This window comes from Brachybacterium halotolerans subsp. kimchii (assembly GCF_020792675.1).
GTDB lineage: Bacteria > Actinomycetota > Actinomycetes > Actinomycetales > Dermabacteraceae > Brachybacterium > Brachybacterium halotolerans.
The window spans coordinates 1024830-1082059 of the sequence record NZ_CP086254.1; the positions used below are offsets into that span (position 1 = coordinate 1024830).

The following is a 57230-nucleotide window of genomic DNA, read 5'->3' on the forward strand; positions in this document are numbered from 1 at the left end:
GCCCGCGATCGCGCGTCCCTCCTCCTCGGGGTCCGAGGCGGTGAGCACGGAGAGCCCGGCGGGGACGACGCGCTCCGACGGGCCCGCGGGCGGCTCCCCAGCGGGCCGCCGCACCTCCGCGGGTGCGCCGGCCAGCGGGAGCCGTCCGCGCAGGGCGTCGAGGGCGGCGCGGGGAGCCGCCGAGCGGTGGGCGGAGGTGAGCAGGACGGTGCGGGCGGAGCGCGGGAGGCCCGCCTCGATGCGCGCCGCGGCGTCGGCCACCGCTCCGCGGAAGGAGTCGACCATCACGTCGGGGCAGGTGGTCACGAGCACACGGGAGCCGGCCCGGGCCAGCGCGAGGACGAGGGAGACGCCGGCGACGGTGAGGTCCTGGGCGTCGTCGACGATCACGGCGGCTGGCAGCAGGCGCGGATCGAGCCGCTCGACGAGTCCGGCGGCGCGGCGCACGAGCGCGCCGGAGTCCAGGCGGGGCCCGGCGTCGAGCGCGGCCTGGGACTGCAGGTCGAGCACGTCGAGGTACTCGCGGAGGATGTCGGCGGCGTCGAGCCAGGCGGCGCGGCCCCGATGGTGGCCCAGCCGGCGCAGCGCCGCGGGGCCGATGCCGAGCTCCTGGGCGCGGGTGATGAGGTCGCGCAGCTCCGTGCGGAAGCCCGCGAGGGTGCGGGTGGCGGCGTCCACGTCGAGCGACCAGTCGGCGCGGTCGAGGACGAGGTCGCCCAGCAGCGCGTCCTGCTCCGCGCCGGTGACCAGCGTCGGCTCCCCCCGGCCGTCCTCGAGGGCGGCGGCGCGCACCAGGGCGAACCCGAAGGCGGGAGGGGTCGCGACACGCACCGCGGGGCCGCGCGCATCCGAGGCGCCGCCCGCCAGGGCGACCGCGTCGCGCAGCGGATCGGCCGCCGCACGACGAGGTGAGAGCAGGAGGATCTCCCGGTGCTGGTCCCGGTCGCGACCGCCGGCCGCGCCGCGGGCGTCGTCGTCGCCCCGCGCGTCGCGTTCTTCCTCATCCTCCTCACGCGCTCCCCCGTGCGCCTCGACGCCCGTGCGCGCGAGTGCGGCGGCGAGCGCGAGGGCCGTGCGTCCCGTGCCCGGTGCGCCGTGGACGAGCACGTCGCTCCCGCCGAGGAAGGCGTCCAGCGCCTCGCGCTGCGTCGGGTCCAGGTCCTGGGGGCGCAGCAGGGCGGGCAGGCGCCGAGGGTCCGGCGGCAGCACCCGCAGCTCGCCGATACCTGGTCCCGCCTCCGTCTTCTGCACGTCGTCCAGTGGACCACAGCGGACGGACATCCGAGACCACGAGCGAGGCCTGCGGGCGCGGGACGACGCGCGATCCCGGCAAGCCCGGCTTACCGGACAAATGCCCTAGAATGTCCCGTGCAGGTCGCGCGCGAGGGGTCGCGACCGCGCATCGACATGAGGGCCGAGGGTCGTCCTCTGCCGGGAGGAGCCACAGATGGCACGGTCCACGCAGCGGATGCCGAAGTCGGAGCGCCGTGCGCTGGTCCTCGCCACAGCCACCGACGCCTTCGTCGCGCACGGCTTCCGCAGCACCTCCATGGAGGACATCGCGCGCGCCGTGGGCGTCACCAAGCCCGTCCTGTACCAGCACTTCGACTCGAAGGAAGCGCTGTATCTCATGGTCGTCGAGGGCGTGGGATCCCGCGTGCTCGCGGCCGCCCGCTCCCTGCCGCCGCTGACCGGGGACACCCAGGAGCGCGCGCGGGGAGCGATCCGTCGCGTGCAGCGTCTGGCGGACGACCATCTGGGCGTGCGCCTGCTGCTGAGCGAGGAGTCCGTGTCCCGGCCGGTGAGCGCCCTGGTCTCGGTCTTCCGCACCCAGCTCGCGCGCACCCTCGCCCAGGCCCTCGTGCACCGCCCCGTCCTTCCCGACCGCACGGCCGTCCTGCTGGGCCGCTGCCTGATCGCCCTCGCGGCGGGCGACGTGCTGCGCCCCGCAGGAACGGGGACCGACGGCCCTGAGGGGACCGACCCGGAGGGGACCGGCCCGGAGGGGACTGCCGCGGAAGGGACTGCCATGGAAGGCGCCGGACCGCCCGGTCCGGCGGACCCGTCCGCCGCGGAGCTCGACCTGCTCTCGCGCTTCGTGGCCTCGGGCATCGCCGGTCTCGAGGAGGATTCTCCGGCGGCCGACGGGGCGCACGAGCTGGTCTGAGAGCGCGTGGCGCACGTCGCCCCATCCGTCCGCGATTCCGCCGAGGGCGGATTCACCCCAGAGCGCACCGCACGGGGCCCCGGGACCCGCCCGTGGCGAGGCATCCGGCGATAGACTCCCGGATCGACCGCACGCACGAGGGAAGGACCTCACATGGACATCCGCATCGGCATCCAGCACGCGCCTCGCGAGCTCGTGATCGAGACCGAGGAGAGCGCCGAGTCGGTGCAGGCCGCTCTCGAGACCGCCCTGGGCGACGGCTCGATTGCGACCCTCAAGGACTCCAAGGGCGGCACCGTCCTGGTGCCGGGCGCGAAGATCGCCTACGCCGAGATCTCCAGCCCCACGCAGAAGCGGGTCGGCTTCCTGGGCTGAGTCCCGCGGCGACCGCGTCGAGCAGCACGGCCGACGGCAGCAGGGCGCAGAGCCCCTGTCGTCGGCCGTCGTGCGTCCTGGCCCTCCCGGGCCGACTCCGCCGTCGGCCCACCCCGCCGTCGACCCGCCCGCATCGGGTGACGGGGCGCACAACGCTACGATGGCAGTGCACCACTTTGATCAGAGAGATGAACTGTGCCCGAATCCACCCCGCACACCCCTGAGGCCACGGGCGCGATCGCGCCCGACACCCCGGCCTCCTCCATCGCCGTCGAGCAGAGCTCCGGCACCCCCGATCCCGAGGCGGCGGCCGCTGCGGCCGCGCCCGCCGAGGACACCGCTCCCACGCAGACCTTCGCCGATTTCGACGTCCGCGAGGACATCGTCGAGGCGCTGGCCGCGAAGGGGATCACCCACCCGTTCCCGATCCAGGCCATGACCCTGCCGATCGCCCTCAAGGGGCGCGACATCATCGGCCAGGCGAAGACCGGCACCGGCAAGACCCTGGGCTTCGGCATCCCGATGCTCCAGAGCGTCGTCGCCCCCGGCGAGGACAACCCGCAGAGCCGACCGGTCGGCAAGCCGCAGGGCCTCGTCGTGCTGCCCACGCGCGAGCTCGCCGTGCAGGTCGCGTCCGACCTGCAGGCGGCCTCCGCCAAGCGCCCCGTGCGCGTGCTCACCATCTACGGCGGCCGCGCGTACGAGCCGCAGATCGAGGCCCTCGACAAGGGCATCGAGATCGTCGTCGGCACCCCCGGTCGCCTCATCGACCTCATGCGACAGGGCCACCTGGACCTCTCGCAGGTCCGCACCGCGGTCCTCGACGAGGCCGACGAGATGCTGGACCTGGGCTTCCTCGAGGACATCGAGAAGATCCTCAAGGCCGTCCCCACGACGCGCCAGACGATGCTGTTCTCCGCGACGATGCCCGGTCCGATCATGGCCCTGGCCCGCCGCTTCATGAGCCGGCCCACGCACATCCGCGCCCACGACCCGGGTGATGCCTCGCGCACCAAGGCCGACATCAAGCAGGTCATCTACCGCGCCCACCAGCTCGACAAGATCGAGGTGCTCGCGCGCATCCTGCAGGCCCGCGGACGCGGCCTGACGATCGTGTTCATGCGCACCAAGCGCCAGGCGGACAAGGTCGCCCACGACCTCATGGACCGCGGCTTCGCGGCCGCCCCGCTGCACGGCGACCTGGGCCAGGGCGCTCGCGAGCAGGCCCTGCGCGCCTTCCGCACCGGCAAGATCGACGTGCTCGTGGCGACCGACGTCGCCGCCCGCGGCATCGACGTCGAGGACGTCACGCACGTCATCAACTGGAACTCCCCGGACGACGACAAGACCTACCTGCACCGCACCGGCCGCACCGGGCGCGCGGGCAAGAAGGGCACCGCCGTGACCTTCGTGGACTGGGAGGACCTCGCGCGCTGGGCGCTCATCGCCCGGCAGCTGGGCCTGGAGTCCACCGAGGCCGTCGAGACCTACTCGACCTCCGAGCACCTGTTCACCGACCTCGACATCCCGACCGACGCGAAGGGCACCCTCCCCAAGGAGCGGCGCACCCGCGAGGGCCTGGATGCCGAGGAGATCGAGGACCTGGGCGGTCCCGAGTCGCGTCGCGAGGACTCCTCGCGCGGCGGCCGGGGGCGCGAGGGCGGCGGCCGCGGCGGCCGCGATGAGGGCCGACGCGGTGGTCGCAGCGAGGGCGGACGCGGAGAGGGCGGTCGCGGTGGACGCGGCGGACGCTCCCGCGGCGACTCCGAGCGTCCGGCCAGTGCCGAGGGCTCCGGCGAGGGCTCGGACGCCGAGAAGCCGGCGCAGGACCGACCGCGCCGCTCGCGCAGCCGCACCCGCACCCGCCGTGTGAACGGCGAGGTCGTCTCCGGCTCCGAGAACGGCGGTGCCTCCGGCGGATCCGCGACCAACGGTCCCGACAAGGGCGGCCGCGACGGCGAGGAGTCCTCGCGCCCGCGTCGTCGGCGCTCCCGCGGCGGTCGCGGTCGTCGACATGGCGACCAGGGCGAGCAGAGCAGCACGGGCGGGCGCTCCGAGTCCGGCCGGACCTCCCAGGGCGGCCCGGAGTCCTGACCCGGCCCCGATGACCTCCCCCGCCTGCCTGATCCTCGGCGGCACCGGCACTCTCGCCGCTGCCGCCGAGGATCTCGCACGTTCAGGGGTCGATGTCACCGTCACCTGCCGTCGTCCCGAGCTCGCCCCGCGGCACTGGTCCGCGCTCGGCATCCGCGTGCTCGCCCTCGACAGGGACGACGCACGCGGGATCGACGCGCTCGTCGGGGACGGCGTCGACGGGATCGTCGACGGCCAGTGCTATACCCCGGGCCATGCGGCCGACCTCGCCCGCTGGTCGCGTGCGAGCGGAGGCACGATCATGCTGTCCGCCCGCGCCGTCTACGTCGATGCCGCCGGCCGCCACGCGAACTCCGAGGAGGCGCCTCAGTGGCCCGGACCCACGCCGGAGACCACCGCGACGATGGAGCACCACGGCGAGCCGTACGCCTCGCGCCTGGGCTACGGGGCGAACAAGGCGGAGGCCGAGCGGGTCCTCGCCGCGGACGGGGAGCGCGTGAGCGTGCTGCGGGCGGCCCGCATCCACGGCCCCTCGACCCGCCGCGTGCGCGAGTGGCCGCTGGTGCGCTCCGTGCTCGAGGGCGCGGGGGAGATCGCCGTCGCGCGGGCCGATGAGATCGGCACCCTCACCTCGACCGCGTCCCTCGCGCAGGCCGTCGCCGCGTGCCTGCACCGGCCCGGCTCCCGCATCGTGAACGTCGGCGACGCGCCCGCGGTGACGAACCTCCGGGCGGCCCGGATCCTCACCGGCGCACTCGGGGACGGCGGCACGACCGCGACCGGTCTCGCGGTGCGCCCTGCCGCACCCGGCGAGGCGGGCGCGCTCCCGGGGGCCTGGGCCACCGGGCAGGAGCTCGACCTCAGCGCCCTGCGCGAGCTCGTCGGCCCTCCCCCGGAGCCTGCGGCGACGCTCGCGCGGACGGCCCGGTGGGTGCGATCGATCGCCCGACGCGGGCCCGACGGCGCATGGGAGCTGCCCGCCCCGTTCGACGGAGGCTGACCCCTCGGGCGGCGGCGGGGGACGTCGAACGCCCCGGCTGCAGCACCGATCGCACCGGAGCGGACGCCGACCGGCCCTGTCGGGTCGACGAACGGTACGAAATCGTTGCCACGAGCGCTCTTGGCAACCGTTTCGCACCACTCACGCCTCGGCGGGTCTCGGAGCGGCAGCGATGGGACCCCGCGCGTCAGGACGCGGCGATCACGCCCCAGGTCTGCAGGAACGAGTGCACGGAGTCGAAGAGCATCTGCACGCTGATCGCGGCGAGCAGCACGCCGGAGATCCGGGTGACCAGGGTGACGCCGCCGTCGCCCAGGATCTTCGCGATGACGTCGGCGAAGCGCATGAACACGTACAGCACGACCGCCATCACCACGAGCGCGATGACCAGCGCGTTCACCCGCGCGAGCTCGCCGTGGGACTGGTCGACGAACAGCATCATCGCCACGATCGCGCCGGGACCGCCCAGCAGCGGGGTGCCCAGCGGCACGAGGGCCACGTTCACTCCGCTGCTCTGGGCGAGCTCGCCCTCCTTGCCCATCAGCAGCTGCAGGGAGATGAGCAGCAGGAGCAGACCGCCGGAGAACTGCAGCGCCGGCAGCGAGATGTGCATGTAGGCGAGGATGAAGCGGCCGAACACGGCGAAGGACGCGATGATGAGGATCGCGACGCCCACGGCGACCATCGCCGCGCGCGAGCGCTGCTTCGACGTCATCGTGCGCGTGAGCGAGAGGAAGATCGGGACCGTCCCCGGCGGGTCGACGATCACGAACAGCGTGACGAACACTCCCGCGAGGAAGCGCAGATCGACCACGTTCACGGGAGGAGGACCTCGGTTCTGCTCGTGGCGCGCTCGATCAGAGCGGCCAGCACGGACGGACGGGTGAGGTTCTCGCCCAGCCGGTTCGGTTTGCCCGCGCCATGGTAGTCGCTGCCCCCGGTGACCAGGAGGTCGTGGGATCGGGCGAAGGCGCGCAGTCTCGCCCGCGAGACATCATCGTGCTCACGGTGATCGACCTCGATGCCGGCCAGTCCCGCGGCGACCATCTCCTCGAGGAGGTCGTCGGGGATGGTGCTGCCGCGGGTGAGCGCGCCGGGGTGGGCGACCACGGCGACGCCGCCCGCCGCGACGATCGCACGCACCGCCTGCGCGGGCTCGGGCGCCCAGTAGCGCACGTAGTACGGGCTCGAGGAGCTCAGCAGATCGCCGAAGGCCTCCGTGCGGTCCGCGACGACTCCGCGGGCCACGAGGGCGTCGGCGATGTGGGGGCGTCCGACGGTCGTGCTCTCACCCGCGACCTGCGCTTCGACGTCCTCCCAGCGGATGGGGTGATCGGCGGCGAGGCGCTCGACCATGCGACGGGCGCGCGTGCCGCGGGACTCGCGGGCGCGCTCCATGTAGGAGTGCAGCACGGTGCTCGGCGACGGGTCGGGCAGGAGCGCGAGCACGTGCACCGAGAGGTCCTCGCACTCCGTGGAGACCTCGATGCCGGGGATCACCGCGACGCCGTGGCGGCGGGATGCCTCGGCGGCCTCGTCCCAGCCCGAGGTGGTGTCGTGATCGGTGAGCGCGACGACGTCCAGGCCCTGCTCGGCGGCATGGCGCACGAGCGCATCGACGTCGTCAGTGCCGTCGGAGCACCGGGTGTGCGCGTGCAGATCGATGCGGGACTCGTCGGCGAGCCCCGGGGGCAGGTGGGCCATGCGCCCATCCTGCCAGCCCCGCGCCCGTGCGACCCCGCGCCAGTGCTGTCCCGTGCGTGCGGGCAAGGCCCGTGCCCCTACGGCCCCGAGCCGGTGACGAGACAGGATGCGCAGGCCGCGCGCCGACCCCGGCGCGCACCGCGTGAGACGATGCGAGGGTGATGACCCAGAACAACGACGTGCCCCGTCCCACCACCCGCGAGACCCCCGCTCCGGCGGCCCAGGAGGCCCCGGCCGACGGCCCCGGCCCGAGCGCCGAGGAGCTCGCCTCCCGCGGCGACTCGCGCTCCGAGCGCCCCACCAACGAGGCCTTCCGCGCGTTCATCGCGGCCGATTGGGACGAGACCGTCCCGGCGGCCGAGCGCCGTGAGGTCGCGGACTTCACCCCCGCGCGCCGCGACGCCCTGATCGGCGAGATGCCCGCGACGCGCATGGTGCTGCCCGCGGGAGTGTTCAAGGTGCGTGCGAACGACACCGACTACCCGTTCCGCCCGGACACCGGCTTCGTCTACTTCAGCGGCCTGGGCACGGACGAGGAGCCCGACAGCGTGCTCGTCGTCGAGCCCGACCCCGACGCCGCGGAGGGCGAGCCCGCGTCCCGCGCGACCTACTTCTTCCGCCCGCGCGCCGGCTTCGACTCCACCGAGTTCTACGCCGACGCCCGCTACGGCGAACTGTGGGTCGGGCGCCGTCCCACCCTCGAGGAGACCGCGGCGCGCATCGGGATCGAGTGCCGCCACATCGACGAGCTGCGCGACGCGCTCGCCAAGGACGTCGGCCCGCAGCTCTCGCTCGCGATCGTCCCGGGGGTCGACGCCGGCGTGCAGGGGATGGTCGAGGAGATCCGCTCCCAGAACGGCCTGCCGGACGGCGAGGAGCAGAGGCGCGAGTTCGATCGTCTGCAGGAGGCCGCGAGCGAGCAGCGCCTGGTCAAGGACGACTTCGAGGTCTCGCAGATGCGCGAGGCCGTGAAGGCCACCATCGCCGGCTTCGAGGACGTCGTGGCGGCGCTCCCCCAGGCCGTCGGGCACCGCCGCGGCGAGCGCGTGATCGAGGGCGTCTTCGGCGCCTCCGCGCGCGCCGAGGGCAACGGCGTCGGCTACGACACCATCGCCGCGGCCGGCAACCACGCCTGCACCCTGCACTGGGTGCGCAACGACGGCACGGTGAGCGAGGGCGAGCTCGTGCTCATCGACGCCGGCGTCGAGGTGGATTCCCTGTACACCGCGGACCTCACCCGCACCCTGCCGGTGTCCGGCACCTACTCGCCCGCCCAGCGCAGGGTCTACGAAGCGGTCCTCGAGGCGGCCGACGCGGCCTTCGCCGCGGCCCGCCCCGGCATCCGCTTCCGCGACCTGCACACGACGGCGATGCAGGTCATCGCCCGCCACCTCGAGGAGTGGGGCATGCTCCCGGGCACGGCCGAGGAGTCCCTCGCCCCCGAGGGCCAGTTCCACCGCCGCTGGATGGTGCACGGCACGAGCCACCACCTGGGACTCGACGTGCACGACTGCGCGCAGGCCCGCCGCGAGATGTACATGGACGCCGAGCTCGTGCCCGGCATGGTGTTCACGATCGAGCCGGGGCTGTACTTCCAGGAGAACGATCTCAAGGTTCCCGAGGAGCTGCGCGGCATCGGCGTGCGGATCGAGGACGACGTGCTGGTGACCGAGGACGGCGTCGAGAACCTCTCGGCCGCGCTGCCCCGTCGGCCCGACGAGATCGAGGCGTGGATGGCATCACTCACCCCGGGCCGCTGACCGGGCAGGGCACTACCCTGAGGGACGTGACCTCTCCGCAGCCCCGCTTCTACGCCGCACGCCTGGCGGGCACCGCCGTCTTCGACCCGATCGGCGAGTCCGTCGGGAAGATCAGGGACGTCGTCGTGCTCCCCCAGGCGCGCGGCGCCGCCCGCGCCGTCGGCTTCGTGGTCGAGGTCCCGGGCAAACGGCGCGTGTTCCTGCCGGTCACCCGGGTCACGTCGATCATGCCGGGACAGGTGATCTCCTCGGGCGTGCTGAACCTGCGGCGCTTCGAGAAGCGCAGTGGCGAGCAGCTCGTCATCGGCGATCTGCTCGAGCGCACTGTGTCGCTGCTGGACGGCTCGGGCCGGGCGACCGTGCAGGACGTCGGCCTCGAGCAGAACCGGCAGCACGACTGGGTGGTCGCGAAGCTCTACCTGCGCCGTCTGAAGACGGGCTCGGGGCTCTCGAAGCTGGTCAGCCGCGGGGAGACGCTCACGGTCGATCAGAGCGCTGTCAAGGGCCTGTTCGGCAGCGACACCGAGCAGTCGGCCGCGCTGCTGCTCGCCTCCTACCAGGACCTCAAGCCCGCGGACCTCGCGGACATCGTCCAGGAGCTGGATGCCAAGCGGCGCATCGAGCTGGCCGTGGAGCTCGCCGACGACCGTCTGGCCGACGTCCTCGAGGAGCTGCCCGAGGACACGCGCGTCGAGGTGCTCACCGGTCTGGAGTCGTCCCGCGCGGCCGACGTGCTCGACGAGATGGACCCCGACGACGCCGCGGACCTCGTCCAGGAGCTCCCGGACCAGGTCGCCGAGACGCTGCTGGGGCTCATGGAGCCCGAGGAGGCCGAGGACGTGCGCCGCCTGCTCGCCTACGACGAGTACACCGCGGGCGGCATGATGACCACGGAGCCGCTGATCACGGCCCCGGAGACGCCCGTCGCGCACTGCCTGGCGATGATCAGCCGGGAGGAGCTCTCCCCCGCGCTCGCCTCGACCGTCCACGTGTGCCGCTCGCCGCTCGAGACGCCGACGGGCAAGCTGCTGGGGATCGTCCACTTCCAGCACCTGCTGCGGGAGCGGCCCGACCGGCCCGTCGGCGAGATCCTCGACGCCGACCGCCACACGGTCGAGCCGCAGGTGCCGCTCTCGGGCGTGACGCGAGAGATGGCGACCTACAACCTGGTCTCGATCCCCGTGGTCGACGACGAGGGACGCCTGCTGGGCGCGGTCACGGTCGACGACGTGCTCGACCACGTGCTGCCCGATGACTGGCGAGAACAGGACGAGCCCCCGGTGACCACGGGTCAGATCGATCTCTCCGAGATCGCCCGCGGGATCCACAGCGACAGCACGACCACCGACGACTCGCGGAAGGGGTGAGGGAGATGGCAGACCGCACGCCGAACCTGGATGATCCGGAGCCCCTGCGCCGACGCGTCCGCAACCCGCTCTCCGGCGACACCTTCGGCCGTGGCGCCGAGGGCTTCGCCCGCTTCATGGGCACCCCGGCCTTCCTGGTCGGGATGACGCTGTTCTGCGCCGTCTGGCTGGCCTGGAACTCGATCATGCCCGAGAGCGCCCAGTTCGATCCCCGCAGCCTGAACTTCACGCTGCTGACCCTGATCCTCTCGCTGCAGGCCTCCTACGCGGCCCCGCTGCTGCTGCTCGCGCAGAACCGCCAGGACGACCGCGACCGCGTGCAGGCCGAGCAGGACCGCCAGTCCAACGACCGCAACCACGCGACCACGGACTTCATCACGCGCGAGATCGCCTCCCTGCGCATCGCCCTGAACGACGTCGCCACCCGCGACTTCGTGCGCGGGGAGCTGCGCGACCTCCTCGAGGATCTCGAGAAGGAGCGCGAGGAGGACGAGCCCGCCGGGTCGGCCGAGGGCGGTCGTGCGTCCGCGGTCTCCGGGACCGCGGGTGCCTCGGGTGCCTCGGGCTCGGGCTCAGGTGGCTCGGGTTCGGGCTCGGGCGCGGGACCCGCTGTTCTCGTCGCGGAGGCGCAGCCGCAGGCCGTCGGCATCGATCGCGAGGAGCTGCGGGCGATGCTGCGCAGCGAGGTGCGCTCGGCACTCGCGGAGCGCGGGACACCATGACCGCCCCACAGGACCCCGGCACGCCGGCCCCGGATCCCCGGGACCAGGCCCCGTCGTCGGCCCAGGATCCCCACGGCGCGCCCGCGTCGGCCGAGGACCCCCGGATCGCCCGCATCCATGAGGCGCTCGAGGCGGTGATCGACCCGGAGATCGGCCGCCCCATCACCGAGCTCGACATGGTCGACTCGGTGAGGATCGACGCCGCCGGCACCGCCGAGGTGACCATCCTGGTGACGATCGCGGCCTGCCCGATGCGCGACCGGCTCGAGCGCTCGACCGCGGAGGCGACCGCGACCGTGCCCGGCCTGGCCGGTGTGAAGGTCGAGTCGCGGGCGATGACCGACGAGCAGCGCAAGGCGCTCACCACGCGCCTGCGCCAGGGCCACCGTCAGATCCCCTTCAACAAGCCCGGGACCCTCACCCGGATCCTCGCCGTCTCCTCCGGCAAGGGCGGAGTCGGCAAGTCCACCGTCACCGCGAACCTCGCCGCCGCCATGGCCGCGCAGGGCCTGTCCGTCGGGGTCATCGACGCGGACATCCACGGCTTCTCGATGCCGGGCATGTTCGGCATCACCGACAAGCCCACGAAGGTGGGCGACCTGCTCATGCCGCCCGAGGCGCACGGCGTGAAGGTCATGAGCATCGGCATGTTCGTGCCCGACGGGCAGGCCGTCGTCTGGCGCGGACCGAAGATGCACCGGGCGATCGAGCAGTTCGCCTCCGACGTCTTCTGGGGCGAGCTCGACGTGCTGCTGCTGGACCTCCCGCCCGGCACCGGCGACGTCGCGATCTCCGTCGCCCAGCTGCTGCCGAAGGCGCAGATGCTGGTGGTCACCACTCCGCAGGTCTCCGCGGCCTCCGTCGCCGAGCGGGTGGGCTCGCTCGCCAAGGCCACCAAGCAGGACGTGGCCGGGGTCGTGGAGAACATGAGCGGCCTCGTGCTGCCCGACGGCTCGCGCATGGACGTCTTCGGCACCGGCGGCGGGGAGCGGGTCGCCGAGACCCTCGCCGGCGCCGTCGAGCATCCCGTGCCGGTGCTCGGGCAGGTGCCGCTGGATCCTCGGCTGCGGGAGGGGGCCGACGGCGGTGTGCCGCTCGTGCTCTCCGATCCGGAGCAGCCCGCCGCCCAGCAACTGCGCGCGATCGCCGCGGCGCTCGTGGCGCGCCCGCGGGGTCTCTCGGGGATGCGTCTGCCGCTCAGCGTGCGCGGCTGAGAGCTGCGGGGCCGACGGCTCAGACCCGGCCGGACGGGGAAGCTCCCGACCAGCACGCTGCCGCGCCGGATCAGGACTGGCGGGGCCCAGGAGTGGCGGGTCAGGAGAGGCGGGTCAGGTCGCCTCGTCGTCGAAGGGGGCCCGCTGGGGTCCCTCGTCCTCCGTCGATCCCTTGGTGGAGCGCTTCGAGCCGGAGGCGGCTGCGGCGGTGCCCGTGACGGCGCCGGTGAGCGCCTTGGTGTCCGGGAGGATGTCGTCCACGCTGGTGTCGCCCCAGGCGTCGCGGATGATGCGGCGCGGGTCGTACTGACGGGGGTCGTACTTGCGCAGCTCGTCCATGGACAGGCCCATCTCGTCCTCGACGGTGGCCCGGGAATCATCGACCCAGCGGCGCGCCTTGCGCACCCACTGCACGATGTTGCGCGTGTACTCCGGAAGGCGCTGCGGTCCGATGAAGATCACGAACACGATGAGCAGGATGAGGATCTCCCAGCCCCCGAAAATGTCCACGAGTCCACCTGCCATCGAACCGAAATGTGCCAGGCCATTATGGCAGAGCAACCCTGTGTGGGGCGCCGGTACGACCTGGGCGGGTGCTGACGTACCCTGGTCGACATCCGCGTGCTCGCGGCGACCCGGCGGTGACCTGCCCGGTCGCGCGACCGCCCATGACCCGACGAACAGGAGGATCCGCAGATGGCATCGGGGAAGGTGACCAGCTGGGCCCACGGCGAGGAGTTCGTCGACGAGGAATCGCTCTTCGAGGAGCCGGGCGTGCTCGCCCGCGCTCGCGAGCGCGGATCGGAGCTCGGGGTCGCCCCCGTGCTGCCCGGGGCCGGCGCCCTCATGCGCGTGCTCGCGGCGTCCGTCGGCGCGCGCAGCGCCGTCGAGATCGGCACCGGTGCCGGAGTGGCCTCCCTGTACGTGCTGGCCGGGATGCACCCCGACGGCGTCCTCACCACGATCGACCCCGAGGTCGAGAACCAGCGCGCGGCCCGCGAGGCCTTCAGCGAGGCGGGCCTGCGCTCGGGGCGTGCGCGCACGATCGCCGGCAGCCCGCGAGAGGTCATCGGCCGCCTCACCGACCATGCCTACGACCTCGTGAGCTTCCACGCCGACGCGCCCCACGCGCGCGACCTGCTGACCCACGCGCGCCGTCTGCTGCGGCCGGGCGGCGTGCTCGTGATCTCCCAGGCGCTCTACCACGACCGGGTCGCCGACCCCACCGCCCGCGACACCACCACGCAGGAGGTCCGCGCTCTGCTGCGCGAGGTCCAGGAGGCCGAGGACCTCATCCCCGCCCTCTCCCCGAGCGGCGACGGAGTCCTCGCCGCGGTCCTGCGCGGCTGACGCCCCTACCCCGGGGCCACCGGGAACGCGGCACCGGACCAGCAGCCCGACGCGGCCGCCGCCCCTCGGATGACCCCGTGAGAAGTACGAAACGGTTGCCATGAGCGCTCTTGGCAACCGTTTCGTACTTCTCGAGGCGCCACGGACGGTCGTCGGCGCTCCGGGGCGTCCCCGGGACGGCCGGTTCGCCTCCCGAACGCTCCGTCGCCTCCATCGCCGCCATCCATCGCCGCCTCCATCGCCGACACCCACGCCGCGCCCGCACACACAGAACCCCGCCCCTCATGCCGAGGGGCGGGGTTCTGTGCTCTGATCAGCAGCCGGTCAGGCCTTGATCACGCCCTCCAGGGCGTCGCGCAGGGTCTCGGCCTCGGAGCCGTCGATCTCGACGACGAGGCGTCCGCCGCCCTCGAGCGGGACACGCATGATGATGCTGCGGCCCTCCTCCACGACCTCGAGCGGACCGTCTCCGGTGCGCGGCTTCATAGCGGCCATGGGCCTGCCTCCTCGGTGATGTGAACGCACGCCGCTCCCACCCCTGCGGGAGCGTCGGCAGCAACTGTCGGCCACCAGTATCTCAGGTTCTCGGAGATGACGCTCACACGTCGGACGATGCGTCCTCGCCGGAGGCGTGGGCGGATGCCTTCCGACACCTCTTCCGGCGCCTCCCGGCGCCCCACCGCCGCCCGGCTCCGCGCCGCCGCCGACGGTGCTCGTGATCCGCACCGGGTGCGGGCATCGAGAGGTCGAGCTTCCCCAGGGCAGCGAGCACCATGAGCACGGCGACCACCGCGGCGACGAGGAGCAGCAGCACCACGCCGGGGCTGACGGCGGTCATCGCTGCTGGAGAGCGGCGTCGCGCAGCACGTCCAGGGCCTCATCGGCGGTGTCGACCACGCGCAGCAGCCCGAGGTCCTTCTCGCTGATCAGCCCGTGGTCGAGCACGGTGCCGCGGATCCAGTCGAGCAGGCCCTGCCAGTAGTCGCGGCCCACGAGGACCAGGGGGAACATGCGGATCTTGTGGGTCTGCATGAGGCACAGCGCCTCGAACATCTCGTCGAAGGTGCCGAAGCCGCCGGGCAGCACCACGAAGCCGCTCGAGTACTTCACGAACACGGTCTTGCGGGCGAAGAAGTACCGGAAGTCGACACCCAGGTCGACATAGTCGTTCATCCCCTGTTCGAAGGGCAGCTCGATGCCCAGTCCCACCGAGACCCCGCCGCACTCCTTGGCGCCCTTGTTGCCGGCCTCCATGATCCCCGGCCCGCCGCCCGTGATGACGGCGTACCCGAGGTCGACGACGCCGCGGGCGATCTGCTCGGCCTTCGCGTAGTCCGGGTGGTCCGGGGCGATGCGCGCCGAGCCGAAGATGGAGATGGCGGGACCGAGCTCGGCGAGCGCGCCGAACCCCTCGACGAACTCCGCCTGGATCCGCATCACGCGCCACGGGTCCGAGTGGACCCACTCCCCCGGCCCCTCCTCCTCGAGGAGATGCTGGTCGGTCGTGGTGGTGGGCCGCTGCGCCCCGCGCAGCGTGATGGGGCCCTTGCGGTGCCTGTCGGTGTTCTGGGCGGTCATGGGGCGAGCGTAGCGCCCGTGCATGGTCGTCGGCCCGGGCGACTCAGAGCCCGGGGCGGGAGTGGTCGATCACCGAGGAGGAGTCGAAGAACGGCTCGAGGCTGGTCTCCTGGCCCGCGGCGTTCGCGCGCAGGCGGATGCCGTCGACGTTCATGCGGGCCTGTCGGAGGTAGCCGTCCTGCATCTGCGCCCAGTACTCGGCGGTGCCGTCCACGAGGAAGATGAAGTCGAAGCCGTGGTCGCGCACGGCCCGGTACTTCGGGTCCTGGGTGTCGTAGGGCGGGACGCCGCTGAGGTCGGCGCCGAAGGGGAGGATCAGCAGGTCGGTCGCGCCGGTGAGCGGCTTGACCTCGGCGTCCCAGCGGTCGAAGTCCCGGGTGAGGTGCGCGAGCGAGGACTTCTTGATGTCGAGGTGCCCCCAGCTGTGGCTCGCGATCTCCCACCCGGTGTCCTTGAGGGCGTCGGCGGTCTTCTTCGCCTTCTCCTGGGCGGTCTTGAGCTTGTCGGGGTGGTCCCCGTACTCGCGCTTCGAGCTGCGGTAGCCGAGGATGCCGTTGTAGCCGGTGAGGGCGAGCACGCCCTTGTGGCCGTGGTACGAGAAGTCGGGGTGGTCCTCGAGGAAGTCGTCGACGAGCGGGACCATGTCGTAGGACCCCTCGGACGTCTTCCCGTCGGCGTCGGTGTACGAGTTCACCACGCGGCCCTCGGCGTTCGGGTGGAGGTCCGTGGCGAAGCCGTCGCCCTCCATGTACTCGTAATAGCAGACGTCGTCCTGCGAGAGCACCATGGGCTTGCGGTCCTTGGGCAGCCGGATCGGCAGCGGCTTCATCGTGCCGTCGTCCTGCTTCTCGCAGATGTCGTGCGGGCTGACCAGCACGTACCCGTCGTCGTAGACGTCCTTCATGATCTTCGTGAACTCGTCGATCGTGCACATGTAGTCGTCGTAGCCCTGGGCGTCCTCGTCGCCGTCGAAGGCGCGCTCCGGATCGACGATGAGCGTGTGGAAGAACAGGTGGGAGACCTGCAGGTCGTTCGGCCATTCCACGAGGGCGTCGCGCGCGGAGGAGATCTTCGTGCGGAGCGCGTCGACCTCGTCGCCCTCCTGGCCCTTCAGGGTCTTCTCGGCGGCGTCCGGGTCGTGCTGGGCGAGCTGCCGCTGCGCCCGGGAGACCTTCTGGGCGCGGATCTCCTCGGCCGTCGGCTTCTTGGACGCCGAGCCGCCCTTCTCGCCCCCACCAGGACCGCCCTGCGTGCATCCGGCCGCCGTGAGGGCCGTGCCCCCGAGCGCCGTCGCGGTGAGTGCCGTGCTCACCGTGCGCCGGCTGGGCGCCGCATGCGGTGCGCGCGTCGCTCGTGCCATCTCTGATCCCCCTTCGTCGATGCACCGGGCCCCGATGCGGCGCCGCCGCCCCCGGCGCGTCCACACTACGGCGGCGCTCGGACCGAGCGGGGAGGCGCCGGGGGCGTGTCGGCGGGGCCGACGGCGGGGGCGCGGCCGAGGTCTCACCCGGCGACATCGAAGGTGTGTTCCTCGGCCGCAGGTGCGGACCGCCCGGGGTCAGGCGCCGGTGGCGCGCGGGCCGCGCACGAGCAGGACGATCAGCCCGAGCACCGCCCAGACGGCGCCCACGGCGAGCGCGAGCGGACTCGAGGAGACGAGCACCGCGAGCAGGGACAGGGCGCCCAGGATCGGGATCACCAGATGCGGGAGGGGGCGCACCGGTCCCCCGCGTCGGCGCACCACGAAATAGCCGATCACGGAGGCATGGACGAGGACGAAGCCGGTGATCGCGCCGACGTCCACGGCGGAGGAGACCACGTCGAGCCCGTCGGGCCGCAGGGCCGCCCAGAGGGCGACGGCGACGTTCCCGGCGGCGGCCGCGAGCACACCCGCCACGGGCGCCCCGGAGCGGGCGGAGACCTTCGCCAGGCCCCCGGGCAGCGAGCCGGAGCGGGCCATGTCCATGATCACCCGGCTCGCCGCGGCCTGCCCCACCAGCGCGCTGAACATCGCGCCCACACCCTTGGCCAGGGCGAGCAGACCGTGCAGCAGCGGACTGATCGAGGAGTCGACCATCGAGTAGTAGGCGTCGCCCTGCAGGGACGGGTCCGCCTGCAGCTGCGCGGTGCTCTGCGGGGAGAGCAGCGCGCCGATGTACGTCTGGACGATGAAGAGCACGCCGGCGACCGCGAGGCACACGAGCGTCGCCCGGGCGATCGCGGCGGAACCCCCGCGGGTCTCCTCGGCGAAGGTCGCGAGAGCGTCGAACCCCAGGTAGGACAGGACGGCGACGGAGACCGCACCGAGCACGAGGTGGGGGTGCAGGCCGGCGCCGCCGCCGGTGATCGGGTCGAGCCAGCCGCGCACCGGCCCGTCGGACGCGAGGACTGCGATCCCGGCGATCACGACCGCCGCCAGCACGAGCACCTCGACGAGCACGATCACGGCGGAGACCTTCGACGTCACGCCCACCCCGGCGAGGTTGAGGCCGGTGGTGAGCACGACCGCGACCACCACGAACACCCACACGGGGATCTGCGGGAACAGCGAGTGCAGGGCGATGCCGCTGAACAGGTAGGCGACCGAGGGGATCAGCACGTAGTCCAGCAGCATCATCCAGCCGCCCATGTGGCCCACTCTGCGGCCGATGCCCTCGCTCGCGTAGGCGAAGACGCTGCCGGCGCGCGGGACGGCGCGGGACATGAGCGCGTAGCTCGAGGCGGTCAGCGCCATCACCAGCGTCGCGACGAGATAGACGACGGGCACCACGCCGCCGGACTTCGCGTCCAGCGTCCCCCACACGCCGACGGCCGCGGCGGGGCCGATGAAGACCAGGCCGTAGGCGAGCAGCTGGCCGAAGCCGATGCTGCGGCGGAGGGCGGGCGCGCCGTCTGCCGGCTCCGCGGACCCGCCGTGCACCCGCGCGCTCGGGCTGCTCATCGGGCCGACGGCTCGAGCCAGCGGCGCAGCCCGTCGAGGGCGTCACGGAGGTCCTCGAACAGCACGTGCTCGTCGTCGGTGTGGGCGAGGAGGGGGTCGCCGGGGCCGAAGTTCACGGCGGGGGTGCCGAGCTCGGCGAAGCGGGCGACGTCGGTCCACCCCTGCTTGGCGGCGACGCCCACGCCGTCGCCGAGAGCCGCGAGGAACTCGCGGGCGGCGGGGGTGTCCAGGCCCGGCAGGGCGCCGGCGGCGCTGTCGGTGACGACGATATCCACGTCGCAGCCCTCGAGCAGCTCCCGCACGTGCGCCTCGGCCTGCGCGGGGCTGGTGTCCGGTGCGAAGCGGTAGTTCAGGGTGAGGGAGGCGCGATCGGGGATGACGTTGCCGGCGATTCCGCCGCCGATGGCGACGGCGTTCAGGCACTCGCGGTACTCGAGTCCGTCGATGACGGCACGGCGGGCCTCGTAGGCGTCGAGGCGCTGCAGCACCGGGGCGAGGTGATGGATGGCGTTGTCGCCCACCCAGTCTCGGGCCGAGTGGGCAGCGGTGCCGTGCGCGGTGACCTCGAGCTTCATGGTGCCCTTGCAGCCGCCCTCGACGCCCGCGGAGGTGGGCTCGCCGAGGATCGCGAAGTCGCCGCGCAGGTGCTCGGGGTGGGTGCGGGCGATGCGGGTCAGCGAGTTGTCCGCCGCGGCGACCTCCTCGTGGTCGTAGAAGAGGAAGGTGAGGTCCCGCGTGGGATCGGTCGCCTCGACGGCGACCGCGAGAAGCATCGCGACGCCGCCCTTCATGTCGCAGCTGCCGCGGCCCACGAGCTCCTCACGGCCCTCGCGCACGCGGCGCGACGAGGGCAGGTTGTCCGCCACCGGCACCGTGTCGAGGTGGCCCGCGAGGACCACGCGCTCCTCGCGCCCGAGGTCCGTGCGGGCGATGACGGTGTCGCCGTCGCGGAGGACCGTGAGGTGCGGGGCATGGGTGTGCAGCGCCTGCTCGACGGCGTCGGCGAGCGCCTTCTCGTTCCCGGAGACGGACTCGATGTCCACGATCGCGGCGGTGAGCTCGACGATGTCGGCGCGGGGGTCGAGGGACGGCGCGGAGCCGCCGGGGACGGAGCTGGAGGGCGAGGTCATGCGCCCTATCGTGTCACGCGGGCAGCGCGCCGCCCCAGGCCGCGAGGCGTCGCGCGACGACCTCGGCGTGGTGAAGGAGCTGCGGGGCGGTGCCGGGCTCCGCGGTGATCGCGGACCCGGGCTGGGCGGTGGAGACCGGGACGCCGACGAGCAGGCGCCGCTCGTGGACCCGCCCGTCCTTGCCGATCGGGGCGTAGAGGCCGTCGACCGCGATCGAGCCCGTCGGCACGCGCCGGCCGGTGCCCCGCGAGGCCCACGAGTCCTGGCGGGCCTCTCCGCGCTCGCGCCACGCCCGCAGCAGCGGGGAGGTGAAGGCGTTGAGCTCGACGCCCGGCAGATGCGCCTCGAGCACCCCGTCGCACGCGTAGCGGCAGTCCTCGCCCGCCGTGACGATGAACCTGCCCGCCTCCTCGTCCACGTCCACGCGCATCCCCGGACCCGTGAAGCGCACGAGCCCGGCCTCCTCGAGTGCGAGCAGCTGGCGCACGCGCAGCACCGGCGGGCCGGAGGCCCAGGACGCGAAGGCGTTGCGCAGGTGGCCGTCGATGTCGCGGGCCACGGACTCCGTGGTGTACGCGCCGAGGTCGATGAGCTGGTTGACCTGGATGCGACATGCGGTGAGGACCCGGAACACCAGCAGCCAGGCGGGATCCGGCTCGGCGGCCTCGCGCAGGCTGCGGCGCACCACCTCGAGGGTGCGCGCGTGCGCATCGGTGATCGGGCCGCCGCGGCGCCCGAAGGGGAAGAGCATCCGCAGGATGACCGCTTCCTCGGCGAGCGCGCGGAAGCCGGAGACCGCGAGGGCGCGCTGCAGCTCGGCGAGGATCAGCGGCATCACGTCGGCCTCGTGATCGAGGCCGTCGGGTCGCACGGAGAGCTCGAGCACGCGCTCGCGGGTGAGGATCCGCGGCTCGTGGGGCTCGGGGAGGTAGGGCCGCAGATCCGGCTTGGGCCGGTAGACCATGCCGGAGCGCGAGCCGACGATCAGCTGGGGCTCTCCGCCCCCGGGGATGTAGCGCAGGCCCGAGGGGGCGTGCGCGTCGGGCGCGAACCTCCCGCCGGCGGCGTCGGCGAGCATGCCGAGCGCGTCGTAGAAGTTCAGTCCCACGCCCTGCACGGCGACCCGCTCGCGGCCCAGCAGCGCGGAGTAGTCCACCTGGAGGGGGTTCGCGGGCGCCGCGTGCACGAGTCCGTGGCGCGCGGCGGCGTGCTCCATCACCTGGGAGCGCGGTCCGGGTGCCGTCGCGAGGTGCCCGAGGGCGAGGGCGACGGCGTCCACGGTGAGGTCGGTGCCGTCCTGGAGCGCGACGCGCTGCGGGGTTCCCGGCTCGCCAGAGACGTCGAGAGCGCTGGTCCGGTGCACACGGATCCGCAGTCGGTTCGGGTCGGCGTCGGCGATGGCGCGCTCGAGCACGGCGGCGAGGTAGCGGCCGTGGGCGGCGCGGGAGGCGATGTCGGCCGGCCCCAGCCCTTCGGCGGCGAGGAAGTCGGCGAGGGTCTCTGTGTGCGGGACGGGCAGCTCGGGCCGGCACGACTCGTCGGGGTACATGGTGGTCTGGCAGGTCGCGGTGTTCATGAGCAGCACCTCGCCCTGGTCCCGCCGCCATACGTTGCCGCCGAGGCCCGCGCACGGGTCGACGAGGTGCACCTCGAGAAGGCCTTGCCAGTCGTCCCGCTGCGAGGCCGCGACCAGGCGCTCGATGATCGCGGTGCCGCGCGGGCCGGCCCCGATCACCGCGACCTCGCGGCGTGCCGCGCCGGTTCCGGCGTCGTCGGCGCGCCCGGTTGCGCCCGGCGGCGGCTCGCGGCGCTCGCGGTCCCCCGGGATCTCGCGGCGCGCGCGCTCGCCCGGCGCGGGTGCCGCGGGGCGGGTGCTCGGCGTGGGATCGGGGGCGACGGTCATGGATCCCAGTATCGGGGTGGTCGGCCGCGGCGCGGGAACGGGACCCTCCGGCGCCACTGTGACGTTGGACCGCGCGAGCACGCCCGCGGGGGTTCCGGAGTCCTACACTTCCGGAGCGCTCCGGCGCTGCCAGGCTCCCCTCTCAGGTCCGGTCCCGCCGGGACCGTCGGCCGACGGGCGCTCCTCTCCCTCGACATCACAGGAGGACCCCATGCCCGCGGAGCCCCGCGCGACAGACCCCCGCACAGAAGCCCAGGACCCGACGCCGACCGTGACCCAGGCCCCGGCCCCGGACCAGGCCCCGACGCAGCCCGCCGAGCTCAGGCCGTGGCCCGCGCTGTGGTCGATGATCATCGGCTTCTTCATGCTGCTCGTGGACGGCACGATCGTCTCGATCGCGACCCCGCGGATCCAGGACGAGCTCGACGCCGACATCACCAAGGTCATCTGGGTGACCAGCGCCTACCTGCTCGCCTACGCCGTGCCGCTGCTGGTGACCGGCCGCCTCGGCGACCGCCTGGGCCCCAAGCGGGTCTACCTTGCCGGGCTCGTCGTCTTCACCCTCGCGAGCCTGTGGTGCGGACTGTCCGGCACGATCGAGATGCTGATCGTCGCGCGCGTGGTCCAGGGACTCGGCGCAGCCCTGATGACCCCGCAGACGATGACCGTCATCACCCGCATGTTCCCGCCGCAGCAGCGCGGCCCGGCCATGGCCCTGTGGGGCGCGACCGCGGGGGTCGCGAACCTCGTCGGCCCGATCCTCGGCGGTGTCCTGGTCGATGGTCTCGGCTGGGAGTGGATCTTCTTCGTCAACGTGCCCGTGGGCATCGTCGGCTTCGTCCTGGCCATGCGCCTGGTGCCGAACCTCGAGTCCCATGCGCACCGCTTCGACCTGCCCGGCGTGCTGCTCTCCGCGGTCGGCATGTTCCTGGTGGTGTTCGGCATCCAGGAGGGGTCGACGTACGACTGGGGCACCATCACCGGCATCATCTCCGTCCCGCTGCTGATCGGCGCCGGGATCGTGGTGCTGGTCCTCTTCGTGCTCTGGCAGGCGAAGCAGAAGGGCGGCGAGCCGCTGCTGCCGCTGGGCCTGTTCCGCGACCGGAACTTCGCCGTCGCGAACCTCGCGATCGCCGGTGTGGGCGCCGCGATCGTGACCTTCGCGCTGCCCATCGTGCTGTGGACGCAGAACGTCAAGGGCTTCTCCCCCACCCAGTCGGCTCTGCTGCTCGCACCGATGGCGATCATCGGCGGGGGCCTCTCGCCACTGGTCGGCAAGAACCTGCACCGCTGGAACACGCGACTGCTCGCGGTCGTGGGCCTGGCCCTGTTCGGCCTGGGCATCGCGGCCATGGGCGTGCTCGTCATGAACGACGCCGCCTGGTACTGGCTGCTGATCCCGGGCGCCGTCATGGGCCTGGGCAACGCGGGCATGTGGGCGCCGCTGTCGATCTCCGCGACCTACGGACTCTCCCGTGCGCAGGCGGGCGCCGGCTCGGGCGTCTACAACGCGATGCGCCAGCTCGGCGCCGTGATCGGCTCCGCGGCGATCGCGGCGGTGATGGCCTCGCGCATCACCTCCGAGTTCGCGGACGCGGGCCTGGGCGGCGGATCCGGCGCGGGCAGCGGCGCGAGCGACCACGCCGCCGCGGGCGGCGAGGCCGGCGCATCCTCCGGCGGCGTGCTGCCGGACATGCTGCACGCCCCGTACGCGCATGCGATGGGCGAGAGCCTGTTCCTGCCCGCGGCGATCATGGGCGTCGCGGTGATCGCGGCGCTGTTCCTCCGCAACGCCAACGCGCGGCGCTGAGGGGCCGGCGGGCCGAGCGCCCGACAGCCCGCGGGTTCACCCGCGGGCGGCGTGCTCGTCCTCGTCGGCGACTCGAGCGCCGTCCGCCGACGCGCCGTCGTCGGCACGACCGTCGGTCCGGGGCTCGTCTGCTGCGAGCCCGGTGAGCCGCGCATGCTCCACCCACCCGGCGGCGGCGGGGATCGAGCGCAGATGGGGACCGATGACGGCGATCACCGCCGCCAGTGCGCAGAGGGCGGCGAACACGCCGAGGGTCACCGGCGCCCCCGCGTGCGCCAGCCCCCAGCCCGCGATGGCGGGCGCGAGGGGCATCAGACCCATGGCCACGAGCGCGTTGAGCGCGCCCACCCGCCCCTGCATGGGCGTGGGCGTGATGTGCAGGAAGAACCCTCCGCTGCCGGCGTTCAGAGCGGGCAGCGGGAGACCCATGACCGCGTAGAGCACGGCGATCATCCACGGGGACGGGGCGAAGGGGATCGCCAGGGTGGATGCCGCCAGCACGATGAGACCGCCGATGACCACGATTCCCGTGGGCACCCGCTCGACGATCCGGGGCGCGAGCACGGCGCCCACCAGGATCGAGGCGGCGAGCACCGAGGAGAGCAGTCCGATCTGCGCGGCGGGGACGCCGCGCGCGGCGAGCATGAGAGTGACGGTGAGCAGGGCGCCGTTCGAACCGAGGTTCACGAGCGCGGCCACCGCGCCGAGCTGCACCCGCACGGGCTGGGCGATGCTCCAGCGCAGGGCGTCGAACAGGTCCCGGCCGACGTGGGAGCGGGACAGCCCTGCCGTGGACTCCGCAGGCCGAGGGCGGTAGTCGCCGCGCATCCGCAGCGTCGCGATCAACGAGCCGACGTGCCCGATCACCAGGGTGAGGGCCGGAAGTGCGAGGTGCACCGCGAGCAGGGCGCCGCTCGCGGGCCCGCTGCCCAGCTCGATCGCCGCCCCGCGTCCCTCGTTGATCGAGATGGCGCGCGGCAGCTGGGCGGGCGGGACGATCTGTTTGAGCATCGCGTCGGACGCGAACCCCAGGAGCGTGCCGCGCAGTCGATGGACGCCGGCGAGGGCCGCGAGCACCGGAACGCTCGCGACGCCCCCGACCAGCACCGCGACGAGGACCGCCTGGGTGAGGATCCCGGTCGCCGAGGCGAGCAGCCGCAGCCGTCGCCGGTCGAACCGATCAGCGAGCAGACCGCCGGGGATCATGCCGATCAATCCCCCGATCCCCTCGAGCAGGCCCACGAGCCCCACGGCCGCGACCGAGCCGGTCACTACGAGGGTGACCAGCGGGAAGGCGAAGGCCGCGATCCCTGCACCGGCGTCCAGCAGCACGTCCCCCACGAGCCAGCGCCTGTACTCGGCGTTCCGTCGGAGCGGCTCGTGGGTCCCGTGTACGGGCTTCGTCGGCCGATGCATGCCGCGAGACTAGACCCGCACAGTCCATTGCGCAATAGTTATTGCCCATGTGTCGGTGCGGGTTCTCGGTAGGCTCCGGGCATGAGCACCAAGGAGCAGCGTCCGTCGGCCGAGCGCCACGACTTCGCGACGCAGGAGATGCTGCGGGCGATGGCGCACCCGCTGCGCCTGCAGCTCATGGAGCGCGTGGGCCGCCGCGGCACGGCCCGCGCCGCCGACCTCGCCGAGGAGATGGGTGTGGCGGCGAACGCGCTGAGCTACCACCTGCGCACCCTCGCGAAAGCGGGGGTCATCGAGGAGGCCCCCGAGGAGGCACGCGACCGCAGGGACCGGGTCTGGCGGCTGACGCAGGCGAGCTACCATCATGGACAGGGCGAGTCCTGGACCAACGATCCTGATGCGACCGACGACGAGTACCGCCGCGCGGCCATGGCGATGAGCCTCGCCGCGATCGAGTGGATCCGCACCTCATGGATCGCCCAGAGCGCCCGCTACGAGGCGGGCGAGGCGCCGCAGAACCTCGCCGGGCAGCTGTTCTCCTCGTCGCTGCGCATCTCGCGCGATCAGGCGGAGGATCTCGCCCGACGCGCGAACGACCTCATCATGGAGTTCAACCGCCTGAACCGCGACGAGCGCGGCACGGACCTCGAGGGCGACCCGGACTCCGAGGGCCCGGCCGAGGACTTCCGCGTCCTCTTCGCCCTCGTCGGCGATCGGCCCGCGCCCGACCAGAGGATGACCGGCGGGCAGGAGGATTCCCACACCGCAGAGGGATAGGAAGCACCCGCCGCGCTCCGTAGAATCCTTCGCATGAGCACCCCCGCGAACTCCGCCGACACGACCACGCCGACGCACGCCTGGGGCATCGGCCTCGCCACCCTCGCCGCCGACGGCTCGACCCTCGACACCTGGTACCCGGCCCCGCAGCTCGGCGATGCGCCCGCGGACCTCGAGTCCCAGCCGCTGCACGCACAGCTCGGCGCAGCCGCCCGCGAGGACGAGGTGCGCGGCACCCGCCAGGAGGTCGTCGCCCGCGCGATCGCGCTCGCGGCCGCCCCGGCCGACACCGCCGACGCCTACCTGCGCCTGCACCTGCTCTCCCACCGTCTGATCGAGCCCAATGTGCAGAGCCTCGAGGGTCTGTTCGGCCAGCTCACCAACGTCGTCTGGACCTCCGAGGGTCCCTGCGCGGTCCCCGGCTTCGAGGAGACCCGCCTGCGCCTCATCGCCGCCGGCCGCACCCCCACCGTGTTCAGCGTCGACAAGTTCCCGCGCATGGTCGACTACGTGCTGCCCTCCGGCGTGCGCATCGGCGACGCCGATCGCATCCGCCTCGGCGCCCACCTCGCCGACGGCACCACCGTCATGCACGAGGGATTCGTGAACTTCAACGCCGGCACGCTCGGCCACTCCATGGTCGAGGGCCGCATCTCCCAGGGTGTCGTCGTCGGCGACGGGTCCGACGTGGGCGGCGGCGCCTCCACCATGGGCACCCTCTCCGGAGGCGGCACCGAGCGCGTGCGCATCGGCCGCCGTTCGCTGTTGGGCGCCGAGTCCGGCATCGGGATCGCGCTCGGCGACGACTGCGTGGTCGAGGCCGGCCTGTACGTCACGGCCGGCACGAAGGTCTCCGTCGTCGACCCGCGCGGCGTCGAGGACGGCACCGTCGTCAAGGCGCGCGAGCTCTCCGGCATGGACAACCTCCTGTTCCGCCGCAACTCCGTGACCGGCGCCGTCGAGGTCGTGGCCCGCGAGGGCCGCACCGTCGAGCTCAACGCCGCGCTGCACGCGAACTGACCCCGCGACGCCCCCGTCCGACGCCCCGCCGAGACCCGCACCGCCGAGACGACCGCCCATGGCCCGCTCCCGACGCTCCCGCTCCGGCCGCTCGCGCATGCGGCACCTCACAGTGCCCCTCGTGATGCTGCTGGTGCTGGTCTTCGTCGTCGCCGGGACGTTCTTCGCGCTGACCCGCTTCGCGTCCGTCCAGCGCAGCGGGCAGTGCACGGCGGCGGGCCTCGGGACGACGCACGAGTACACGACCGAGCGCACCGCGAACGCAGCGCTGATCAGCGCGGTCGCCGTGGACCGGGGCCTGCCGCCGCGCGCGGCGTCGATCGCGCTCGCCACGGCGTACCAGGAGTCGAAGCTGCAGAACATCGAGCACGGCGACCGCGACTCCCAGGGCCTGTTCCAGCAGCGTCCCTCGCAGGGCTGGGGCACCCAGGCGCAGATCATGGACCCGGTCCATGCGACCAACGCCTTCTACGACTCCCTCGTGAAGCTCGACTACGCCTCGATGAGCGTGAACGACGCCGCCCAGAAGGTGCAGCGCTCGGGCTATCCCGAGGCCTACGGCGACCACGAGACCGAGGGGCGGATCTTCGCCTCGGCACTCACCGGGCAGTCCGGTGCGAACCTCGTGTGCGACATCGCCACGCCCGACTCGGCGGCCTCGCCCCAGAGCGTGCAGGACGCCCTGAAGGATCAGTTCCCGCGACGCACGAAGGCCGGGGCGATCACGAGCTCTCTGGCCTCCGCCTCATCGGTCGCGACGTCCCGACCCGACGGCTCCAGTGCGACCGCCCTGGTCATCGACACGCACGGTGACACGGCGCTGGGCTGGGCGGTCGCGAACTGGTCCGTCGCCCGTGCGGCCGACGACGGCGTCGTCCAGGTCTCCTATCTGGGGCGTGCGTGGCAGCGCGAGTCCCACGACCAGGAAGCCGGAACCTGGCCGAGCGTCGACGGCGGCGACGCGGACCGCGTGGTGGTGCTCGTCGCCGGAGGGTGACTACCCTCGGGAGCATGAGCGGGAACGCGCGAGCAGCGCAGGTCCCAGCACCTCCGGACACGACGCCGCAGGTCGGAACGTCGGAAGGCCGCACGGCGGACGGTCCGGCATGGGATTTCGCGAACGCCCGGACGGGCAGGCCGCCGGGCATCGACGTGATGGTCGGCTATCGCGCCCTCGACGTCCCCGAGGTGGTCCATCGCGGACTCCCCGCCTCCCGCCTGACCTTCATCCTCGCCCTCGACGAGGGCGTCGAGGCCGCGTCGGGCGCCGCCGGCGCGGAGGGTCTGCGCCGCGCGCAGCCGGCGCCCGTGGTCATCGGCGGCCTGCACATGACATCGAGCCTCGTACGGCAGCGGCCGTCGCAGGCCGGCATCCAGATGTCCGTCCATCCCCTCGCGGCCCGGGCACTCCTCGGCGCGCCCGCCGTCGGTCTCCCCGTCGAGGAGTTCGACGCCGCCGGCGTGCTGGGTCAATGGGCCGTCGACCTGCAGGAGCGGGTGCGCGAGGCGAGCTGCTGGCAGGAGAGGTTCGACCTGGTGTCCGCAGGTCTCCGGCAGCGGCTCGGGCAGCATGACCGCGGGCCCAGGGCCAGCGGCGGCCGGCTGCGGCCCGAGCTGCTGCGCGCCTGGTGGCTGCTCGAGCGCAGCGGCGGGCGGGCCCGCATCGGCGACATCGCGGCGGACGTCGGCCTCGGCCCCCGACGCCTCGGCGCCCTGTTCCACCAGGAGCTGGGCCGCTCCCCCAAGCAGGTCGCCGGCCTCATGCGCTTCGAGCGTGCGGTGGCCGCGGCCGCCCGCTCCGTGCGCGCCACGGGCCGTGCCGATCTGGCGTCGATCGCCGCGGACTGCGGGTACGCCGACCAACCCCACCTGACCCGCGAGTTCAGCCGTTTTGCGGGTCTCGCGCCGGGCAAGTGGATCTGCGAGGAGTTCCGGAACATTCAAGACGGCGGCCATGGCGCGGCGGAGGATCGCCTGCATGGATGACGCACGGACACCCCCTCACACCACCCCGACCACTCCGCCCAACTCCGACCTCCCCGAAGACTCCCCCACAGGCCCCGGCGGACCGACACTCTTCGCGACGTTCCGCGCCAGGGACGCCGCCGCGCTGATCGACTACCTGCAGGACGTGCTCGGCTTCGTCCTCACGGCCCGCTACGACGACGGCGAGCGCGTTGCCCACGCGGAGCTGCGCCGGCCCGACGACCGGGGCGGCGTGATGCTCGGCGACGTCCAGAAGGGCGCCGAGTGGCCCCCGGAACCCGGCGGCACGGGCCTCTACGTGGTCGCGGACGACATCGATACGCTGTACGAGCGCGTGGTCGCCAAGGGCGCGCAGGTCATCACGCCTCTCGCCGACACCCCGTACCGCAGCCGCGAGTTCGCGGTGCGGGACCCCGAGGGCAACATGTGGTCCTTCGGGACGTATGCGGGGGAACAGGTCCCCGCGGCCCGCGCCCCGGAGTGACCTCAGCGAACAGCCACGGAGACAGGAGAGGGCCATGGACATCGACGCCGGCGCCGAGGCCCTGGACTGCGACCCCGCCCCCACATCCTCCCCCTCACCGGCACCGGAGATCGTCGCCCATCGCGGCGATCCCGTCGGCGCGATCGAGAACACGCGCGAGGCGATCACGCGGGCTACGGCGTCGGGCGCCCGCACGGTCGAGATCGACGTGCGGCTGACGGCCGACGGTGTCCCCGTGCTGCTGCACGACCCGACGCTGGAACGGCTCTGGGGCGATCCGCGCCCGATCACGGACATCTCACATGGGGAGCTGGACGACCTCGCGCCGCAGATCCCCACTCTCGTCGAGGCGCTGCGGGTCGCGGCTCCCGCTCGACTGCTCATCGACATGCCGGACGCGTCACCGGCCGCCGCGAGCGCCGCGGCCGTGACCGACGCGCGCCGAGGCGCCCCGCAGATCCCACCGCCCGCGTGGTGCGGCGACCTCACGGCCCTGCGCATCATCCGCGATGCCGATGCCGAGGCGGAGATCTGGATGACTTGGAAGCAGGACGGCATGCCCTCGCGCGATCTCGTCGACGGCCTGCGTCCGCGCTTCTGGAACCCCGACCACGACAGGGTCTCGTCCCGGAGCGCGGTTGCCGCGCGCGCCCTGGGCATGGAGGTCTCGTGCTGGACGGTCGACGACCCCGGGCGCGCCCAGGACCTTGCCGCCCTCGGGGTCCGGGCGATCATCTCCAACCGCGCCGCCCAGATCAGGGACGAGTTCGCCGACGGGCGACCTGGAGGACAGACTTAGATCTAGCCCGGCTCAGGTCCCCAGTCGGTAGACGCTCACATGGCTGCTGGACTCCGCCGTGAACGCGCTGCGGTCCCAGTCGGCCCAGCGGTGCTCGCGCTCGAAGCCGGCGAGCCGTGCCATCAGGTCCATCTCACTGGGCCACACGTAGCGCTGCGGAGTGCGGCCGATGCGAGCCTCTCGCGGCCCGTCGACAGTCGGATCGAAGCGGACGTGGTGGGAGACGAGCTGCTGGGTCACGGTGTCGATGGTGTCGACGAGCAGGTAGCCGGGCTCGCTGACTTCGAGGACTCCCCCGTGCCCTGGGGTGAGAGCGCGCAGCTGGGGCACGTACATCTCGATGACGAAGCACCCACCCGGACGCAGGTGCCGGGCCGCGTTGCGGAAGCAGGCGACCTGCTCCTCCTGCGACAGCAGGTTCCCCAGGGTGTTGAAGACCAGGTAGACCAGGGAGAATCCCTCCCCCGCGCTGGCAGTGGTCATGTCTCCCTGCACCACGGAAATGCCGGTGGCGCCCGGGGCACCCCTCGCGTCCTTCGCGCTCTTCGCCCCGTTCGTGTCCTTCGCGTCCGTCGTGGGCGCCTTCTCCCGCAGTCGCGCGATCATCGCTTCCGAGAGCTCGATGCCGACGACCTCCACACCGGACTCGCGAAGGGGGATCGCGACGCGTCCGGTGCCGATCGCGAATTCGAGGGCGCGCCCGCCATCGACGAGATCTCGCAGAGCCTCGACCGTCGGTCCCAGCACATCGGGGGCGAACATGCCCTCACCAGGGGTGTCGTAGCTGCGCGCGGTCTCGGAGTCCCACAGCCTCTGCTGGTCCGCAGGCTGCTGTCCTGCACCGTCGACGGTGCGGGTCGGGGTCGTCGGCTGGTGGTCCGGTGCTATGGGCGGGTGCTGCGTCAGGCGATGCTCAGACATGAGCGCATCCTCGCCGAGAGCAGGCGTCGTCGCCACAGATTTCTTGGACAACGGGTGTGCGCGACGGTGCTGCGGAGGGCGCAGATGTCACGGACGGGCGCATGGTGAGGAGCCGTGGCGATATCGCCATGGCTCCTCACCCTCGGCCCGTCCACGACATCGACCGAGGCTGGACGGCCCACCGACAACTGCTCGTGCCTGTGCTCGTGCCAGCGCCGCGACTCCGCCGGCCGCCGGACTGCCCACACCCCGCGACCGACCGCGAGGCCCCGACCGGCTCAGTGGTCCTGGCGGCGCTCCTGGGCGATGCGCTCCTGCTGGGCACGGCGCTCCGCCTCGAGCTCGGCCTGGAGCTGCTCGAGGCGGATCTCGGTGGTGCCGGTGCGCTCGGGCATCGGGGCGTACTCGCGCAGCTCGGAGCCGGTGTAGATCTGGCGGGGGCGGCCGATCTTCGTCTCCGGATCGTGGATCATCTCGTTCCACTGCGCGATCCAGCCGGGCATGCGGCCGATCGCGAAGAGCACCGTGAACATCTGCGTGGGGAAGCCCATCGCCTTGTAGATGATGCCGGTGTAGAAGTCGACGTTCGGGTAGAGCTTGCGCTCCACGAAGTAGTCGTCCTTCAGCGCGATCTCCTCGAGCTGCATGGCGAGGTCGAGGCGCTCGTCGTGGATGCCCAGGCGCTCCAGGACGTCGTCGGCGATCTTCTTGACGAACTTCGCACGGGGGTCGTAGTTCTTGTAGACCCGGTGCCCGAAGCCCATCAGGCGGATGCCGTCCTCCTTGTTCTTCACGCGCTCCATGAAGTCCTTGGGATCCATGTTGCGCTCGCTGATCTCGTCGAGCATCTCCATCACGGCCGCGTTCGCGCCGCCGTGGGCGGGGCCGGAGAGGGCGCCGATGCCGGCGGAGATCGACGTGAAGAGGTTGGCCTGCGCGGACCCGACGAGCCGCACGGCGGAGGCCGAGCAGTTCTGCTCGTGGTCGGCGTGCAGGATGAGCAGCTGCTCGAGCGCACGCACCACGACCGGGTCGGCGATGTACTTCTCGACGGGGAACCCGAAGGTCAGGCGCAGGAAGTTCTCGATGAGGGAGAGCTGGTTGTCCGGGTACAGGAGCGCATGGCCCTTGCTGACGCGGTAGGCGTAGGCCGCCATCGTGGGGACCTTCGCGAGCAGGCGGTAGCTGCTCAGGCGCACCTGGTCCTCGTCGAACGGATCGAGAGAGTCCTGGTAGAAGGTCGAGAGCGCGGAGACGCCCGCCTGCATGACGGCCATCGGGTGGGCGTCGCGGGGGAAGCCGTCGAACAGGCTCTTGAAGCGCTCGTCGAGCAGGGTGCGCCGCTCCACGGAGGACACGAAGTTGTCGAGCTGCCCCTGGGTGGGCAGCTCGCCGTTGATGAGCAGGTAGGCGACCTCGAGGTAGCTGGAGTGCTCGGCGAGCTGCTCGATCGGGTAGCCGCGGTAGCGCAGGATGCCCTCGTCGCCGTCGATGTAGGTGATCGACGACTTCGTGTTCGCCGTGTTCATGAAGCCCGGGTCGTAGGTGACGTCGCCGGTCTGCTTGCGCAGCGGGGCGATGCTGATGCCGCTGTTGCCCTCGACGGCCTCGACGAAGGGAAGGTCCAGGTCCTGGTCGCGGTGGGTGAGGCGGGAGGTCGGCGTCGCGTTGTTCATGTGCTCTCCGTTGTGCATCGGCGTCGGTGGGGGCCGACGGGCGACCCTGGGTCGTGCGGCGGGACGCGAGGGGCGTCCCGATGATCGTGCGGCGGGACGCGCGGTGCGTCCCGGGGGTTGGTCCGGTCCGGGGACCGGTGCGGTCGGGGTCAGGTGCGGGTCCGGGCCGGGGCCGGCGTGGCCCTCGGGTCCCGGTGGAGGGTCAGCGGCGGGTGAGCCGCTCGACCGCGGCGGAGATCCGTTCGTCGCTCGCCGTCAGTGCGATGCGGACGAAGCGCTCCCCCGCCTCACCATAGAACATTCCGGGGGCGGTGAGGATTCCCAGCTTCGCGAGCTCGTGGACGCTGGCCATGGAGTCCTCGCCGAAGGTGGTCCAGAGGTACAGCCCCGCGCGCGACCCGTGGATCTCGCCGCCGAAGCCCTCGACGGCCTCGCGCAGCGCGGTGCGGCGGGCGCGGTAGACGCCGTGCTGGGCGCGCACGGCGTCGTCGTCGGCCAGAGCGGCCGTCATGCCGACCTGCACGGGCGTGGGCAGCATCATGCCGGCCTGCTTGCGGATGGCGGTGAGCTCGCCCACGAGCTCCGGGTCGCCGGCGACGAACGCCGCTCGGTAGCCCGCGAGGTTCGACTGCTTCGAGAGCGAGTACACGCAGAGCAGGCCGGTGAGGTCGCCGCCGTGCACGCGCGGATCCAGGATCGAGGGCACCTCCTCGACGTCCCAGGGCAGCAGGGCGTAGCACTCGTCGGAGGCGATGATGATGCCCCGCTCGCGGGCCCAGGAGACGATGCTGCGCAGCTGGGAGGCGTCCAGCACCTCGCCGGTCGGGTTCCCCGGTGAGTTCAGCCACAGCAGGCCGATCCGCTCGAGGTCCTCGACGTCGATCGCGGCGTCGCCCTCGGCGGCCAGGCGCTCCATGTCGACGGGCACGCTGCGGGCGCCCACGAAGCGCGCCCCCATGTCGTAGGTCGGGTAGGCGACGTGCGGAAAGGCGACGGCGCCGTCCGCCCCGATGCCGAGCTGGAAGGGCAGGTGGGCGACGAGCTCCTTGGAGCCGACGGTCGGCAGCACGTGCTCGTGGCCGATGCCCGCCGCACCGTCGGACCCGTCTCCGGCGCCGCGGCGCCTCACCACGAAGTCCACGAGCGCATCGCGCAGCGCCGGGGTGCCGATGGTGGTCGGGTAGCCGTGGGCGTCGGCCGCCTCGCGCAGTGCCTGCTGCACGCGTTCCGGGGTCGGGTCGACGGGCGTGCCGACCGACAGGTCGACGAGTCCACCCTGGTGGGCGCTCGCCACGCGCTTGGCCTCCTCGAGGGAGTCCCAGGGGAAGGCGGGCAGGCGCGCGGCCAGGGGCTCGCGCGGGGCCGACGGACGGTGCTGCACCATCAGATCCTTCTTTCCGGACTGCGTCCCGGGTCGCTCAGCGCAGGGGTCGCGTCACGCGTCGTTCGGGTTCGGCGGGAGCGCTTCGATGAGCGGGTGGTCCTTGTCGATGACGCCCATCTTCGCAGCGCCGCCGGGGGCGCCGAGCTCGTCGAAGAACTCGACGTTGGCCTTGTAGTAGTCGGCCCATTCGTCCGGGAGGTCGTCCTCGTAGTAGATCGCCTCGACCGGGCACACGGGTTCGCAGGCGCCGCAGTCCACGCATTCGTCGGGCTGGATGTACAGCGACCTGGTGCCCTCGTAGATGCAGTCCACGGGGCATTCGTCCACGCATGCCCTGTCCTTCACGTCCACGCAGGGCAGGGCGATGACGTACGTCATGCAGCGATCCTTCCAGGGCAGGGACCGGGCGACGGCCGGGGCTGTGCTCGCTCCCGGCCGCAGCCGGGGCGGGTGCGGCGCCGGAGCGGGCCGACGCGATGGTCCCAGGATGTTCTCGGGCTCCCGGGGCGAGGGAGCCGTCCCCATCATGTCACCGTCTCCCGTGCCTGCGGGGCCCACGGCCTGCCCTCCGGCGCGCAGGTGACGAGGTCGACATCGCTGCCGGGTCCGCCGATAGCCTGGAGCCATGGCCCAGGAGCATTCCGCGGATCCGGCAGCGGGCGCGACGCCCGGCGACGCTCCGGACACCGCCGACCCGAGCGCGCCTCCTGCTCCCGCGCGGGGACCGCGTCCGGGGTGGGCGCCGTTCCTCCGGGTGGGGACCCGCGTGGTGGTGCGCTATGCGATCGACCGCAGCGCGTCGCCGCACGGCGAGGGGATGACCGATGCGCTGGGAGTGATCGAGGACGCCGACGAGGACACCCTCACGATCGCGACCAAGCGCGGCAGCGACCGGGTGGTGCGGGGTCTCGTCACCGCCGCCAGGCCGGTGCCCGATCCTCCCCGCCGCCGCGGTGGCGCAGCGCGCTGAGCAGGTAGCCGGCGCCGGCGATCAGGTGCAGCAGCACGCCGACCCAGACGAGCACGCGCAGCGCCGGGATCGCGGCGGGCAGCCACGCGGCCGCGGCGGCCAGCAGGAACACCGCCGACATCAGCACCGCGGTGCGCGCCTTGCCGATGCGCGAGACGGGCAGCGCGCCCCCGGCGGCGGTGCGGCCGGCGAGCGCGAGCAGCACGATGTCCACGAGGGCGATCACGCCCAGCGGGATCCACGAGAGGACGCCGGCGAGGGCGAGCGAGAGCACCACGCCCACGACCCCCAGGCGGTCGGCGATCGGGTCGATGATCGCGCCGGTGCGACTGGTCTGGTGCAGGGCGCGGGCCAGCAGCCCGTCGACCCAGTCCGTGAGCGCCCAGACGAGCAGCAGGATCACCGCGAGCGGGTCGGGGCCGCCGTCCACCAGCAGCACGCACACCGGCAGGAGCAGCAGGAAGCGCAGCAGGGTGACCGCGTTGGGGATCGTCGCCCAGTCCGGGCGCCGTGTCCCGTGGGGCGCGGCAGTGCGACGAGGGCCGGGGGCCTCCACGCCCGCTCAGACCCGTCGACCGGCGGAGCCCGCCGAGCCCGAGCCGCCCGTCGGCCGAGCCCGACGCGAGGCGAGGTGCTGGATGCCCAGGAACACGAAGGGCACCGCGATGCCGATGCCCTGCACGATCCACCCGGAGATCTGCGCCTTCTGCGCGATGACGGCGGGCATCAGCACTCCCCCGCCGGGGCTGGTGCCCGCGAAGGGGAGCACCATCAGGCCCCAGACGCAGCCGAGCACCACCACGGGCAGCCGTGCGCCGGTCGCGGCCCACAGGAAGGTCGCGGCGGCGAACTGGAAGACGGCGCCGAACACGAGCCCCACGGGCAGGTCGACGCCCGCGACCGTCAGCTCCAGGCGGTGCATCGTCACCAGCAGGAGCACGGAGACCACAGCCACCACGATCGCGGCGATGACCTGGGAGACCCTGGCCGCGATCGAGGCGGTCTCCGGCGCCGTGCGCGCGAGGCCCCCCGGCGCCGTGCGCACGGGGGTGCCCGGCGACGTGCGTCCGGAGGGGCCGGGGGTCACGCGGTGCCCTTGGTCTTCCCGCGCTGCTTGGAGCGCTCCTGGGCGCTGAGGGCGACCTTGCGGATGCGGACGATCTCCGGGGTGACCTCGACGCACTCGTCCTGGTTCGCGAACTCGAGGGACTCCTCGAGGGTGAGCTTGCGCGGCGGCACGAGGTTCTCGAACGCCTCGGAGGAGGCTGCGCGCATGTTCGTCAGCTTCTTCTCCTTGGTGATGTTGACGTCCATGTCCTCGGCGCGCGAGTTCTCGCCGACGATCTGGCCCTCGTAGACCTCGCTCGTGGGCTCGACGAAGAACGAGCCGCGCTCCTGGAGGTTGATCATCGCGTACGGCGTCACGACGCCGGCGCGGTCGGCGACCAGCGAGCCCGAGGTGCGGAACTCGATGTGGCCCATCCAGGGCTCGAAACCGTCGGCGTAGGAGGAGGCGATGCCGTTGCCGCGGGTCTCGGTGAGGAAGCGGGTGCGGAAGCCGATGAGGCCGCGCGAGGGCACCAGGAACTCCATGCGCACCCAGCCGGAGCCGTGGTTGCTCATGGTCTCCATGCGGCCCTTGCGGGAGGCCATCAGCTGGGTGACGGCGCCCAGGTACTCCTCGGGCACGTCGATGGTCATCCGCTCGACGGGCTCGCAGGTCTTGCCGTCGATCTCGCGGGTCAGCACGCGGGGCTTGCCCACGGTGAGCTCGAAGCCCTCGCGGCGCATCTGCTCGACGAGGATGGCGAGCGCGAGCTCGCCGCGGCCCTGGACCTCCCAGGCGTCGGGACGCTCGGTGGGGAGGATCTTCAGGGACACGTTGCCCACGAGCTCGGCGTCGAGGCGGTCCTTGACCTGGCGGGCGGTGAGCTTGTGGCCCTTCCCGTTCTTGCCGGCGAGCGGCGAGGTGTTGATGCCGATGGTCATGGAGATCGCCGGGTCGTCGACCGTGATCAGCGGCAGCGGCCGCGGGTCCTCGACGTCGGTGAGGGTCTCGCCGATCATGATCTCGGGGATGCCGGCGACCGCGACGATGTCGCCCGGGCGGGCCGTGCGGGTCATGGGCTCGCGGGCGAGGCCCTTGGTCTCCAGCAGCTCGGTGATCTTCACGGTCTTCGTCTCGCCGTGGCGGGTGCACCAGGCGACCTGCTCGCCCTTGGTGAGCTCGCCGCTCTTGACGCGCAGCAGGGCGAGGCGGCCCAGGAACGGCGAGGCGTCGAGGTTCGTGACGTGGGCCTGCAGCGGCATCTCGTCGTCGAAGCTCGGCGCGGGGATCGACTCGATGATCGTCTTGAACAGGGGCTCCACGTTCTCGGACGCCGGGAGCTCGCCGTCGGCCGGCTGCTCGAGATCGGCGCGGCCGGCCTTGCCCGAGGCGTAGACGACCGGCACGTCGAGGACGGCATCCAGATCGAGGTCCGGGACCTCGTCGGAGAGGTCGGAGGCCAGGCCCAGCAGCAGATCGGTCGACTCGCCGACGACCTCCTCGATGCGGGCGTCGGGACGGTCCACCTTGTTGACCACGAGGATCACGGGGAGCTTCGCGGCCAGCGCCTTGCGCAGCACGAAGCGGGTCTGCGGGAGCGGGCCCTCCGAGGCGTCCACGAGGAGCACCACGCCGTCGACCATCGAGAGGCCGCGCTCGACCTCTCCGCCGAAGTCGGCGTGGCCGGGGGTGTCGATGACGTTGATGGTGATGCCGTCGGGCTCGCCGTTCGCCGCCGCCGACGGTCCGTGGTACCGGATCGCGGTGTTCTTGGCGAGGATCGTGATGCCCTTCTCGCGCTCGAGCTCACCGGAGTCCATGGCGCGGTCGTCGTGCTTGTCGCGCTCGCCGAGCGCGCCGCCCTGCGTGAGCATGGCATCCACGAGGGTGGTCTTGCCGTGGTCGACGTGGGCGACGATAGCGACATTGCGCAGGTCGGTGCGGTGCTGGAGGGACATGCGGAGGCTGCTCGATTCGTCGTCGGAAGGCGGCGCACTCCTCACGCCGTCGCCCCGCGGCATTCCCGGCAGCGGCCCCTGCGAGGAGGCTCGTGCACGGGTGTCCGGGGCGTGCGGACACGATGCGCCGGGGAGATTCTACCGTCCGACGGGGCCGATCCCGAGGTGCGCTTGGACACGCCGTGCCGAGGCGCCGACGGCAGGCCCAGCACCAGAGCCCACGCCAGGGCGCACGCCGGGGCCCACGCCAGGGCAAACGCAGACGGACCGCCGCCTCCTCGCGGAGCGCGGCGGGCCGTCTGCGGGTGCCGCACGTGGCGGCGGGAGCGGATCGGGCTCGGTCGGGATCAGACGTGCCCGGCGCCGCTGAAGGGATCCTCGGGGTCCCCGCCGAGCGGGTGGTGGCCGTCGGTCCCCTCCCGATCATCGCCTCGCGCGCCGTCGGCCTCGGGGACGTCCGTGTCGACGTCCACCTCGATGGTCTCCGCTCCCGCGAGCGGGATCGAGCCGCCGGGGATCGCCGCGAGCAGGCGCTTGGTGTACTCCTGCTGCGGGTCGTGGAAGACCTCGTCGGTCGAGCCGTGCTCGACGACGCGCCCCTTCTCCATGACCACGGTGTGATCGGCGATCTGGCGCACGACGGCGAGATCGTGGGTGATGAACAGGTAGGACAGCCCCAGCTCGGACTGCAGGTCGTTGAGCAGGTGCAGCACCTGGTCCTGGACCAGCACGTCGAGGGCTGAGACGGCCTCGTCGCACACGACGACCTCGGGATCCAGGGCCAGTGCACGCGCGATCGCGATCCTCTGGCGCTGGCCTCCCGAGAGCTCGTTGGGATAGCGGCGCATCATCGAGGCCGGCAGAGCGACCTTGTCGAGCAGGTCGCGGACCTTCGCCTCACGGGACGACGCATCCCCGATGCCGTGCAGGCGCAACGGCTCCTCGATCGTGCGGAAGATCGAGTACATCGGGTCCAGGGTCCCGTAGGGGTTCTGGAAGATCGGCTGCACGCGGCGGCGCAGCGCCATCATCTCCTTCCCCTTCATCCCGGCGATGTCCTGGCCCTCGAACAGCACCCGGCCCGACGTGGGCTCGAGCAGACGGAGCACCATCTGGGCGACGGTCGACTTCCCGGAGCCGGACTCCCCCACGATCGCCGTGGTCGTGCCGCGGCGCAGGTCGAAGGAGACGTCGTCGACGGCGGTGAAGGGAGTCGTCCTCCACGGCACCTTCCCGCGCAGCGGAAACACCTTGGTGAGGTTCTGGACGCTGATCACCGTGTCCTCGCGGGTGCGCTGCGCATCGGCGCCACGCCCTGCGTCTCCGGCAGGGCCGGCCCCGCCGGCAGGGGCATCCCCGTCGGTCGCACTCTCGGACACCGCGACGGATCCACCGGCCGCACCGTGCGCCGGCTGGTCCGTCGCGTCCTGCGCGTCGCCGTTCTTGGTCGAGACCAGTCGCCGCGAGGCCAGCGAGGGCGCCGCGGCGATCAGCCGCTTCGTGTACGGGTGCTGCGGGTCCTGGAGGATCTGCAGCGCGGGCCCCGATTCGACGATCTGACCCTTGTACATCACGACCAGGTGCTGGGCGCGCTCGGCGGCCAGGCCCAGGTCGTGGGTGATCAGCAGCACCGCGACGCCGAGCTCGGCGGTCAGGGTGTCGAGGTGGTCGAGGATCTGCTGCTGGACGGTGACGTCCAGGGCGCTCGTCGGCTCGTCGGCGATGAGCAGTCGCGGCCTCGCGGCGAGGCCCATGGCGATCAGGGCGCGCTGGCGCATGCCGCCGGAGAACTCGTGCGGGTACTGCCCGGCGCGGCGCTCGGCGTCGGGCAGCCCCGCCTCCTCGAGCAGCTCGATGGTGCGCTTCGTGGCCGCGGCGCCCTTGGCGACGCCGTTGGCGGCGAGCGCCTCGTCGATCTGGGAGCCGACCTTCCACAGCGGGTTGAGGTTGCTCATGGGGTCCTGCGGGACCAGTCCGATCTCGCTGCCGCGCAGGGCGCGGATCTGGCCGAGCGGCACGGAGGTGATGTCCTTGCCGTCGAAGCGGATCGAGCCGCCGGTGACCTTGCCGTTGCTGGGGAGCAGCCGGGCGATGCTCATCGCCGTGGTCGACTTGCCCGAGCCGGACTCGCCGACGATCGCGACGGTCTCTCCCGGGTAGACCTCGAGGTTGGCGCCGCGCACGGCGTGCACGGGCCCGCTGCCGGTCGAGAACGTGATGTCGAGGTCGCGGATCTCGAGCAGCGCGCCGGCCTCGGCGCTGGCGGGCTGATCGCCCGTTCGGGGTGCAGTGGTGGCGCTCATCGCTTCCTCGCCTTGGGATCCAGGGCGTCGCGGACGGCGTCGCCGAGCATGATGAAGCTCAGCACGCAGATCGCGAGCGCCACTGACGGGTAGAACAGCATCATCGGGTTGTTGCGCAGCGCGGGCTGGGCGTCCGAGATGTCGCTGCCCCACGAGATCGAGCCGTTGCCGAGCCCGAGGTAGGACAGGGTCGCCTGGGCGACGATGAACACGCCCAGGTTCACGGTGGCCGTGACGATCACCGGGGCGATCGCGTTGGGCAGCACGTGCTTGGCGAGGTTCGTGAGCTTCCCCGCGCCCAGGGCGGTCGAGGCGGTCACGAAGTCCTGGCTCTTGACCGAGAGCACGGCGCCGCGGGTGATGCGGGCGATGTTCGTCCAGCCGAAGACAGCGAGGATCAGGGCGATCGTGAAGGTGCTGACCCCGCTGCTGAGAGCGGTGAAGGCGACGATCGCGCCGAGCACGAGCGGCAGCGCGAAGAAGATCTCGGTGACGCGGGAGAGGACCTCGTCGATCCAGCCGCCCACGTAGCCGGCGAAGGCCCCGATGACCACGCCGATGACGGTCGAGATGACCATGGCGAAGAAGCCGACGCTCAGCGAGGTGCGCGTGCCGTAGAGGATGCGCGCCCAGACGTCGTACCCCTGGACGGTGGTGCCCAACAGGTGGCCGTCGCCCGGCTTCTGGTTGGAGACGCCGAGGTCGCCCTTGGTGGGGTCGAAGTCGGTGAAGAGCCCGGGGAACGCCGCGATGAACAGCAGCAGGAGGATCAGCAGGGCGGAGATCACGAACACGGGGTTGCGGATCAGGTTGTGCGCGGCCTCGCCCCACATGGAGCGGGGCGCGGCGGTGGTGTCCACCGCGTCGACCTCGCGCAGCGGCGTCTCGTCCAAGGGCGCGACGAAGTGCTCGTCGGCCGGACGCAGGGTGCGGGGGCTGTGATCACTTCGCATGGCGGATCCTCGGGTCGAGCACGGCGTAGAGCAGGTCCACGATGAGGTTGGTGAGCAGGAAGATCATCACCATGATCGTGACCACGGAGACGATCACGGGACTCTCGGACTTGTTGATCGCCTGGTAGAGCACCGATCCGATGCCGTGGATGTTGAAGATGCGCTCGGTGACGATCGCGCCGCCCATGAGGGAGCCGAGGTCGGCGCCGATGAACGTCACCACGGGGATCAGCGAGTTGCGCATGATGTGCTTGGAGATCACGCCGGTGCGCGAGAGCCCCTTGGCGGTCGCGGTGCGCACGTGGTCGGCCGTCGCGACCTCGGTGATCGAGGTGCGGGTCAGCCGCAGGACGTACGCGAAGGAGACGACGCCGAGCACGAACCCTGGCAGCAGGAGGTTCTGGAGGCTCGCGTCGCGTCCGACGTTCACGGGCACCACCCCGAGCTTCACGCCGAGGGTGAACTGGGCGACGAAGCCGATCACGAAGGTGGGGACCGCGATCACCAGCAGCGAGACCATGAGCAGCGTGGTGTCGATCCAGGTGCCCTTCTTGAGGCCCGAGATGACGCCGGCGACGATGCCCAGGATGGTCTCGAAGACCACCGCGATGATCGCGAGGCGGAAGGTCACGGGGAACGCGTCGCGGATCTGCTCGATGATCGGTCGGCCGTTGAAGCCGACGCCGAAGTCGCCGCGCACCACCTTCCCGACGTAGATCAGCCACTGCACGATGAGCGGCTTGTCCAGGTTGTACTGCGATCGGAGCTGGTCCTGCACGGCCGGCGAGAGGGGCTTGTCGCCCATGATCGCCTGGATCGGATCGCCGCCCGCGTAGAACGCCATGACGTAGATCAGCAGGGTCGCGCCGAGGAAGACGGGGATCATCTGCAGCAGTCGCCGCCCGATGTACCAGATCACTGGGTCACCTCAGGTTGATGGGAGAGGACGACGATCGCCGTCCCGGGGAAGTTGGCCGGAGCGCTCGCGCGGGGGCCGCTGATGGCCGCGGCCGGGCCGACGTGGGGGCCGGTGGTCCTGGACGGACCTCGGGGCGGGAAGGGCTCCGTGCCCCTCCCGCCCCGGCATCAGCGGATGCGCGCAGCTCCGTCGATCACTTGGTGATCGCGTAGTACAGCGGGACGGTGTCCCAGCCGTACTTCACGTCGGAGACGTTCTCGGAGAAGCCGCCGAAGGTGTTCTGGTACCACAGCGGGATCGCCGGCAGGTCCTCCATGAGGATCGCCTCGGCCGCCTTGTACTTCTCGATCGCGGCGTCCTCGTCGGCCGCCGAGAGGCCCTCCTTGAGCAGATCGTCGAACTCGGGGTTCTTGTAGTCGCCGTCGTTCGAGCCCTTGCCGTCGGCCGCGGCCGAGGAGTAGAGGGGGCCCAGGAAGTTGTAGGCCGAGGGGTAGTCGGCCTGCCAGCCGGAGCGGAACGCGCCCTTGAGCTCGCGCTTGGTGATCTGCTCGCGGAAGTCGCCGAAGGCCGGGAACGGCTTGCCCTTGGCGGTGATGCCCAGGGTGTTGGCGATCGAGTTGCACACGGCGTCGACCCAGTCCTTGTGCGGGGCGTCGGCGTTGTAGGCCAGGGTGAACTCGCCCTTGAAGGGCTGCTTCTTCTCCGCCTCGGCCCAGAGCTTCTTCGCCTCGGCCTCGTCGAACTCGAGCACCTCGGCGCCCGGGATGTCCTTCTGGCCGCCGCCGGGGATCACCGGGGCGATGAAGTCCGTGGCGGGGGTGCGGGTGCCGTAGAAGAGCTTGTCGCAGATCTGCTTGCGGTTGATCGCGCGGGAGATGGCCTTGCGGCGCAGCGTGCCGGCCTCGCCCGAGAAGTTCGGGTCGTTCTGGGCGATCGTGAAGGACTGGAAGACGGCGCCGGGATCGTTGACCGCGCGGTCGCCCAGGGTGTCCTGGTAGCTCGACAGGGCCGAGGTCGGGATGAGGTCGGTGACGTCGACCTCGCCGGACTCCAGGTCGCCGTACATGGTGTCGTCCGACGAGTAGATCGTGAAGGTGACGCCGGCGTTCTTCGCCTTGCGGGGGCCGTCGTACTTGTCGTTGGGGACGAGCACGATCTGCTGGTCGTGGTCCCAGGTGTCGACCATGTACGGGCCGTTGGAGACCGGCTTCTCGCCGAAGGCCTTGGTGTCGTCGTAGAACGACTCGGGCAGCGGCGAGTAGGCGCTGTAGCCCAGGCGGTTGGGGAAGTCGGACTGCTCGGAGACGAGCTTGACGGTGAAGGTCAGGTCGTCGACGACCTTGAGGCCCGAGAGGGTCTCCTTGCCGGTGGCCTTGTCGGCGCTGACCTTGTCGAAGCCCTCGATGGGCTCGAAGAAGCTCTGGCTCAGCTGGGCGTTCTTGGTGTTCGCGCCAAAGTTCCAGGCGTCGACGAACGACTTCGCGGTCACGGGCGAGTCGTCGGAGAACTTCTGGCCGTCCTTGACCTTGATGGTCCAGGTCTGGTTGTCGTCGGACTCGATCGAGTCGGCGACGTCGTTCTCGACCGTGCCATCGGCCTTGTAGTAGACGAGGCCCGCGAAGACCGAGGTGATGATGCGGCCGCCGCCCACCTCATTGGTGTTGGTCGGGATCAGCGGGTTCTGGGGCTCGGTCTCGTTGGCGTAGACCGGATCGCCCGAGCCGCCGCCGGAGCCGCCGTCGCCGCTGTCGCTCCCGCCGCCGCAGGCGGACAGGGCGAGGGCGGCGGTGCCGGCGGCACCGGTGCCGAGGATCATCGAACGTCGCGAGATGGACATGGACACTCCTTAGTGTCATGGGATGCCGCGGCCGCGTCTGCGGTCGGATCTCCGTACGGGGTCGCGCTCTGGGGATCCGCGAGGATCGTGGCGCGCATCCTCCAGTGTGCACGACGTGACGGGGTGCATAGCGCAAGAAGTGTCCATCCATTGGTCACGATACGGTCACTGCCCCGTCCGTCCGTCGATGCCGGGGAGATGCCGGGGAGCAGGCTGAGAGGACTGAGTTCCCACATCGGGCGCCCTCGCCTCGCACCTGCGGCCCCTCGCGAGCGACAATGGGGCCATGACTTCCGCACAGAACACGCAGACCCCGCAGGACGCGCCCGTCGACCCCACGACGACGGACGCCTGGGAGCAGCTCCTCGCGCACGACGAGTCGCTCGACGGCTCGCTGCGCGAGTGGTTCGACGAGGACCCGCAGCGCGCGGAGCGCCTCACCCACGACGCCGCCGACCTGCACGTGGACCTCTCCAAGAACCTCGTGACCCCCGAGACCGTGGAGCTGCTGCTGCACCTCGCCGAGGAGACCGGCGTGCTCGCGCGCCGCGACGCGATGTTCGCCGGCGAGCACATCAACACCACCGAGGACCGCGCCGTGCTGCACACCGCGCTGCGCCGCCCTGAGGGCGCCTCCCCCGAGCTCGTCGTCGACGGCCAGGACGTCGACCACGACGTGCACGAGACCCTCGCGCGCATCTACGACTTCGCCCGCAAGGTCCGCTCGGGCGAGTGGACCGGCGTGACCGGCAAGAAGATCGAGACCGTCGTGAACATCGGCATCGGCGGCTCCGACCTGGGCCCCGTCATGGTCTACGAGGCGCTCAAGCCGCTCGCCCAGGAGGGCCTGCAGGCGCGCTTCATCTCCAACATCGACCCGACCGACGCGTACGAGACGACCGCGGACCTCGACCCCGAGACGACCCTGGTGATCGTCGCCTCGAAGACCTTCACGACGCTCGAGACGATCACCAACGCGCGCCTGGTGCGCGAGTGGCTGCTCGCGGGACTGCGCGAGAACGCCGGACTCACCGCCGAGCAGGAGAAGGAGGCCGTGGCCAAGCACTTCGTCGCGGTCTCGACCGCGCTCGACAAGGTCGAGGCCTTCGGCATCGACCCCGCCAACGCCTTCGGCTTCTGGAACTGGGTGGGCGGCCGCTACTCCGTGGACTCCGCGATCGGCACCGTGCTCGCCACGGTCCTGGGCCCCGAGGCCTTCGAGGAGCTGCTCGCCGGCTTCCACGCGATGGACGAGCACTTCCGCACCGCCCCCGCCGCGCAGAACGTGCCGCTGCTCATGGGCCTGCTGAACATCTGGAACGTGAACTTCCTGGAGGCGGAGACCCACGCGGTCCTCCCCTACTCCCAGTACCTGCACCGCTTCCCCGCCTACCTCCAGCAGCTGACCATGGAGTCCAACGGCAAGTCGGTGCGCTGGGACGGCTCCACCGTGGTCACCGAGACCGGCGAGGTCTTCTGGGGCGAGCCCGGCACCAACGGGCAGCACGCCTTCTACCAGCTGATCCACCAGGGCACCCGGATCATCCCCGCGGACTTCATCGCCTTCGCGAACCCCGTGCGCCCGCTCAAGGACGGCGAGCAGGACGTGCACGAGCTGTTCCTCGCGAACTTCTTCGCGCAGACCAAGGCCCTGGCCTTCGGCAAGACCGAGGAGGAGGTGCGCGCCGAGGGCACCCAGGGACCGCTCGTGGCCGCCCGCATGTTCTCCGGCGACCGGCCGTCGACCTCGATCATGGCGCCCTCGCTCACCCCGAGCGTGCTGGGCCAGCTGATCGCGCTGTACGAGCACGTCACCTTCGTGGAGGGCTCCGTGTGGGGCATCAACTCCTTCGACCAGTGGGGCGTGGAGCTCGGCAAGCAGCTCGCCAAGGACCTCGCCCCCGCCGTCGCCGGCGACGAGGCCGCCATCGACGCCCAGGACTCCTCGACCGCCGAGCTGATCCGCTACTACCGGGACCACCGCACCGTCTGATCCCGGCCCCGGCGTCGGCGCCCGGCGCCCGGCCGACGGAAGCACCGCGAGAAGTACGAAACGGTTGCCAAGAGCGCTCTTGGCAACCGTTTCGTACTTCTCGTCGATTCGAGGGGCACGGCGCGCCATGCCCCGGCGCCCCTCGCCGATCCCCGCGTCTCATCGGACACCCCGCGGTGGGCCGCGCGATCCGCCGCGAGTACCCTGATCCCAGCGCTCACCGTCGCCGCGGTGGGCGCTTCCGCATTCCGGCCGGTCGCCGCGCTGCGCGCCGCAACCGGTCCGGAGACCCCAGCTCCCCGCGTCAGGACCCCTCCGTGCCCGAGACCCCCACTCCGCGACATCCGTCGACCGACTCCGTGCAGTCGAGTCCGGCGGCCGACCCCGCGCTCGCGGACCCGTCGACCTCCGCGGCCGCGCCCCGCACCGCGCGCCCCGAGGACGAGCGCCTGCCCCTCCCCCGCAGCCTCGTCCACGGCGCCCAGCACGTGCTCTCGATGTACGGCGGCGTGGTCGCCGTCCCGCTGATCGTCGGCGGCGCCGCGGGACTGCCGGGAGACCAGATCGGGGTGCTCGTCGCCTCCGCCCTGTTCGTCTCGGGCGTGACCACGCTCCTGCAGTCCCTGGGCATCCCCTTCTTCGGGGCGAAGCTGCCGCTCGTGCAGGGCACCACCTTCGGCGCGGTCTCGACGATGCTCGTCATCATCGCGGGCGACGGCGGACTCCCCTCGGTGTTCGGGTCGGTGATCGTCGCCGGTGTCGTCGGCTTCCTGCTCGCACCGGTGGTCTCGCGCCTGCAGCCGCTGTTCCCTCCGGTCGTGACCGGCACGATCATCGCCGCGATGGGCATCTCGCTGTTGCCGGTCGCGGCCGGCTGGATCATGGGCACGGAGGGAGCTCCCGGCTACGGCAGCGCCCTGCACCTGGGCCTCGCAGCGCTCACTCTCGTCGCGGTGCTCGTGTTCTCGCGGATCCGGGCGCTCTCGGGCGTCGCGATCCTGTTGGGCATCGCCGTGGGCACCGTGATCGCCGCGATCGTCGGGGCCGCGGACTTCTCCGAGGTCCTCACCGGCAGCGTCGTCGCCCTGCCGCGCCCGTTCGCCTTCGGCGTGCCGACGTTCCATCTCGCGGCCATCGTGCCGATGGTCGTGGTCATCATCGTGACCCTCATGGAGACCACCGCGAACCTGTTCGCGGTCACCAAGGTCGTCGGCACCGACCTGCCCCCTCGGCGCCTGGCCGACGGCCTGCGCGCCGACATGGCTGCGAGCGCACTGGCCCCGCTGGTGAACTCGTTCCCGGCGACCGCGTTCGCGCAGAACATCGGACTGATCTCGGTCACCCGCGTGCGCTCGCGCTTCACCGTGGCCGCGGGCGGCGTCATCCTCGTGCTGCTGGGGCTCGTGCCGCTCCTGGGCCGCGTGGTCGCGGCCGTCCCCCAGCCCGTGCTGGGCGGCGCGGGCCTCGTGCTGTTCGGCTCGGTCGCCGCCGCGGGCATCCGCACCATCGGTGAGGCACCGCGCCGCGACGACCGCGACGCGGGCCACGACACCCTCATCGTCGCGGTCTCGCTGTCCCTCGCCGTGCTCCCGGTCGCCGTCCCTGCGCTCTACGACGCCCTGCCGTCGCTCGCCGCGATGGTCCTCGGCTCCGGCGTGAGCGCCGCCGCCTTCAGCGCCGTGCTGCTGAACCTGCTGCTCAAGGGACGCGGGGGCATCCGCCCCCACGACCACCTCTAGACGGCCCTGAAGGCCCGGCCGCCCGGGTGCTCGGCCACACGCTGGGCCGGGCACCCGGAGCCCGAGCCCGGGCACAAGACATGAGGCCGGCGAACCGAGAACGTGCGTCCTCGGTTCGCCGGCCTCATGTCTTCTGTCCTCGGCCGACGGACCGGCCGCGCCGCTCAGGCGAGGTAGTCGACGTCCTTGGTCTCCGAGCCGATGAACAGCGCGACCAGGGTGACCACGGCCGCCAGTGCGAGGTAGCCGCCGACCAGCCAGAGCTGGCCGCCCATGGCCGTCCACAGGGCGATCAGGGCGTAGGGCGCGGGCGCCGCGCCGATCACCGAGGCCATGTTGTAGCTGACGGCGCTGCCGGTGTAGCGGACGTCGGCCTTGAACATCTCGGGCAGGAACGCCGCCATCGGGCCGAAGGTGAGGCCCATGAGCGTGAAGCCGATGATCAGCGCGGCCATGACGCCCACGGTGCCGCCGCCCACCAGGGGGTGCAGGAGCAGACCGTAGATGCCGATGAGCGCGGTGACGATGAGCAGCATGCGGCGCCGCCCCATGCGGTCGGCGAGCGGACCGGAGACCACGGTGAAGATGCCGAAGAAGACGACGCCGATGATGAGCATGGTCAGGAACGTCGGGCGCGCATAGCCGAGCCCGGGCACGGCCCCGTCGGCCGGCGTGGTGCCGACGACCATGAGGAACGCGGTCATCATGTAGAAGAGCACGTAGGTCGCGACCATGGCGAGGGTCGCGAGGATCAGCGGCTTCCAGGCGGTCTTGAACACGCGGGCGATCGGCACCGAGGCCACGCGCTGCTCGTCGAGGACCTTCTGGAAGGCGGGGGTCTCCATGAGCTTCAGCCGCACCCACAGGCCCACGATCACGAGCGCCGCGGAGAACAGGAACGGCAGGCGCCAGCCCCAGGAGGCGAACTGGGCGTCGGTCATGGTGAGGCTGAGGATCACGAACAGGATGTTCGAGAGGATGAAGCCGATCGGCGCGCCGAGCTGCGGGAAGGTGCCGTAGAGGGCCCGCTTGCCGGCGGGCGCGTTCTCGGTCGCGAGCAGCGCGGCACCGGACCATTCGCCGCCCAGGCCCACACCCTGGCAGAAGCGCAGGAGCACGAGGATCGCGGGCGCGAGGATCGTGAAGCCGGGGGCGGAAGCGGTGGGCAGCACGCCGATGAGGAAGGTCGCGATGCCCATCACCAGCAGGCTCGCCACGAGCGTGCGCTTGCGGCCGATGCGGTCGCCGAAGTGCCCGAAGATGATCGAGCCGATGGGGCGCGCGAAGAACGCGACGCCGAAGATGGCGAAGGAGCTCAGCAGCTGCGTCGTGGGCGTCTCGTTCGGGAAGAAGAGCGCGGGGAAGACCAGCGAGGCCGCAGTCGCGTACGCGTAGAAGTCGAAGAACTCGATGGTCGTGCCGACCATGGAGGCGACGATCACGCGTCCGCGCGTGTTCGCGGGGGCTGCGTCGGGTGCATTCGGCTCGGAGGGGGCCGACGTCGTCGGGGCGGGATAATGCGTCACGATCGGCGAATTTACGCCCAAGTCTCGGCATGCGGAATAGTGTCCGAAATATGGAAGCCTGGTGTCCGTGACCGGCCGCCGAGTTCCGGTGACGCGGCCCACGCACCGGTGACCGACCGCACGCACCTTCGTCCACAGCCGCCCTGCGGCCTGTCCTCTGCCGCTCTAGTCTGTCGCTGTGCCCTCTGCGAACACGCGTGATCTGACCCCCGAGGAGGCCCGTGCCCGCCTCGAGGAGGTCCTCGAGGTGTACCGCGCCGCGTGGGACGCGAGCGCGTCCCTTCTCGATCATCTGCGCGGTCGGATCCGCCATTCGCTCTCGCTGGTCCCTGGCACGCGGATCGCCGTGGTGGAGGACGAGCAGACCTCGCAGCTGCACTCCATGTTGTTCGGGCACGCATACCACCCGAGCTCCTGGTGGCCGCGGCAGGTGCAGGGCGCGCTCGAAACAGCAGGACTCGCGGACTGGACGCGCGACGCCTTCGAGGTGGTCGAGGTCGCCACCGCCCCCTGGGCGCGCGGACGCGGCTTCGCCCGCGCGCTCCTCGAGCATCTGCACGCGACGATGCCCCAGACCACGTCGCTGCTGTCGACGGGCCCCGACAATCCGGCGCGGGCCCTCTACCGTCGCTGCGGCTACGTGGAGCTGCTGCCGAACTTCCGCTACGAGGTCACCGGCTCCCCCGCCGTCGTCCTCGGCTACCGACGCGCCTGAGGCCGGTCGACCCGGAGGGCCGACGGGCCTGAGAGCCCACGCACCTGAGAGCCGCCGGTCCGGCGGTCCGCCCGGCCCCTCACTTCTCACGCCCGGCCGCTCACTCCCCGCGCTCGGCGCCGATCTCTCCGAGGAGCGCCCGCGCGTAGGAGCCGTGCACGGACTCGTCGTCCGAGGGGTGGTAGAGGCCGGCGCGCACGTCCCGCGAGAGCCTCTCGAGCTCCGAGGTACGCGAGAAGTGCGCGCCGCCGCTCGCGCGGAGCACCTGGTCGACCGCGCCGATCGCGGCCTCGGTCGCGCGGTGCTTCACGCCCGAGAGCTGCAGGAACCAGCGCGTCCCGTGGTCCACGGTCCCCGGCCCACCCGTGTCCGTGCCCGTCCCCAGCGCGTCGAGGTCGGCGACCAGCTTCTCGATCTGCAGCACCGATCCGTCCAGGGCGATCGCCGCGCCGGCGAGGCGACGGCGCACGTCCGGGTCGTCGGCGAGGACGATGCCGCGTGTGACGCTGCGGCGCCGCGACGCGATCTGCGTGCCCAGCTCGACGGCGCGTTCGGCCAGTCCCGTGTACACGGACGCCAGGAGCAGCTCGAAGGACCCGAAGATCCCGACCACGAAGGGGTCGGTGTTGGGTCCTACGGGCGTCCGGGTGATGACGTCCTCGGGCGCGAGGCGGGCGCCGTGCAGGCGGGTGGTGCGCGACTGCGTGGCGCGCATGCCGTGGGTGTCCCAGTCCTCGAGCGTCTCGACCGCGTCGGTGCGCTCGATCGAGCCGAGGACGAGCGGGAGGTCGACGTCGTCCCCCGGGATCCTCCCGTGCACGACCAGCCGGTCCCACACGGGGGCGAGCGAGGTGAAGATTTTGGTGCCCTCGAGCAGGTATCCGCCCTGGCCGTCGCTGCGGGCGACGGTCTGGGAGTCGAAGAGCATCGCCTCGTTGCCGGGTTCGGAGATGCCGAAGGCGAGGAGGCGTCCCGCGAGCGCGTGCTCGAGGAGCGGATCAGCCCCTTCGACGCCCAGGCGCTGGGCGTGCAGGGCGGCGCCGGTGATCACGAGGTGCATGTTCATGGCGAGGGCGGTCGCGGGCGCGGCGCCCGCGAGGCGACGCTGGATGCGGCTCGCCTCCAGCAGGCTCGCGCCGATCCCGCCGAGCTCGCGGGGCACGAGCAGGCGCAGGTAGCCGAGCTCCCGGAGATCCTCGAGGTCATCGCGGGGGAAGGTGTTCTCGCGGTCGTGGACCGCGGCGCGCTCGCGGAAGCTGCGCAGCAGCGGATCGGGCAGGAGGGCGGCGGCGTCGACGGTCATGGCCCCACCGTAGGCCAGGCGCGGGCCGCTCAGGCCGGGCCCGTGTCCTCGAGGGTCGCGACGACGGCCCGATGGTCCGATGCCTTCCCCGGTGGCACCTCGACGGCGCGCGCGACGAGCGGCCCGTGGACCCAGATCCCGTCGATCCTCCGCACCGGGAACACGGCGGGGAACGATCCGCGCACCCCAGCGCTCACGGTCCGGCCCGTGCCCGGGAGCCGCGAGACCACGGCCGCGACCACGTTCGAGGCCGCCGAGACCACCGCGGTGGTCGCGACGGCGAGCGCCGGCGAGCGCAGCGCCGCCGTGAGGGTCCTTCCCACGCGCCCGGCCGCCGATGCGCCGCCGATGGCATGGACCTCCGAGACCTCGCCGTCCGAGGTACGGATGTTGCGGCCACCGCCGACCGGGGCCCGGCCACTCGCCTCGAGGGCCGCGTCGCGCCAGCCCGCGGCGGCGAGAAGCCGCATCTCGAGGGCGCTCTGATCGGCGTTCATGTCTCCGAGCAGCAGTGCGGGAGGAGCGGCGGAGCCGTCGACGCCCGATGCGTCGACGCCCGATCCGTGCAGGTCCTGTGCCCGCCGGGCCGCGAGCTCGAGGATCCGCCCGATCTGCGCGCGGCGATGCTCGGGGCGCTCCGTGTCCAGGTGCGTGACGAGGACGGTGAGATCGGGGCTCGCCGGCGCGTCCGCGGGATCGGACCGGTCCCCCGCCGAAGCGTCCGCGGGGCCGGCCTCGTCCCGCGCCGTGCGCACGCTCGCGCACAGCACGGCGCGCGGTTCGCGCAGCGGCCCGAGGCCGGGAGCGGCGGGCAGCAGGTGCGTCTCGGACTCGAGGATCCGTCCTCGGGCCAGCAGTGCGACCCCGTACTGGCGCCGGGGCCCGTCGGGGTCCGTCCCCGGGCGGTCGATGGCCGGCGCGAAGGCCACGTCCATCCCGAGCACCTCGGCGAGCGCCCGGGCCTGGTCCTCGCCCGCGGAGCGGTCGCCGAAGGCGACGTCGACCTCCTGCAGGCCCACGACGTCCGCGTCCAGTGCGCGGATCTCCGCCGCGGTGCGGGCGAGGTCGAGGTGGTCGTCGGCCGAGGCGCCGTGATGGATGTTGAACGTCGCCGCGCGCAGCGTCCCCGCTCGTCCGGCCTGTCCGCCCCGTCCGCCACGCCCGGTCCGCCCCGCGTGCGCGCTCATCAGTGCAGGCAGCCGGGGCCCAGCAGAGCCTTGAGCGAGGCGTAGAGCGCGGCCGACGGCGAGACCGCGAGCCTGCGGTCGAGCTCCATGAGCGTGGAGCGTCCGGGCTCCTGGAGCTTCAGCCGCACCTCGCTCATGCCGCGGTTGTCCTCGAGCACGCCGCGCAGGTCCTCGGCGATCCGCTGGGTGAAGCGGGCCGCGGGCACGGTGATGATCACGGGGCCGTCGGTCCCCATCGAGCTGGAGGTGTCGGGGATCGTCATCTCCATGACGCGCATCTCGGGCATGCCCTTGGAGGTGTCGACGCGGCCCTTCATGGAGACCACGAGGTCCTCGGCGAGCTCGGTCGCGACGGTCTGGTAGGTGGTCGGGAACAGCAGGCAGTCGATCGCACCCTCGAGGTCCTCGACCGTGGCGATCGCCCACATGTCGCCCTTCTTGGTGGTCTTGCGCTGCAGGCCCGTGATGAGGCCGGCGATCGTGACCATCGTGCCGTCCTCGATCGCGCCGTCGTCCGCCAGGGAGCTGATCGTGGTCGTCGAGTTCTGGGCGATGATGTGCTCGAGCCCGTGCAGCGGGTGGTCCGAGACGTACAGGCCCAGCATGTTGCGCTCGAAGGCGAGCTTCTCCTTGCGGTCCCACTCGGGGACCTCGGGGATCGTGATGGTCGCCGAGGACCCGGAGGCCTCGTCGCCGTCCTCCCCGCCGCCGAAGAGGTCGGAGCCGAACAGGTCGTACTGGCCCTGGGCCTCCTTGCGCTTGACGCCGACGACGGAGTCCACGGCGTCCTCGTGGATGAGGACGAGGGAGCGGCGGTTGGCGCCCAGGGAGTCGAAGGCGCCGCCCTTGATGAGGGACTCGATGGTGCGCTTGTTGCACACGGTGAGCGGGACCTTGTCCAGGAAGTCGGTGAAGGACGTGAAGGCGCCCTTCTCCTCGCGGGCCTGCAGGATCGCCTCGACGACGTTCGCGCCCACGTTGCGGATCGCGGAGAGCCCGAAGCGGATGTCGTCGCCGACGGCCGAGAAGTACATGTCGGACTCGTTGACGTCCGGGGGCAGCACGGTGATGCCGTGGTGGCGGCAGTCGCCGAGGTAGAAGCCGAGGCGGTCGCGGTTCTCCTGGGTGGAGGTGAGCAGGGCCGCCATGTACTCGGTCGGGAAGTGCGCTTTGAGGTAGGCCGTCCAGTAGGAGACCACGCCGTAGGCGGCGGAGTGCGACTTGTTGAACGCGTAGTCCGCGAAGGGCAGCAGCGTGTCCCAGAGGGCCTTGATGGCGGCGGCGGAGTAGCCGCGCTCCTTCATGCCTGCCTCGAAGGAGACGTACTGCTTGTCCAGCTCCGCCTTCTTCTTCTTGCCCATCGCGCGGCGCAGGATGTCGGCCTCGCCGAGCGAGTACCCGGCGACCTTCTGGGCGATCTGCATGACCTGCTCCTGATAGACGATCAGGCCGTAGGTCTCGGCGAGGACCTCCTGCAGGGGCTCCTCGAGCTCGGGATGGATGGGGGTGATGTCCTGCAGCCCGTTCTTGCGCAGGGCGTAGTTCGTGTGCGAGTTCATGCCCATCGGGCCCGGGCGGTAGAGCGCGCCGAGCGCGGAGATGTCGCCGAACTTGTCGGGCTTCATCTGCCGGCAGAGCTCTCGGTAGCCGGCGGAGTCGAACTGGAACACGCCCGCGGTGTCGCCGCGCTGGAGCAGGGTGTACGGGGCGGGATCGTCGAACTCGAGCGTCTCCAGGTCCGGGGCGGTCTTCCCGTTCTTCCCGATGTTGTCGAGCGCGTCGGAGACGATCGTGAGGTTGCGCAGCCCCAGGAAGTCCATCTTCAGCAGCCCGAGCGCCTCGCACTCGGGGTACTCGAACTGGGTGATGACCTGGCCGTCCGAGGGACGGCGCATGATCGGGATGATGTCCGTCAGGGTGTGGCTGGACATGATGATCCCGCAGGCGTGCACGCCCCAGCCGCGGGCCAGTCCCTCGACGCCCTTGGCGATCTCGAGGACGCGCTGCGCGTCGGGGTTCTCGTCGACCACGCGGCGGAACTCGCCCGCCTCGGCGTAGCGCTTGTGCTCGGGGTCGTGGATGCCCGAGAGCGGGATGTCCTTGCCCATGACCGAGGGCGGCAGCGCCTTGGAGAGCATGTCGCCCATCGCGTACGGGTAACCCAGCACGCGCGAGGCGTCCTTGAGGGAGTTCTTCGTCTTCATGACGCCGAAGGTCACCAGCTGGGAGACCTTGTCGTCGCCGTACTTGCGGGTCACGTACTCGATGACCTCGCCGCGGCGGCGATCATCGAAGTCGACGTCGAAGTCGGGCATGGAGACGCGGTCGGGGTTCAGGAAGCGCTCGAACAGCAGGCCGTGCTCGAGGGGGTTCAGGTCGGTGATGCGCATGGCGTAGGCGACCATCGAGCCGGCGCCCGAGCCGCGGCCCGGCCCCACGCGGATCCGGTTCTCCTTGGCCCACTTGATGAAGTCGGAGACGACGAGGAAGTAGCCCGGGAAGCCCATCTGGGTGATGATCCCGGTCTCGTACTCGGCCTGCTTCTTCACATCGTCCGGGATGCCCTGCGGGAAGCGGTACTCGAGCCCCCGCTGGACCTCCTTGATGAACCACGAGTGCTCGTCCTCGCCGGGCGGGCAGGGGAAGACGGGCATGAAGTTCGCGCCCTCGGCGGTCGTCGTGAAGGAGACCTCGCACATCTCGGCGATCTTCAGGGTGTTGTCGCAGGCCTCGGGCAGCTCGCGGAACAGCTCGCGCATCTCGCGGGCGGACTTCAGGTAGTAGCCGGAGCCGCCGAACTTGAAGCGCCCGGGAGTGTCGAAGGTGGAGCCCGAGTTGATGCACAGCAGGGCGTCCTGGATCTTCGCGTCCTCCTCCGTGACGTAGTGGAGGTCGTTGGTCGCCAGCAGCGGCGCGCCGATGTGCTTCGAGAGCTCGATGAGCTCCTTGGTCACGCGCTTCTCGAGATCGAGGCCGTGGTCCATGAGCTCGACGAAGTAGTTCTCCTTGCCGAACATGTCCTGGAACTCGCCGGCGGCCTTCACGGCCTCGTCCCACTGGCCCAGGCGGAGGCGGGTCTGCACCTCGCCCGAGGGGCAGCCGGTGGAGGCGATCAGACCCCCCGAGTACTTCTGCAGGATCTCGCGGTCCATGCGCGGCCACTTGCCCATCTGCCCGTCGAGCGAGGCCTCCGAGGCCAGGCGGAACAGGTTGTGCATGCCCTCGGTCGAGCGCGAGAGCAGGGTGAGGTGCGTGTAGGCGCCGCGGGCGGAGACGTCGTCCCCGGCCTCCTGCTGGGCCTTCGTGCCCCACTGCACACGGGTGCGGTCGTGACGGCTGGTCCCCGGGGTCACGTAGGCCTCGACGCCGATGATCGGCTTCACGCCGGCGGCCGTCGCGGTCTTGTAGAACTCGTAGGCGCCGAACACGTATCCGTGGTCGGTGATCGCGATGGCCTTCTGGTCCTGGCGGACCACCTCGTCGATGAGTTTGTCGACCTTCGCGGCCCCGTCCAGCAACGAGTAGTCGGTATGGACGTGGAGGTGAACGAAGTCGTCGGCCATGCGCTCCAGCGTACTGGTGAGGGCCGACGGACGGGCCGTCCCGGCGGGCCTCGGAAGGGTCGGGGAGGTCACCCCGGCGCGTCGGGCGCGTCGGGAATGCGGGCGGGGTTCCGGGCGTTCGCGGCGGGCGTCCGGGGCGGCGCGGTCGACGCTCCGAGGGGCGGTCGACGCTCCGGGGCCCTGCCTGTCCCCTGTGTCCTGTGCCCTGTCTCCGACCCCTGGTCACCGGTCAAGGGTCACCGGCCACCGGTCACAGGCCACGGGTCACCGGACACCGACAACGGCCAGCGGTGCGGGCCGCGGGCCACCGGTCCCGCTGTCACCGACCGGCATATACCGGACACCTCTGCCATATATGCCAGAGAGGTCGCACCGGCGCCGGTGCGCGACGACTCGAATGCGTCCGACGGTCCCCTCGCCGAGCGGAACCGTGGGCCCAGGCACCGGGGTCGGGTGTCCCCGTCGACCCACCCGCCGGGCTCACCCGTCGGACGGCCTCCCCGCGCTCCCGTCTTCTCCAGCCGACCCGTCCTCCTCGGCCTCCTGCTCTCGGCGCATGCCGGTGAGCAGCTGGTCGAGGTAGTCGTGGACGTCCTCGTAGCTGAGGTGGCGCTCGTCGCGGCGGGGAGGGATGCCGCCCACGAAGGCGCCGCCGTGCCAGGCCATCGAGTCGTCGGGCAGGGTGGGATCGTCGTCGCGCCAGAGGTCCAGGGGGATGGAGTGCGCGGCGAGGTCGCGGGCGATCTCGTCGGCCTTCGCGGGATCGCCCGAGCGCTGCATGACCTGCATCAGCAGGGACTGGGCGGCCCAGGCGGAGGCCTCGTCGCCGCCGGGATCCACGGACTCCTGGACGAGGCCCAGGAAGCTCGCGGCCAGATCGTCCTCGCGGTTCTCGTAGAGGTCCTTGGCCACGCGCAGGGCGATCCTGGGCACGTCCTCGCGCTGCTCCCAGAGCGCGGCCGCGCCGAGCAGCGCCATGCCCGTGCCCGTGGGGAACTCGGGGTCCATGGCGATCGCCGAGCGCGGCATGCGGCCCGCGCGCCGGTCGTCGTCGGCCTCGAGGAAGGCGCGGCCGGCCTCGGTGATGGCCTGGTGCATGCGCTCCTCGTCGTGGAGGATCACTTCGGCATCGGCAGGATCCAGCCCGAGCAGCCGGGCCACGCGGCCGACGGGGAAGCCGGGCCTCGCGAGCGCACGCTCATGGGGAGGGATCAGGGATGTGCCCGCGTCGGGGTCGGGTCGCTCCTCGCTCATGCCTCGACCGTACAGGCCTCGGTGACCCGCACCCGGCATCGGTCCGCTCCGGCGGAGTCGGTGCTCACAGGCGCCCTGACTGCGGACGCGACGCGCATCGACGACACTCGCGAGAGGCTCAGGCGCTCTCGCGCAGAACGTCCAGCGCGTGCTGGAGATCGGCGGGATAGCGCGAGGTGAAGGTGACCTGCTCCCGGGTCACGGGGTGCACGAAGGAGAGCTCCATGGCGTGCAGCCATTGCCGCTCGAGGCCGATGCGCGCCGCGAGCGTCGGGTCCGAGCCGTACAGGGGGTCCCCGACCAGTGGGTGGCGCATGGCGGAGAAGTGCACGCGGATCTGGTGGGTGCGCCCGGTCTCGAGGCGCACCTCGCACAGCGCCGCGC

At 71.9% G+C, this 57230-nt stretch carries 49 protein-coding genes (2 of these 49 cut by a window edge); 20 read left to right on the forward strand and 29 right to left on the reverse strand.

From position 1 onward, the window contains the following. A protein-coding gene (locus tag Bra3105_RS04600) for a PD-(D/E)XK nuclease family protein (protein ID WP_228358789.1) crosses the window boundary here: on the reverse strand, window positions 1–1251 show its 5' portion. The gene continues 2304 nt to the left of window position 1, outside the view; the window shows 1251 of its 3555 coding nt (coding positions 1–1251); it begins with the start codon at window positions 1249–1251; its stop codon lies off the left edge, out of view. Between the two features lie 196 nt (window positions 1252–1447). Here Bra3105_RS04600 and Bra3105_RS04605 point away from each other — a divergent pair, with 196 nt between their 5' ends. From Bra3105_RS04605 to Bra3105_RS04620, 4 genes are all read left to right on the forward strand, one after another. Continuing rightward, entirely contained in the window at window positions 1448–2167 is a 720-nt protein-coding gene (locus Bra3105_RS04605) for a TetR/AcrR family transcriptional regulator (RefSeq protein ID WP_228358790.1), read from the forward strand. Between the two features lie 153 nt (window positions 2168–2320). Then, window positions 2321–2542 carry a DUF3107 domain-containing protein gene (locus Bra3105_RS04610; RefSeq protein ID WP_152353481.1) on the forward strand — a complete coding sequence of 74 codons (222 nt, stop codon included), beginning with the start codon at window positions 2321–2323 and terminating at the stop codon, window positions 2540–2542. Window positions 2543–2737: 195 nt separating this feature from the next. After that, window positions 2738–4636 carry a DEAD/DEAH box helicase gene (locus Bra3105_RS04615; RefSeq protein WP_228358791.1) on the forward strand — a complete coding sequence of 633 codons (1899 nt, stop codon included), beginning with the start codon at window positions 2738–2740 and terminating at the stop codon, window positions 4634–4636. Between the two features lie 10 nt (window positions 4637–4646). Further along, a complete protein-coding gene (locus tag Bra3105_RS04620) occupies window positions 4647–5636 on the forward strand; it encodes an NAD-dependent epimerase/dehydratase family protein (protein WP_228358792.1) in 990 nt (329 codons plus the stop codon). Window positions 5637–5823: 187 nt separating this feature from the next. Here the strand turns inward: Bra3105_RS04620 and Bra3105_RS04625 are convergent, their stop codons facing one another. Next, window positions 5824–6456 (reverse strand): MarC family protein, encoded by a 633-nt coding sequence (locus tag Bra3105_RS04625; RefSeq protein WP_200501074.1) that lies wholly within the window; start codon window positions 6454–6456, stop codon window positions 5824–5826. Continuing rightward, window positions 6453–7340: a PHP domain-containing protein gene (locus Bra3105_RS04630; protein WP_228358793.1), complete on the reverse strand. Its 888-nt coding sequence runs from the start codon at window positions 7338–7340 to the stop codon at window positions 6453–6455. The genes Bra3105_RS04625 and Bra3105_RS04630 overlap by 4 nt, the downstream gene beginning before the upstream one ends. Before the next feature lie 161 nt (window positions 7341–7501). On the opposite strand from Bra3105_RS04630, the gene Bra3105_RS04635 reads away from it, so the two are divergent. Genes Bra3105_RS04635 through Bra3105_RS04650 form a run of 4 tightly spaced genes read left to right on the forward strand, consistent with a single transcriptional unit; the run spans window position 7502 to window position 12403 of the window. Continuing rightward, window positions 7502–9100 carry an aminopeptidase P family protein gene (locus tag Bra3105_RS04635; RefSeq protein WP_228358794.1) on the forward strand — a complete coding sequence of 533 codons (1599 nt, stop codon included), beginning with the start codon at window positions 7502–7504 and terminating at the stop codon, window positions 9098–9100. A 26-nt stretch (window positions 9101–9126) separates the two neighbouring features. Then, window positions 9127–10467, forward strand: a complete 1341-nt coding sequence (locus Bra3105_RS04640; protein WP_228358795.1) for a magnesium transporter MgtE N-terminal domain-containing protein — start codon at window positions 9127–9129, stop codon at window positions 10465–10467. Window positions 10468–10472: 5 nt separating this feature from the next. Further along, window positions 10473–11189, forward strand: coding sequence for a DUF1003 domain-containing protein (locus Bra3105_RS04645; protein ID WP_228358796.1), 717 nt, complete (start codon window positions 10473–10475; stop codon window positions 11187–11189). Further along, window positions 11186–12403, forward strand: coding sequence for an Mrp/NBP35 family ATP-binding protein (locus Bra3105_RS04650; RefSeq protein ID WP_228358797.1), 1218 nt, complete (start codon window positions 11186–11188; stop codon window positions 12401–12403). The genes Bra3105_RS04645 and Bra3105_RS04650 overlap by 4 nt, the downstream gene beginning before the upstream one ends. Window positions 12404–12517: 114 nt before the next feature. Here the strand turns inward: Bra3105_RS04650 and Bra3105_RS04655 are convergent, their stop codons facing one another. Then, a complete protein-coding gene (locus tag Bra3105_RS04655; protein ID WP_228358798.1) occupies window positions 12518–12913 on the reverse strand; it encodes a twin-arginine translocase TatA/TatE family subunit in 396 nt (131 codons plus the stop codon). Between the two features lie 186 nt (window positions 12914–13099). Here Bra3105_RS04655 and Bra3105_RS04660 point away from each other — a divergent pair, with 186 nt between their 5' ends. Next, entirely contained in the window at window positions 13100–13753 is a 654-nt protein-coding gene (locus tag Bra3105_RS04660) for an O-methyltransferase (RefSeq protein ID WP_228358799.1), read from the forward strand. Between the two features lie 324 nt (window positions 13754–14077). On the opposite strand, the gene Bra3105_RS04665 is transcribed toward Bra3105_RS04660, so the two are convergent. The 7 genes from Bra3105_RS04665 to Bra3105_RS04695 all read right to left on the reverse strand — a co-directional run bounded on the left by Bra3105_RS04665 (window position 14078) and on the right by Bra3105_RS04695 (window position 21305). After that, window positions 14078–14248 carry a DUF3117 domain-containing protein gene (locus Bra3105_RS04665; RefSeq protein WP_200501081.1) on the reverse strand — a complete coding sequence of 57 codons (171 nt, stop codon included), beginning with the start codon at window positions 14246–14248 and terminating at the stop codon, window positions 14078–14080. Window positions 14249–14351: 103 nt separating this feature from the next. Continuing rightward, a complete protein-coding gene (locus Bra3105_RS04670; protein ID WP_200501082.1) occupies window positions 14352–14591 on the reverse strand; it encodes a hypothetical protein in 240 nt (79 codons plus the stop codon). After that, a complete protein-coding gene (locus tag Bra3105_RS04675) occupies window positions 14588–15331 on the reverse strand; it encodes an LOG family protein (protein ID WP_228358800.1) in 744 nt (247 codons plus the stop codon). Before Bra3105_RS04675 ends, Bra3105_RS04670 begins: the two co-directional genes overlap by 4 nt. A gap of 43 nt (window positions 15332–15374) precedes the next feature. After that, complete coding sequence (locus Bra3105_RS04680; protein WP_228358801.1) at window positions 15375–16643, reverse strand: polysaccharide deacetylase family protein; 1269 nt, start codon at window positions 16641–16643, stop codon at window positions 15375–15377. 246 nt (window positions 16644–16889) lie between these two features. Continuing rightward, window positions 16890–18272 carry an APC family permease gene (locus Bra3105_RS04685; RefSeq protein WP_228358802.1) on the reverse strand — a complete coding sequence of 461 codons (1383 nt, stop codon included), beginning with the start codon at window positions 18270–18272 and terminating at the stop codon, window positions 16890–16892. After that, window positions 18269–19402, reverse strand: coding sequence for a succinyl-diaminopimelate desuccinylase (gene dapE, locus Bra3105_RS04690; RefSeq protein WP_228358803.1), 1134 nt, complete (start codon window positions 19400–19402; stop codon window positions 18269–18271). Before dapE ends, Bra3105_RS04685 begins: the two co-directional genes overlap by 4 nt. Before the next feature lie 13 nt (window positions 19403–19415). Then, the gene (locus Bra3105_RS04695) at window positions 19416–21305 is read right to left on the reverse strand and encodes an FAD/NAD(P)-binding protein (RefSeq protein WP_228358804.1); all 1890 of its coding nucleotides are present in this window, start codon (window positions 21303–21305) and stop codon (window positions 19416–19418) included. Between the two features lie 211 nt (window positions 21306–21516). On the opposite strand from Bra3105_RS04695, the gene Bra3105_RS04700 reads away from it, so the two are divergent. After that, on the forward strand, window positions 21517–23115 hold the full coding sequence (locus tag Bra3105_RS04700; RefSeq protein WP_407650898.1) for an MDR family MFS transporter: 1599 nt from the start codon (window positions 21517–21519) through the stop codon (window positions 23113–23115). A 36-nt stretch (window positions 23116–23151) separates the two neighbouring features. Here the strand turns inward: Bra3105_RS04700 and Bra3105_RS04705 are convergent, their stop codons facing one another. Next, the gene (locus Bra3105_RS04705) at window positions 23152–24531 is read right to left on the reverse strand and encodes an MFS transporter (protein WP_228358805.1); all 1380 of its coding nucleotides are present in this window, start codon (window positions 24529–24531) and stop codon (window positions 23152–23154) included. An 81-nt stretch (window positions 24532–24612) separates the two neighbouring features. Here Bra3105_RS04705 and Bra3105_RS04710 point away from each other — a divergent pair, with 81 nt between their 5' ends. From Bra3105_RS04710 to Bra3105_RS04735, 6 genes are read left to right on the forward strand one after another with little or no spacing between them, the layout of a single operon-like run. Further along, a complete protein-coding gene (locus Bra3105_RS04710) occupies window positions 24613–25308 on the forward strand; it encodes a winged helix-turn-helix domain-containing protein (RefSeq protein WP_228358806.1) in 696 nt (231 codons plus the stop codon). Window positions 25309–25341: 33 nt separating this feature from the next. Further along, the gene (gene dapD / locus Bra3105_RS04715; RefSeq protein ID WP_228358807.1) at window positions 25342–26328 is read left to right on the forward strand and encodes a 2,3,4,5-tetrahydropyridine-2,6-dicarboxylate N-succinyltransferase; all 987 of its coding nucleotides are present in this window, start codon (window positions 25342–25344) and stop codon (window positions 26326–26328) included. A gap of 58 nt (window positions 26329–26386) precedes the next feature. Continuing rightward, window positions 26387–27325 carry a hypothetical protein gene (locus tag Bra3105_RS04720; RefSeq protein WP_228358808.1) on the forward strand — a complete coding sequence of 313 codons (939 nt, stop codon included), beginning with the start codon at window positions 26387–26389 and terminating at the stop codon, window positions 27323–27325. A gap of 14 nt (window positions 27326–27339) precedes the next feature. Further along, window positions 27340–28314, forward strand: a complete 975-nt coding sequence (locus Bra3105_RS04725) for a helix-turn-helix domain-containing protein (protein ID WP_228358809.1) — start codon at window positions 27340–27342, stop codon at window positions 28312–28314. Further along, window positions 28307–28798 carry a VOC family protein gene (locus Bra3105_RS04730; RefSeq protein ID WP_228358810.1) on the forward strand — a complete coding sequence of 164 codons (492 nt, stop codon included), beginning with the start codon at window positions 28307–28309 and terminating at the stop codon, window positions 28796–28798. The genes Bra3105_RS04725 and Bra3105_RS04730 overlap by 8 nt, the downstream gene beginning before the upstream one ends. A gap of 34 nt (window positions 28799–28832) precedes the next feature. After that, entirely contained in the window at window positions 28833–29597 is a 765-nt protein-coding gene (locus Bra3105_RS04735; RefSeq protein ID WP_228358811.1) for a glycerophosphodiester phosphodiesterase, read from the forward strand. 12 nt (window positions 29598–29609) lie between these two features. On the opposite strand, the gene Bra3105_RS04740 is transcribed toward Bra3105_RS04735, so the two are convergent. The 4 genes from Bra3105_RS04740 to fdxA all read right to left on the reverse strand — a co-directional run bounded on the left by Bra3105_RS04740 (window position 29610) and on the right by fdxA (window position 33956). Next, a complete protein-coding gene (locus Bra3105_RS04740) occupies window positions 29610–30518 on the reverse strand; it encodes a class I SAM-dependent methyltransferase (RefSeq protein ID WP_228358812.1) in 909 nt (302 codons plus the stop codon). A gap of 278 nt (window positions 30519–30796) precedes the next feature. Next, the gene (locus tag Bra3105_RS04745; protein WP_228358813.1) at window positions 30797–32194 is read right to left on the reverse strand and encodes a citrate synthase; all 1398 of its coding nucleotides are present in this window, start codon (window positions 32192–32194) and stop codon (window positions 30797–30799) included. Between the two features lie 202 nt (window positions 32195–32396). After that, window positions 32397–33578 (reverse strand): succinyldiaminopimelate transaminase, encoded by a 1182-nt coding sequence (dapC, locus tag Bra3105_RS04750; protein ID WP_228358814.1) that lies wholly within the window; start codon window positions 33576–33578, stop codon window positions 32397–32399. A 51-nt stretch (window positions 33579–33629) separates the two neighbouring features. Continuing rightward, complete coding sequence (fdxA, locus tag Bra3105_RS04755) at window positions 33630–33956, reverse strand: ferredoxin (protein ID WP_200501098.1); 327 nt, start codon at window positions 33954–33956, stop codon at window positions 33630–33632. Between the two features lie 247 nt (window positions 33957–34203). Here fdxA and Bra3105_RS04760 point away from each other — a divergent pair, with 247 nt between their 5' ends. Beyond that, window positions 34204–34548, forward strand: coding sequence for an acetyltransferase (locus Bra3105_RS04760; protein WP_228358815.1), 345 nt, complete (start codon window positions 34204–34206; stop codon window positions 34546–34548). On the opposite strand, the gene Bra3105_RS04765 is transcribed toward Bra3105_RS04760, so the two are convergent. From Bra3105_RS04765 to Bra3105_RS04795, 7 genes are all read right to left on the reverse strand, one after another. Continuing rightward, the gene (locus Bra3105_RS04765) at window positions 34490–35104 is read right to left on the reverse strand and encodes a CDP-alcohol phosphatidyltransferase family protein (protein ID WP_228358816.1); all 615 of its coding nucleotides are present in this window, start codon (window positions 35102–35104) and stop codon (window positions 34490–34492) included. The genes Bra3105_RS04760 and Bra3105_RS04765 overlap by 59 nt on opposite strands. A 6-nt stretch (window positions 35105–35110) precedes the next feature. After that, window positions 35111–35635 (reverse strand): hypothetical protein, encoded by a 525-nt coding sequence (locus Bra3105_RS04770; RefSeq protein ID WP_228358817.1) that lies wholly within the window; start codon window positions 35633–35635, stop codon window positions 35111–35113. Beyond that, on the reverse strand, window positions 35632–37554 hold the full coding sequence (gene typA, locus Bra3105_RS04775) for a translational GTPase TypA (protein ID WP_200501101.1): 1923 nt from the start codon (window positions 37552–37554) through the stop codon (window positions 35632–35634). Before typA ends, Bra3105_RS04770 begins: the two co-directional genes overlap by 4 nt. Window positions 37555–37901: 347 nt before the next feature. Beyond that, window positions 37902–39857 carry an ABC transporter ATP-binding protein gene (locus Bra3105_RS04780; RefSeq protein WP_228358818.1) on the reverse strand — a complete coding sequence of 652 codons (1956 nt, stop codon included), beginning with the start codon at window positions 39855–39857 and terminating at the stop codon, window positions 37902–37904. Further along, window positions 39854–40810, reverse strand: a complete 957-nt coding sequence (locus Bra3105_RS04785) for an ABC transporter permease (RefSeq protein ID WP_228358819.1) — start codon at window positions 40808–40810, stop codon at window positions 39854–39856. Before Bra3105_RS04785 ends, Bra3105_RS04780 begins: the two co-directional genes overlap by 4 nt. Then, complete coding sequence (locus Bra3105_RS04790) at window positions 40800–41729, reverse strand: ABC transporter permease (protein ID WP_200501104.1); 930 nt, start codon at window positions 41727–41729, stop codon at window positions 40800–40802. The genes Bra3105_RS04785 and Bra3105_RS04790 overlap by 11 nt, the downstream gene beginning before the upstream one ends. Before the next feature lie 193 nt (window positions 41730–41922). After that, window positions 41923–43566 (reverse strand): peptide ABC transporter substrate-binding protein, encoded by a 1644-nt coding sequence (locus Bra3105_RS04795; RefSeq protein ID WP_200501105.1) that lies wholly within the window; start codon window positions 43564–43566, stop codon window positions 41923–41925. 286 nt (window positions 43567–43852) lie between these two features. Between Bra3105_RS04795 and pgi the strand changes: the two genes are divergently transcribed. Both pgi and Bra3105_RS04805 read left to right on the forward strand, forming a co-directional pair. Further along, on the forward strand, window positions 43853–45559 hold the full coding sequence (gene pgi, locus Bra3105_RS04800) for a glucose-6-phosphate isomerase (protein WP_228358820.1): 1707 nt from the start codon (window positions 43853–43855) through the stop codon (window positions 45557–45559). Window positions 45560–45876: 317 nt separating this feature from the next. Next, complete coding sequence (locus Bra3105_RS04805; RefSeq protein ID WP_228358821.1) at window positions 45877–47298, forward strand: nucleobase:cation symporter-2 family protein; 1422 nt, start codon at window positions 45877–45879, stop codon at window positions 47296–47298. Between the two features lie 164 nt (window positions 47299–47462). Here the strand turns inward: Bra3105_RS04805 and Bra3105_RS04810 are convergent, their stop codons facing one another. Further along, window positions 47463–48824, reverse strand: a complete 1362-nt coding sequence (locus Bra3105_RS04810; RefSeq protein WP_228358822.1) for an MFS transporter — start codon at window positions 48822–48824, stop codon at window positions 47463–47465. 178 nt (window positions 48825–49002) lie between these two features. Here Bra3105_RS04810 and Bra3105_RS04815 point away from each other — a divergent pair, with 178 nt between their 5' ends. Continuing rightward, window positions 49003–49539, forward strand: a complete 537-nt coding sequence (locus Bra3105_RS04815; RefSeq protein ID WP_228358823.1) for a GNAT family N-acetyltransferase — start codon at window positions 49003–49005, stop codon at window positions 49537–49539. Window positions 49540–49639: 100 nt separating this feature from the next. Here the strand turns inward: Bra3105_RS04815 and Bra3105_RS04820 are convergent, their stop codons facing one another. From Bra3105_RS04820 to Bra3105_RS04840, 5 genes are all read right to left on the reverse strand, one after another. Next, window positions 49640–50842 carry an acyl-CoA dehydrogenase family protein gene (locus Bra3105_RS04820; protein ID WP_228358824.1) on the reverse strand — a complete coding sequence of 401 codons (1203 nt, stop codon included), beginning with the start codon at window positions 50840–50842 and terminating at the stop codon, window positions 49640–49642. 29 nt (window positions 50843–50871) lie between these two features. Continuing rightward, window positions 50872–52029, reverse strand: coding sequence for an endonuclease/exonuclease/phosphatase family protein (locus tag Bra3105_RS04825; protein ID WP_228358825.1), 1158 nt, complete (start codon window positions 52027–52029; stop codon window positions 50872–50874). Continuing rightward, entirely contained in the window at window positions 52029–55592 is a 3564-nt protein-coding gene (gene dnaE / locus Bra3105_RS04830; protein ID WP_228358826.1) for a DNA polymerase III subunit alpha, read from the reverse strand. The genes Bra3105_RS04825 and dnaE overlap by 1 nt, the downstream gene beginning before the upstream one ends. 480 nt (window positions 55593–56072) lie before the next feature. Next, the gene (locus Bra3105_RS04835) at window positions 56073–56846 is read right to left on the reverse strand and encodes a hypothetical protein (RefSeq protein WP_228358827.1); all 774 of its coding nucleotides are present in this window, start codon (window positions 56844–56846) and stop codon (window positions 56073–56075) included. A gap of 118 nt (window positions 56847–56964) precedes the next feature. Continuing rightward, on the reverse strand, window positions 56965–57230 hold the final stretch of the coding sequence (locus Bra3105_RS04840) for an RluA family pseudouridine synthase (protein WP_228358828.1). It continues 664 nt past the right edge of the window; only the last 266 of its 930 coding nucleotides appear in the window; the start codon falls outside the window, past its right edge; its stop codon occupies window positions 56965–56967.

Coding starts and splice junctions, on each gene's coding strand:
- Bra3105_RS04710 (WP_228358806.1), top strand. CDS start 24,613: ATGAGCACCAAGGAGCAGCGTCCGTCGGCCGAGCGCCACGACTTCGCG.
- Bra3105_RS04730 (WP_228358810.1), top strand. CDS start 28,307: ATGGATGACGCACGGACACCCCCTCACACCACCCCGACCACTCCGCCC.
- Bra3105_RS04745 (WP_228358813.1), bottom strand. CDS start 32,194: ATGAACAACGCGACGCCGACCTCCCGCCTCACCCACCGCGACCAGGAC.
- Bra3105_RS04825 (WP_228358825.1), bottom strand. CDS start 52,029: ATGAGCGCGCACGCGGGGCGGACCGGGCGTGGCGGACGGGGCGGACAG.
- Bra3105_RS04630 (WP_228358793.1), bottom strand. CDS start 7,340: ATGGCCCACCTGCCCCCGGGGCTCGCCGACGAGTCCCGCATCGATCTG.
- Bra3105_RS04695 (WP_228358804.1), bottom strand. CDS start 21,305: ATGACCGTCGCCCCCGATCCCACGCCGAGCACCCGCCCCGCGGCACCC.
- dnaE (WP_228358826.1), bottom strand. CDS start 55,592: ATGGCCGACGACTTCGTTCACCTCCACGTCCATACCGACTACTCGTTG.
- Bra3105_RS04735 (WP_228358811.1), top strand. CDS start 28,833: ATGGACATCGACGCCGGCGCCGAGGCCCTGGACTGCGACCCCGCCCCC.
- Bra3105_RS04685 (WP_228358802.1), bottom strand. CDS start 18,272: ATGAGCAGCCCGAGCGCGCGGGTGCACGGCGGGTCCGCGGAGCCGGCA.
- Bra3105_RS04700 (WP_407650898.1), top strand. CDS start 21,517: ATGCCCGCGGAGCCCCGCGCGACAGACCCCCGCACAGAAGCCCAGGAC.
- Bra3105_RS04720 (WP_228358808.1), top strand. CDS start 26,387: ATGGCCCGCTCCCGACGCTCCCGCTCCGGCCGCTCGCGCATGCGGCAC.
- Bra3105_RS04780 (WP_228358818.1), bottom strand. CDS start 39,857: ATGAGCGCCACCACTGCACCCCGAACGGGCGATCAGCCCGCCAGCGCC.
- dapD (WP_228358807.1), top strand. CDS start 25,342: ATGAGCACCCCCGCGAACTCCGCCGACACGACCACGCCGACGCACGCC.
- Bra3105_RS04675 (WP_228358800.1), bottom strand. CDS start 15,331: ATGACCGCCCAGAACACCGACAGGCACCGCAAGGGCCCCATCACGCTG.
- Bra3105_RS04605 (WP_228358790.1), top strand. CDS start 1,448: ATGGCACGGTCCACGCAGCGGATGCCGAAGTCGGAGCGCCGTGCGCTG.
- dapE (WP_228358803.1), bottom strand. CDS start 19,402: ATGACCTCGCCCTCCAGCTCCGTCCCCGGCGGCTCCGCGCCGTCCCTC.
- Bra3105_RS04665 (WP_200501081.1), bottom strand. CDS start 14,248: ATGGCCGCTATGAAGCCGCGCACCGGAGACGGTCCGCTCGAGGTCGTG.
- Bra3105_RS04620 (WP_228358792.1), top strand. CDS start 4,647: ATGACCTCCCCCGCCTGCCTGATCCTCGGCGGCACCGGCACTCTCGCC.
- Bra3105_RS04645 (WP_228358796.1), top strand. CDS start 10,473: ATGGCAGACCGCACGCCGAACCTGGATGATCCGGAGCCCCTGCGCCGA.
- Bra3105_RS04795 (WP_200501105.1), bottom strand. CDS start 43,566: ATGTCCATCTCGCGACGTTCGATGATCCTCGGCACCGGTGCCGCCGGC.
- Bra3105_RS04660 (WP_228358799.1), top strand. CDS start 13,100: ATGGCATCGGGGAAGGTGACCAGCTGGGCCCACGGCGAGGAGTTCGTC.
- Bra3105_RS04705 (WP_228358805.1), bottom strand. CDS start 24,531: ATGCATCGGCCGACGAAGCCCGTACACGGGACCCACGAGCCGCTCCGA.
- Bra3105_RS04650 (WP_228358797.1), top strand. CDS start 11,186: ATGACCGCCCCACAGGACCCCGGCACGCCGGCCCCGGATCCCCGGGAC.
- fdxA (WP_200501098.1), bottom strand. CDS start 33,956: ATGACGTACGTCATCGCCCTGCCCTGCGTGGACGTGAAGGACAGGGCA.
- Bra3105_RS04670 (WP_200501082.1), bottom strand. CDS start 14,591: ATGACCGCCGTCAGCCCCGGCGTGGTGCTGCTGCTCCTCGTCGCCGCG.
- Bra3105_RS04725 (WP_228358809.1), top strand. CDS start 27,340: ATGAGCGGGAACGCGCGAGCAGCGCAGGTCCCAGCACCTCCGGACACG.
- Bra3105_RS04610 (WP_152353481.1), top strand. CDS start 2,321: ATGGACATCCGCATCGGCATCCAGCACGCGCCTCGCGAGCTCGTGATC.
- Bra3105_RS04635 (WP_228358794.1), top strand. CDS start 7,502: ATGACCCAGAACAACGACGTGCCCCGTCCCACCACCCGCGAGACCCCC.
- typA (WP_200501101.1), bottom strand. CDS start 37,554: ATGTCCCTCCAGCACCGCACCGACCTGCGCAATGTCGCTATCGTCGCC.
- Bra3105_RS04740 (WP_228358812.1), bottom strand. CDS start 30,518: ATGTCTGAGCATCGCCTGACGCAGCACCCGCCCATAGCACCGGACCAC.
- pgi (WP_228358820.1), top strand. CDS start 43,853: ATGACTTCCGCACAGAACACGCAGACCCCGCAGGACGCGCCCGTCGAC.
- Bra3105_RS04820 (WP_228358824.1), bottom strand. CDS start 50,842: ATGACCGTCGACGCCGCCGCCCTCCTGCCCGATCCGCTGCTGCGCAGC.
- Bra3105_RS04785 (WP_228358819.1), bottom strand. CDS start 40,810: ATGCGAAGTGATCACAGCCCCCGCACCCTGCGTCCGGCCGACGAGCAC.
- Bra3105_RS04760 (WP_228358815.1), top strand. CDS start 34,204: ATGGCCCAGGAGCATTCCGCGGATCCGGCAGCGGGCGCGACGCCCGGC.
- dapC (WP_228358814.1), bottom strand. CDS start 33,578: ATGGTGCAGCACCGTCCGTCGGCCCCGCGCGAGCCCCTGGCCGCGCGC.
- Bra3105_RS04835 (WP_228358827.1), bottom strand. CDS start 56,846: ATGAGCGAGGAGCGACCCGACCCCGACGCGGGCACATCCCTGATCCCT.